Raw genomic sequence first — 53,827 nt, forward strand, 5'->3', positions numbered from 1 at the left:
GCGACGGCGTGGCGATCGGCTGGATCGGTCAGATCCACCCGCGCCTGGCCAAGGCGATGGACATCGACGTGGACGTGTACGCCTTCGAGCTGGATCTGGAAGCGCTGTCCGCCCGTGCGCTGCCGCGCGCCGGTGAACTGTCGCGCTACCCGGCGGTGCGCCGCGACCTGGCCTTCCTGGTGCCTGAACAGGTGGCCTGGAGTGACCTTGCCGCGACCATCCGCCAGGCGGCCGGCCCGCTGCTGCGCGAGCTGAACCTGTTCGACCGCTATGTCGGCCAGGGCGTCGAGCCGGGATTCAAGAGTCTCGCTATGGGCTTGATTTTGCAGGACAAGTCGCGCACTCTGACGGACCGCGACGTGGAAGCGGTAGTGGCCGAGGCGGTCACTGCCATCGAGCGTGAACACCACGCCCGGATCCGCGGCTGAGCGGGCAGCACTCGGGGGTAGCAGGCAATGGCATTGACCAAGGCGGAGATGGCGGAAAAGCTGTTCGACGAAGTCGGTCTGAACAAGCGGGAAGCCAAGGAATTCGTCGACGCGTTCTTCGATGTGCTGCGTGAAGCATTGGAACAGGGACGTCAGGTGAAGCTGTCGGGCTTTGGCAATTTCGACCTGCGGCGCAAGAACCAGCGCCCGGGTCGCAACCCCAAAACCGGCGAGGAAATTCCGATTTCCGCCCGTACGGTGGTTACCTTCCGTCCGGGCCAGAAGCTCAAGGAGAGGGTGGAAGCTTATGCTGGATCCGGGCAGTAACCGCGAACTTCCGCCGATTCCGGCCAAGCGCTACTTCACCATCGGTGAAGTCAGCGAACTGTGCGACGTCAAGCCGCACGTGCTGCGTTACTGGGAAACCGAGTTCCCCAGTCTCGAGCCGGCCAAGCGCCGTGGCAACCGTCGTTACTACCAGCGCCACGACGTGCTGATGGTGCGGCAGATCCGCAGCCTGTTGTACGAACAGGGCTACACCATCGGTGGCGCGCGCCTGCGCCTGGATGGTCCGGATGCGCGCGAGGAATCGGCCTTGAGCAACCAGATCATCAAGCAGGTGCGGATGGAACTGGAAGAAGTGCTGCAACTGCTGCGTCGCTGACCCATTTCCGCCGTAATCCGCTATACTTCACGGCCCGCCGCACTGGCGGGTACATCGCAGCATCAGTCGGGGCGTAGCGCAGCCTGGTAGCGCATCTGCCTGGGGGGCAGAGGGTCGTCGGTTCGAATCCGGCCGTCCCGACCACTGTGATGAAACAGACAAGCCTGCGCAGCGATGCGTGGGCTTTTTTGTTGCGGCGTTGTATCCTGCGCGCACTCGTACTACCGCGGCTGCTGAACCCGGTACCCACGAGAATACGATCATGGAAACGCAAAGGAACCGCGCCTGGAGGCGCTCGCGGTCGCGCCATCACGGCGGCGACCACACGGCACCCGTGCCGATCTTCAAGCCGGAAAAGAACTGGAAGCTGATGTATACGCGCGGCGACAAGCTGCTGCGGGCGCGCCAGCTGGGTTTCACCTATCCGGTCCTCAGCCCGCGGCAACTGCTGGATCAGGAATGTTGAACCTGTTGTTTGTCTGCAGCCGCAACCAGCTGCGCAGCCCCACCGCCGAAGCGATGTGGCAGCGCCGGCCCGGTATCAGTGCGCGCTCTGCCGGCACCAGCCCGCACGCGCGCCGGCCCATCAGCCCAGCGGATATCCGCTGGGCCGATGTCATCTTCGTGATGGAGCCCAAGCACCAGCATCGGCTGCAGGCGAATTTCGCGCGCCTGCTTGAACACACGCCGCTGCACTGCCTGGATATCCCCGACGACTATCGCTGCATGGACCCGGCGTTGATGGCGCTGCTGGAAGCGAAGGTCGCCGCTTACCTCACATCGTCAGTGGCGAAGCGGTAGATCAGCTCCGGGTCGCCTTCGTCGAGGCCGTGCACGATCCCGCACCTTACGAAGCCAGCGGCTGCCAGCAGCCGCTGCATGCTGGTATTGGACTGGTTGGTCGAGCTGAAAAGTCGGGTGCCAGCGCTGCACGAGGTGGCATGCAGCAGCAACGCGCTGCCGATGCCGTATCCGCGCAGCGGCGCGGCCACCATCAACATCTCGATGAAGGCTTCACCGAAGAAGTGCCGATGCTGGACCCGGTAGCCGGCCAGCGTGCCATCGAGCTCGGCAACGTGCATGTGGCCGTCCGCCAGCCACTGGCCGATCTGCACCGCACGTCGTGGGTCATGCGCCGCAACGCTGTCGAGGGCGATCAGTGCCGGAAGATCCGTGCATGCGGCCGCACGTATCTGAAGTGCTGGAGCCTGCCGGGTCATCGCGGACGGCTGCGCAGCAGCAAGGACATCATCGTTGCCAGATACCAGCGTTCCATGCGGTGTTTCCTGCTGTGGGAGCCTCATTCTAGCGAGGATGGGCGCGCCGCCATCGCACTCAGTAGACGCGGAATTCGGCGCGGCAGCCGTCGCTGACCCATACGCCGCGTCGGTCCCAGCCCCAGTTGCGGTCCTCGGTGCAGGTGGTGACCGACTTCTGCTTGACCAGCCGCACGTCATGACGGACGCGGATGCGGCACTGTTTCTCCTTGTTTTCATAGGATTCGCAGACCAGGCGCTCGCCATCGCGATCACGGTCACGTCCGGGCCAACGGCCTCGCCCACGCTCTTCGGCGACGAATTCGGCACGACAGCCGTCGGTGACCCACAGCATGCCGCGGCGCTGTCCCCAGTTGTCATCTTCCACGCACCGCGTCACCGACAGCTGCCGCGCCAGGCGCGCGCGTCCCTCGAACGGACACTGCTGGGTCTTGTTGAAGTGCGATTCGCAGGTGGTGCGCGGTGACGACTCGATGTCGTAATCCTGGGCCGAGACCGTGGTGGCGGCCAGCAGCAGGGCAAGCGCAGAACCGCCCAGGGGCAGTAACAGGCGAGGACTCATTGAAAAACCTCGGGTTGGGAGTGGGACGCAAGAATGGCGCACGTGCGGCGCTCTGCGACGACCGGGCCCTGCGCCGGCTCAGGACGGATTTATAAGTGTCCGGCGGCGCATGCAGGGCGTTACATCCCGTATCATCCCCGGCACATCCGATTGCATCGGTTTACAGTTTTTTACACGTTCCAGCGCTTTCGAACGCGACCTTCGGGCCTCGCCCGTGGCTGCTGGCGCGGGTGCGGGTGCGGACAAGGATGTGCGGACCACGACGACCACAGGGGGTTGCGTTGATCAGCAGTATCGTCATTCATCGGTCGGCCGGCACAGGCGCGGTCGAAGTGCAGGTCCTGGACACGACGTTCAAGGGCAAGCGTGTTTTTGTTGCCTGGGGCCTGCGTGGCCTGGAGTTGACCCGCGAAGCCGAGCCGGAAGATACGGTCGCGGCCCGGCGTGCCTTGCGGCTGGTTTCCCGCCAGGCCGACGGGCCGCGCAGCAGTGAGATTTTCATCGCCAACCAATCGGGCGTGGCGATCAGCGTCTACCGGATGCTGACCGAAGCCCGCAGCGGCGACGCCGTGTTCTTCCTGTGCGATTCGCCACCGGTGGTGGAATGGCTGGTCACTTCGCTGGAAGTGCAGCCCGAACCGACTGCGTGACCGGGTGTACGGCGATGTGCGTCATGCCAACGCCGCGTCTACCGCCGCGCGCGCATGCAGGGTCGTGGTGTCGAACAGCGGCACCGGGCTGTCTTCGGCACGCACCAGCAGCATGATCTCGGTACAGCCCAGGATGATCGCTTCGGCACCGCGGGCAACCAGGCGTTCGATCACCTCGACGTACACCCGCCGTGATCGCTCGTTGACCACGCCGGCGATCAACTCCTGGTAGATGATCGCATGCACATCGCGGCGGTCGTCGGCCTCCGGAACCAGTACGTCCAGGCCGAAGCGCTCGCTCAGCCGGCCACGGTAGAAGTTCTCTTCCATGGTGAAGGCCGTGCCGAGCAGGCCGACACGCTGCAGACCGGCCTGCACGATCGCGGTGGCGGTCGGGTCGGCGATATGCAGCAGGGGCAGCGGGCAGGCCGCCTCGATCTCACCAACAAGCTTGTGCATGGTGTTGGTGCAGATCAGCAGCAGTTCGGCGCCACCGGCCTGCAGCCGCTGGGCCGCATCGACCATCTCGTTGCCCAGCGCATCCCAGTCACCGTCATGCTGCAGCTGTTTGATGCGGGCGAAATCCAGCGACCACATCAGCAACTGCGCCGAGTGCGCACCGCCCAACCGCGCGCGTACCTCTTCGTTGATGAGGCGGTAGTACTGCGCCGAACTTTCCCAGCTCATGCCACCGATCAGGCCAAGCGTCTTCATGGGTCTCTCCGTGCCGGGGAGTGCCATTGCAGCACATCGCAGGCCGGGACACCGCGTGCCGGCGCGGCCGGGGCGCGCAATCGCAGATGGGCCCGCCGCAGCAGCTGCCGACACGGCTGATCGGCGTGATAATGGGCCACGACAGGCAGAGGGCAGGGCGATGGGCGAATGCTGTGGCTGCGGCAAGACGCTGGATGTGGCGGCCATGCAGGCGCGCCACCGGCGGGTGCTGTGGATCGTGCTGCTGATCAACCTGGCGACGTTTCTGATGATGGTCGGCGCGTCGTGGTACAGCCACTCGTCCGCGTTGCTCTCCGGTGCGCTGGACAACCTGGGCGACGCCGCTACCTACCTGCTGAGCCTGCTGGTGGTGGGTGCCGGCGTGGCGGCCAAGGCGCGGGTTGCGTTGTTCAAGGGCGCGCTGATCCTGGCGGCGGCGGTGGCAGTGGCGGTACAGATCGGATGGCGGCTGGCGCATCCGCAGGTTCCCCTGTTCGAAAGCATGGGCCTCGCCGCGCTGCTGAATCTTGCCGCGAATGGCTTCTGCCTGTGGCTGCTGACGCCGTATCGCAATGACGACGTGAACCTGGCATCGGCCTGGGAATGCGCGCGCAACGATATCTTCGAGGGCATTTCGGTGGTGCTGGCGGCGGCGTTGGTCGCGCTGTTCGGTGCCGGTTGGCCGGACCTGCTGGTCGCGGTCGCACTGCTGGTCGTGTTCCTGCGCTCGGCGCTGCGGGTGCTGCGCATCGCGATGGCCGAACTGCGTGCGTCGCGCGTTGCCAGCGGCTGAGTCGCAGCAGCTGTAACCGTCGAATCGACCCTGGACTGTGCATGGTGGTGACAGCCGCTGCGCACTATCCTTGCAGGGATTATTCCGGTGGACGAAGTGATGGCCCTGCATACCTGGTGGTGGTTCCTGGCGACAGTGTTCGTGCTGTGCGGCACGCCGGGTCCGAACATGCTGCACATCCTGGGGCGCAGTGTCGGCCTGGGCTTCCGTCGCAGCGTGCCCGCCATGGCCGGTTGCCTGCTGGCGATGCTGCTGGTGCTTGCGGCGTCCGCGGCCGGCCTGAGCGCGGTGCTGCGCTCGTCGCCGATGCTGTTCGATGTGCTGCGCTATCTGGGTGTGGCTTACCTGGCCTGGTTGGGCATCAAGGCCTGGCGGGACAGCTGTCGGCAGGCGCCGGTGGCGACAGACGTCGATGCAGCGCTGGCGCCGGTGCATGGTGCCTGGGCAGTGTTCCGTGGTGGTCTGCTGGTGGGGCTGAGCAATCCCAAGCTGCTGCTGTTCGCCGCCGCGTTCCTGCCGCAGTTCGTCGACCCCGCGCGTGGCCAGGCCGTGCAGTACACGGTGCTGGTGGCCACCTTCGCTACCTGCGAACTGTTCTGGTACGTGATGTACGCGGCGGGTGGACATGGGCTGCGCCGTTGGCTGGCAAAGCCCTTTGCGCAACGCTGGTTCGAACGCCTGGTTGGCAGCGTGTTTCTCGCCTTCGCAGTGGCGCTGCTGCGCTTCCGGCCGCGCTGAACCGGATCGTTTCACGCCGCGCCTGCGACCTGTTCACGCGTGTGGCATCGCGGCCTGCCTAACCTGATCGCACCTTCAGTATTCCCGTCAGGGAGAGGATCGACATGATCAAGTGGGCCATCATTTTCGCCATCATCGGCCTGATCGCCGGTGCGCTGGGTTTCGGCGGTATTGCCGGCGCCGCGGTGGGGATCGCCAAGTTCCTGTTCTGGGCCGGCATCATCATTGCGGTTGTACTGTTCGTGCTCGGCATGACCGTCGCGAAGAAGGTCGCCTAGCCCGGCAGTTCGTACAGCGGCGCGCTCAATGCGCGCTGCTGTGCGAGAACAGGTTGATGACCAGTACGCCGGCACAGATCAGGCCGATGCCGATCAGCGCCGGTGCATCCAGGCGCTGCTTGAACACCAGCAGGCCGATCAGCGAGATCAGCACGATGCCGACGCCGGACCAGATGGCATAGGCAATGCCGGTGGGGATCGACTTCATCGTCAGCGACAGCAGGTAGAAGCACACACCGTAACCGGCGAGCGCGCCCAGCGTGGGGCCGAGGCGGGTCATGCCTTCCGATGCCTTGAGCAGGGAGGTGGCGATCACTTCCAGCACGATCGCGCCGGCCAGGTAGAAATAGGGGTTCATCGCAGTCTCCCGCTCATGCCGGTTCGCACAGCTTCAGTGCCTCCAGGGCCATGGCCTGGGCATTCTGGCGTTCGGTTTCGTCCAAGGGCCGCCCATAGGCGGTAGCCCAGTAGCCATCGGCAACGCAACGCGCGGCATACAGCCGCGGATCGCAGGCTTCATCCGGAAACTCGGCCAGCATGCCGCGCAGCCACGTTCGCCAGTACACCAGCAGCGCCGGCTCCAGCATGTTGCCCATGGTGAGCCCGATGTCGTTGATCTGCTCCTGCTGCAGCAGATGTTCGAAATTGACCTGCACATAGGCACGGCTGAAGCCGCCATGGCGCGGCGGGGACTGCCGCAGCACCTCGCGCACTCTGTCCTCGAAGTCGGCGATGAGCGAAGTCAGCGTCGCCTCGATCAGGTCCTGCTTGCTGCCGAAATGATGGAACAGCGCGCCCTTGCTGACACCGGCCGCGTCGGCGACATCCTGCACGGTGAGGGCCGCCAGTCCATTCTGGCCGATGGTGTGGGCGGTCGCCTGCAGCAGCGCCTGGCGCACGCTGTCGGGCGCCTTGCGGCGGGAGCGGGGAGGGGATTCTGGCATGGGAGACGAAACCGACTGGACGGTATGATTGTAGCGCGGGGGCGACTCGCCCGACGCGCACGATCAGTTCAGCAGGTCACTGCAGATAGAACGCGATGCCGGTGCCGAGCTGCAGGTCGGGGCTGTTGCGATTGAGGCCGAGATCGAAAGAGGCGTCCAGCTGCACGTTCGGCCGCAGCATCCAGGTCAGGCCTGCGCCGGCGATGGCCTGGTCGGGTTGCTGCCTGGCGTGGGTAAAGCCGGCTTCGAGATAGGTGCCCAGCCGCTCGGTCACGCTCAGCGCGAGGCTTGGCGACCAGGTCGTGCTGCGCTGGCCTGCGCCGCGCTGATGGCTGCCATACAGCGCACCGCTCCAGCGCTCGTTGAAGGTGTGTTCGACGCTGGCGGCCAGCGCGTACTGGCGGCCATCGCTGAAGGCGGCATCGCCACGTGCGATCACACCGCTGGCCAGCAGCGCCCAGGCCGTGCGCTCGGTACTGCCGGGACCGGCCCATTTCACTCCGACCGTGCTGTCGCCGGCGCCGCGCTGCTGCGTGCGTGGCATGTCAGGGCCACGTTCGCGCTGGCGCTGCCACGGTGTGGACGCCAACTGCAGTTCCCAGCCCGGCGCCAACCCGGTGCGCAGCAACAGGTCGCTCGACAGCGAGGTCGTACGCAGGCCGTCGCGATCACGATCACGTTGATAGCTGGGCAGGCCCACTTCGACGGCAAGGCCGCCACGCGGCACCGTGTCAGTGCCGAAGCCGATGCCGGGACGGTCGAAGCTGGGAGGTTCTGCGGCCAGCACCGGGGTGCTGGCCAGCGACAGGACGATCAACAGGGTGCGGCGCATGCGGGCTCCGTCTCGCAGGGAGGCTTCAGCATGCGCGACGATGCCGTGCGCGCGGCGTGAGTCGCGCCGTTCAGTCGCTGATACGGGCGAAGCGTGCCTGCGGACCGTGCTCGCCGGGCACCTGTTCAATGAACATCGGATAGGGACGCACCCACAGTCCGCCTTCGCCGTACAGGGCGCGATAGAGCACCATCGGCTGCAGCGTTTCACTGCTGCGGACGATGTCGATCACCTCGTACTCGCCACCTTTGAAGTGACGGTAGCGGCCAGGTGTCAGCGCGGGCAGTGGGGCCAGGTCGGTCATCGGCAGCACCCGTTACCTGCGCGCCGGCGTTGCCGGAGTGGCGCAGTAGGCGTCGATGGCTTCGGCAGTGTTGGCCAGGCCCTGCGCTTGCGCCAGTTCCCATGGGCGCTCGCAGCGCTGGCTGTGCTCGCACCACTGATAGCCGGCCGAACCGATGCATCCGTGTGCATCGCGGTCACCACCAACCACGGGCGTGGCGGTGTCATGAGTGACCGGTTTTTCCGGGCTGGCACACGCGGCCAGGGCCAGCAGCGGGATCAGGAACAGGACTTTCATGGGGGCGGCTCCGTGCCGTAAACCGACAGTTTGTTCGGTCCCCGCAGCAGCGGCAAGCATCGCTGGCCAATCTTCAACTCAGCGATGCGCGGACCAGTTCCTCGATCAGTACCACGTAGCTGGCGGCGAAATAGAACTTCAGCAGCGTCGAACGCTGCAGTGGAAGCGAGGTGCGCATGTGGAAGGGGCCCCTGTTGATGACGATAGTGTGAAGCGCGGCTGACTTCGTGACAAGGGTCACGGAATGGATTTCCTAAATGGCCTCAGGGATGTGATGGGCGGCGCTTTCTGAGGTGCCGGTAGGGAGTTTTCGGATAAATCCGATAGGTCTTCCCCGGGGCGCTGGCTAGGCTGGTCGGGCATCGGAGATCGGCCTTGCGCCGGTCCCGGACTTCCCAGAAACGCAGGAGCTCACCATGGTCATCACTGTCCAATGCACCGCCCAGCGCTGGTCCATCCTGGATCCGCAGACACGGGCGACCGAAGAGTTCAGCACTGGTGCGGCAGCCTTCGACGCCGCTGCCTCGCGGGCCAGCGAACATCACTGCCGTACCGGCCAGCACAGCACCGTGCGCGTGGAAGCACTGGGCACCGCGGTCGACGCGCTGCACTTCGGCCGCTGAGCCGCCGCAGCCGCAGTCAGTTGCGGTTGGGTTGGTTGAATGGGGGAAAAACCGCCGTCGCAGCTCCCTCTGTGCGCCACGCCCGGAATCCCCGATGCTTGCCTCCACCGTATTCACCTGGAGACGAGGGATGGGCAAGGGACTCACTTGGCGCACCGTGGCGTGCACCCTGTTGCCGATGATGGCTGCCGCTGGCGGCGTGCAGGCGCAGAACTATGGCTACGACGATCGCTACGATGATCGTGGTGGCAATGGCATCGTGCGCTGCGAATCGATCAAGAACCGCAGCAACGAGTGCCGGCTGGAAGGGCGCGCGCGCATGATCCGCCAGTTGTCCGGCTCCCCCTGTGTGGAAGGTGAGACCTGGGGCCAGTCCCGTTACGGTGTCTGGGTTACCCAAGGCTGCCGTGCCGAATTCGTCGGTGAATACCGGCGACCGGGCGGTGGCGGCGGTGGTTGGGGCGGCGGTGGTGGCAACGGCTGGGGCGGAAGCCAGTGGGGTGGTGGCGGCCAGGTGATTGCCTGCCATTCCAATGACCGGCGCCAGCAGTACTGCGACGCACAGGTTCGTCGCGGCGTGCGTCTGGTCCGGCAGGAATCGCGCAGTGCCTGCATCGAAGGCCAGAGCTGGGGCTGGGACCGCCGTGGTATCTGGGTCAGCAACGGCTGCAGGGCCCAGTTCCAGGTGAATTGAGCGGCCGACGCAATCGGCTCAAGATCAGAGAAATCTGATAGCGATCACACTTCTTTCCTCGTATTGTCGACTCCCGGGACGCCTTGCGCGTCCAGGTTCGCACTGGCCATCCCTGTCGCGCCTGGTGCGGTCATTCTCTCGTCGTCGATACGCTGTTCAAGGAGTGAGCAACGCATGTTGATCCGACTGCAATGTGAGCAGCGCCAATGGCGCGTGCTGCACCCGGACAAGCCGGAACCGATCGAGTTCCGCGATGGCGTCCGTGCCTTCGATTTCGCCGAAACCCTGGCCCGCCTGCATTTCACCGATACCGGCCAGCGCGCCTCGGTGCGGGTGGAGTCCAGCGGTGCTTTTGTCGAAGCGATCAGCTACGGCTGAGAGCGCCGTTCGCCGGCAGGGTCTGCGGCATCCACGCATGGCGTGGATCTACTTTTGCGTCACCAGCACCCTGGTAGATCCACGCCATGCGTGGATGAGAAACCTGGGGAGCCACGCATGACGTGGCCCATACCTCCGCGGTTTCTCAGCCCGCCGCGCTCAGCGGCGGGTTACCAGCGGCCAGTTGCGGCCAGCGCTTGAGCAGGGCCGCACGGATGCCGGCGGCATCGATGCCGGCCTCGGCCAGCAGGTCCTCGCGGCTGGCGTGATGCTGGAAGGCATCGGGCAGGCCCAGGTGCAGGATCGGGCGCAGCACGTCCTCGGCATTGAGCAGTTCGGCCACGGCCGAACCGGCGCCGCCCGCCACCACGTTGTCCTCGATCGTCACCAGTGCGTCGTGCTGGTTGGCCATGGCCAGCACCAGTTCGCGATCCAGTGGCTTGACGAAACGCATGTTGACCACGCTCAAACCCAGTTCGCGACCGACCTGTTCGGCGGCGGCGACGGTGCTGCCGAAGGCGAGCAGGGCGACGCGGTTGCCCTGCAGGCGCAGCTCGCCCTTGCCGATCGGCAGGGTCGACAGATCGCTGCCGGCATCCACGCCGGTACCGCTGCCGCGCGGATAGCGCACTGCAGCCGGGCCGGGGTGCTGCAGTCCGGTGCTGAGCATCTGCCGGCACTCGGCTTCGTTGGACGGAGCCATCACCACCATGTTCGGCACGCAGCGCAGGAAGCTGAGGTCGAGGTTGCCGGCGTGGGTTGCGCCATCGGGGCCGACGACGCCGGCGCGGTCGATCGCGAACAGCACATCCAGATCCTGGATGGCCACGTCGTGCACCAGCTGGTCGTACGCGCGCTGCAGGAAGGTGGAATAGATCGCGACCACCGGCTTGCCACCCTGGGTGGCCATGCCTGCAGCCAGGGTCACCGCGTGCTGCTCTGCGATGGCCACGTCGAAGTAACGCTGCGGATACTCCTTGCTGAAGCGCACCAGGCCCGAGCCTTCGCGCATCGCCGGGGTGATGCCATACAGGCGGGGCTCTGCCGCGGCGGCGTCACACAGCCAGTCGCCAAACACGTCGGTATAGGTGGGCTTCTTGGCGCCGGTCTTGGCCACCAGGCCCTTGTCCGGATCGAACGGGCCCACCGCGTGGTAACCGATCTGGTCGCCTTCGGCGGGCTCGTAGCCCTTGCCCTTGGTGGTCATCACATGCAGCAGCTTCGGGCCCTTGGAGGCACGCAGCGTCTTCAGCGCAGACAGCAGCGCCGGCAGGTCATGGCCGTCGATCGGGCCGGTGTAATGGAAGCCCATTTCCTCGAACATCGTGGACGGCACGAACATGCCCTTCCAGTGTTCTTCCCAGCGCTTCACGAAACGGGCGGGGTTGTTCTTCTTGTCGCCGAGGATCTTCTTGCCGCCTTCGCGCAGCGCATTGAGCGTGCGGCTGCCGGTGGCGCGGCCGAGCATCTTGGTCAGCCCACCCACTGCCTCGGAGATCGACATGTTGTTGTCGTTGAGGATCACCAGCAGGTTTGGTTCCGGCTCCATGCCACCGGCGTGCATCAGCGCTTCGAACGCCATGCCGGCGGTCATCGCGCCGTCGCCGATCACAGCCACGACCTTGCGGTCGTCACCTTCGGTCTGGCGCGCGATGGCCATGCCCAGCGCTGCCGAGATCGAGGTCGAGGAGTGGCCAACACCGAAGGTGTCGTATTCGCTCTCTTCGCGCTTCGGGAACGGCGCGACGCCATCCTTCTGCTTGACGGTGTGGATCTCGTCGCGGCGGCCGGTGAGGATCTTGTGCGGGTACGTCTGGTGGCCGACGTCCCAGACCAGCTGGTCGACCGGGGTCTGGTACAGGTAGTGCAGGGCCACGGTGAGCTCGATCACGCCCAGGCCAGCGGCGAAATGGCCGCCGCTTTTGCCAACCGATTCGATCAGGTAGGCACGCAGTTCATCGGCAACCGCCGTCAGTTCGGATTCGTCGAACGTGCGCAGGTCATCCGGTGTCTGGATGCGCGCGAGGCGGGGATAGCGGGCAGAGTCGATCATCATGTTCGCACTTGTTCTGAACGCCCATTTTCGCCCTCAAACGGGGGTGGGGCAAGCAAACGCCGCCGTCCGTGACAGGACGGTGAGGGTTGCATTCCCGGCAGTTCAGGTGCAGAGCTTGGAACGCTTGGGCAGCTGGGCCCTCAGGAACGCCATCTGGTCGGCCAGGATGTTGCGGTTGGACAGGATCAGGTGCTCGATCCAGCTCGGCCGGTACGGCACCGCCAGCAGTGGCATGCCGGCCTGTTGCGGGGTGCGGTCGCTCTTGCGCGAATTGCAGTGGAAGCAGGCGGTGACTACGTTTTCCCAGGTATCCAGGCCGCCTTTGGACAAGGGCATGACGTGGTCGCGGGTGAGGGTAGGGCGTCCGAACTGCTGGCCACAGTAAAGACAGAGATGGGCATCGCGGGCGAACAGGGCCGGGTTGGTCAGGTTCGGCGTCGGGTCCAGCGCGCGTGAGCGGGCGTGGCCGCGCGCGGCGATGATCGGGTGCAGGTCCATCCCGCTCTGCATGCCACTGCGACGATTGGTCCCACCGTGGATGTGCAGGCAGGGGTCGCCGAGCGTCCAGGCGACCGCATCGCGGGCGTAGAGGCAGGCGGCGTCCTGCCAGGTGATCCAATCCAGGACCCGCCCGTGACCATCAAGTGAGAGCAACCGGACCGTGCCGGGGCGATGCAGCGTCGTGGCGTTGGGCGATGCTTCGGCGCCCGGAGCAGAAAACGGAGCTCCGGCTTCGATCAGACCCAAGCGTGTAGTGTCTGTCTCCATCGGGAAAACAGCTTATACCTGAATGTTGACGATTTGTGTATCGCCCAGCGGGCGATACACAAATCGTCAACATTCAGGTCCGCGCATTCCTCCTATTCCCCGCGCCGTTGGCGCGCCCCCTTTAACAAAAGGGGGCTTTTCTCCAGATGGATTTCGGGGGTTTCCATCCACGCGTGGCGTGGATCTACGTGTCGACCAAGGTCGACACCTACCAACAGCCGCGGGGAACTGTCAGGGGCGGGGCGGTGTGGGCTGGCAGGACCGTTGGCGCCATGGATGGCGCCATCGAGCCCCCAGGGATGGGTTTACGGCGTGTCCTGCCAGCCCACACCGCCACGCCATCCCGCAGGAAACCAGCCGTTGCTGTTGCTGTTGCTGTCGCGGGTGCCGGGCGCGGCCCGGCTCAGGCGCCGAAGCGTTCGTCGTCCATTGCCATCAGCGGTGCGGCACCCGCCTGGATGGCGGCCGCATGGCCGAGGGTGCGCGGCAGCACGCGGGCGAAGTAGAAACGCGCGGTCTCGCGCTTGCCCTGGGCGAATGCTGCGCCGTGTGCGCTGGCATCGGCGGCGGCAACGCTGCGGGCCCACCAGTAGGCCAGCACCACATACCCCGAATAGAACAGGTAGTCGTAGCTGGCTGCGCCCAGTTCGTCCGGGTTGGCGGCCGAACGCTGCAGAACGTCCATCGTCATCTTGCCCCACTCGGCGGCCTTGGCACGCAGCGGGCCGATGAACTCGGCCAGGCTTTCGTTGCCTTCATTGGCCTTGGCGAACGCTTCGATCTCCGCCAGCATCAGCTTCAGGCCAGCGCCCTGGCTGGACGCGGTCTTGCGGCCGATCAGGTCCAGCGCCTGGATGCCGGTGGTGCCTTCATACAGCGTGGTGATGCGGGCATCGCGGGCCAGCTGTTCCATGCCGTGTTCGCGGATGTAGCCGTGGCCACCGAAACACTGCAGGGCGTTGTAGGTGTTCTCGATGCCCCATTCGGTCTGGCAGGCCTTCGAGATCGGGGTCAGGAAGCTCACCAGGGTGTCGGCGCGCTCGCGTTCGCCGGCATCGTCTGCATGGTGGGCGACGTCGATCAGGGTGGCGGCGTGCAGCGCCAGCAGGCGGCTGCCTTCCACCAGCGACTTGATGGTCAGCAGCATGCGGCGCACGTCCGGATGCACCAGGATCGGGTCGGCCGGCTTGTCCGGGAACTTGGCGCCGCTGAGCGAGCGCGACTGCAGGCGCTCACGGCTGTACTTCAGCGCGTTCTGGTAAGCGCGCTCGGACAGGCCGATGCCCTGCAGACCGACACCCAGGCGAGCAGTGTTCATCATGGTGAACATCGCCTGCAGGCCCTTGTGCGGCTGGCCGACCAGGTAGCCCTGGGCGCCATCGAAATTCATCACGCAGGTGACCGAGCCCTTGATGCCCATCTTGTGTTCGATGGAGCCGCAGCGCAGCGCATTGCGCTCGCCAACGTTGCCGTCGCGGTCGACCTTGAACTTCGGAGTGACGAACAGCGAGATGCCCTTGGCGCCCGGCGGGGCGTCGGGCAGCTTGGCCAGCACCAGGTGCACGATGTTGCCGGTCAGGTCGTGCTCGCCGGCGGTGATGAAGATCTTGGTGCCGGTGATCGAATAGCTGCCATCGGCGTTCGGCTCGGCCTTGGTCTTGAGCAGGCCCAGGTCGGTGCCGCAATGCGGTTCGGTGAGGCACATGGTGCCGGTCCAGCGGCCTTCGATCAGCGGCTTCAGGAAGGCCTCGTGCTGCCAGGCTTCGCCGTGCTGCTTCAACGCTTCGATGGCGCCGTGCGACAGCAGCGGGAAGTTGCCCCAGGCCAGGTTGGCGGCGTTGATCATTTCGTTGAGCGGCACGCCCAGGGTGTGCGGCAGGCCCTGGCCGCCCAGTTCCGGTGACGCGGTCAGGCCGGTCCAGCCGCCGTCGACGAACTGGTCGTAGGCCTGCTTGAAGCCGGGCGGGGTGGTTACTTCGCCGCTGGCCTGGTCGAGCACGCAGCCGATCTCGTCGCCCACGCTGTTGAGCGGGGCCAGGACGCTGGCGCTGAAGCGGCCGGCTTCTTCCAGCACGGCATCGACGACATCGGCGGTGGCGTCGGTGAAGCCCAGGCGGGCGAACAGCGGCTCGACCTTCAGCACATCGTGCAGGCCGAAACGAAGGTCGGAAAGCGGGGCGGTGTAGCTGCTCATCGGTGCGTCTCGATTTGATCAGTAACAGGGGGAGCGGCGCGATGCGTCGCGGCGGAAAGCGGAGATCAGCGCAGTACGCCGGGCAGGCCCGGGGCCTGGTTCAGCGTGCTGCGGCTGTTGATGTCGAAGGTGCGCTGCTTCTTTTCCTGCGGCGTGGCCGACACCGTGCCCTTCAGGCTGTAGGCGAGGGTGCGGTTGCTGGCCAGTGCGTCGGCGATCACCAGGCGTGCAGCCGGGCTGGGCTTGAAGTTGACGTTGATGACATCGGCAGAGACGCCGCCGATGGAGATGCCCGGCTTGGCGGACAGGGGTCCGGCTTCTGTGTCGCCGATGGTCAGGGCCAGCGCGACGTCGTCGAAGCTCATCGGCATCGAACTGTAGTTCTGCAGACGCAGGGCGACGGTCCAGTCGCCGTTGGCCTGCACGGTCAGCTGCTGCAGGCTCGCCGCCGGTTCCGAAACACGCTTGACGATGCCATCGCCGCAAGCGACCAGGGCCAGGGTGCACAGGACGATCAAGACGGTACGGAAGCGGTGGAGCATGGGCGCAGGTCCTCTGAAGGCGGTGCGTGGAGTAAGCATACTACGGCGTATGGTGGAATGGGTCGCCTGCGGCGACCGGCCACAGAGGGTAGCGCGTGAAGATGTACGCGAGGCGTGCGCGATGCCGGATTGCGGACGTAGCGTGTCCCGGTTGGGCGGCGCCTCAATCGGCGGGCGCGTCGCGCAGGGGCGCCATCATGCGCAGCGGTGCGAGGTCGTAGCCCATCGCTTCGGCCTTTGCCTTCAGCTGGTCGAACAGGGCGCGGTCCATCTCCGGCAGCCGCGCGAGGATCCACAGATACTTGTGGCCGGGCTCACCGACCATCGCCCACTGGTAGTCGGGATCCAGCGCGATCACCCAGTAGTCGGCCCAGACCAGTGGCACCCAGCTCAGCCAGTCGGGAACGAAGCGCACCTGCAGTTGCCCGGGCTGTCCCGCAACGGGCCGAGCCACGCCTTCGGCGACAACCCGCTCGCCATCACCGTTGCGGCAGGCGTTGGTGACACTGATGCGGCCATCGCGGCGCAGCCCGTAGTTGGCGGTGATCTCGCCCACGCACTGCTTCTGGAACGACACCGGCAGATGTGCGATCTCGTGCCACTGCCCGGCGTAGCGATCGATGTCCAGTTCGTTGACAGCGCGCACGGGCTCGGCAGCGAGTGCCGGTGCGGCGAAAAGCAGCAGGCAGGTCAGCAGGGCAGGGCGCAGGCGCATTGATCGGCTCCGGGCAGGACTCTGGAGCGTAGGATGCACGGCACGCGGAGGTGTGAATGTTTCGTCAACCGGTGTGGCCGCGTCCGCGCAGGATCGATGCGGCGCGATCCACGTGCTGCATGGTCGGAAAGTCACAGACAAAAAAAAACCTGCATTTCTGCAGGTCTTTGAACATGGTGGCCGAGGACGGAATCGAACCGCCGACACGGGGATTTTCAATCCCCTGCTCTACCAACTGAGCTACTCGGCCATGTAGAAAAAAAAGACCCGCATTTCTGCAGGTCTTCGAAAGTGGTGGCCGAGGACGGAATCGAACCGCCGACACGGGGATTTTCAATCCCCTGCTCTACCAACTGAGCTACTCGGCCACTTGTTTCGTTGCAGCGATGTCGCTGCCGAGGACGCGCATATTACGGACGTAGGACAGGTTCGGCAAGCGTTTTGGAAAAAAACCTTCACATTGGTGTCTGCGACCGGTGGAAGGCCGTGCAAGTGGTTGATCCTGCGTTGAGCCGGCCTGACCGGGAATGCCGGACGCGGAAAACAGCGGCCCGTCGCTGACGCCAAAGCTGACGGGGCAAGCGATGCGGCGGCGAAGTGGGGAAGGTGCCGATGGAACGCTGTTTTCATGGCGCCCACGAGGGCACGGCGCGGCGTACTGTCGCTGTTCCCTCCCCGACGCTGCCCGCAGCAGAGCCATTGGACATGTCCGATTCAACCACCCGCATCGTGCTTGCCTCGCGTCCGCAAGGTGCGCCGGTCGCCGCCAATTTCCGCCTCGAACAGGCGCCCCTTCCGGCGCTGGGCCCCGGCCAGGTGCTGCTGCGCAACCGCTACCTGTCGCTGGATCCGTACATGCGCGGACGCATGGATGATGGCCCGTCATACGCACCGCCGGTGGCAGTGGATGCGGTGATGGAGGGCCAGACCGTGGCCGAAGTGCTGCAGTCACAGGCGCCTGGCCTGGCGGTGGGCGAACTGGTGCTGGCCCCTGGCGGCTGGCAGACCCACGCCGTGGTGGCGGGTGATGCGATCAGTCGGCGCCTGGATCCGGCCGGGCTGCCGCTGAGCACGGCGCTGGGCGTGTACGGCATGCCGGGGTTCACCGCGTACTCCAGCCTGACCGAAATCGGCAAGCTGCAACCCGGTGAGACCCTGGTGGTGGCTGCTGCCAGTGGGCCGGTCGGTGCCACCGTGGCGCAGTTGGCCAAGCTGCAGGGTGCGCGCGTGGTCGCCATCGCCGGTGGCGAGGCCAAGCGTGCGTACCTGGAAACACTGGGTGTGGACGTGGCGCTGGACCATCGCGCCTCCGATTTTGCAGCGCAGCTGCGTGCTGCCGTACCGGATGGCATCGACGTGTATTTCGAGAACGTGGGCGGGCATGTGCTCGACGCCGTGCTGCCGCTGCTCAATGATTTCGCGCGCATTCCGGTGTGCGGCACCATTGCCACCTACAACGCCCGCGGCGTCGCGCAGCCTGGGCCGGATCGGCTGCCGGCGCTGTTCAGCCAGATCCTGCGCCAGCGGCTGACCGTGCGTGGCTTCATCGTCCACGACTTCAAGCATCTGTGGCCGGATTTCGAGCGCGACATGCCGCAGTGGCTGCGCGATGGGCGCATCCAGTACCGCGAAGACGTCGTGCAGGGGCTTGAGAGTGCGCCGGAAGCCTTCTTTGGCCTGCTGCAGGGGCGCAATTTCGGCAAGCTGGTGGTGAAGCTGGATTGAGCGATTGCTTCATTGAGGGCACCGGAACGGAACCGGTGCCCTCAATCTTCGACGCGCGCCGTTCGTGGGCTTACGGGGCGAAACGCAGCTGTTTGGCGTCGCGGATCTGGATTTGGGTCTGGTAGTAGTACTTGTCGCTTTGCTGGCCGTTCGAATCGATGAAGGCGATGCGTACCCGACCCGCGGTACCGCGCACCAGCAGGCGCCGGTTCTGCAGCTGTTCGAGCTTCATGCCGAACGCTTTTTCCAGTTCCGGGCGCAGCGCGGCATCGATGTTGAGCGTGATGTTGAGTGGATGGCGGTAATCGCGCTCGCTGTTGAGGTAGATGCGCTCGCCTTCGGTACCGGTGGCCTTCACGGTCAGCACGAAAACGCCGGAGATGCCGCGAGAGGGATCATCCTGCGCCGCACGCACCGCTTCGTAGTTGCCGATATAGCCCGGTGGCGGCATCGGTTGCCGGTCAAGGCGATGCGCGCAGCCAGTGGCGAGCAGCAGTGGAATCAACAGGGCAGGGCGATACATGGCGCGTCCTTGTGCGAGGTGATCCGCCGATTGTGATCACGCGACGATGACGATCACAAGCACTGCAGGAGCGTGATGGCTGCACGCGTTGTTCGCGGGCAGCCGACCACCGCATCACGCAGGCGCGGATAGCGTTGTCTGCGTCACGCCGGCCTGTTGCCGGCGCCATGGGAGCGATTCATGACCGAACACGACAAGAAGACCTCGAATGCACACGAAGGCGTGCAGGAGAGTCGCCAGGACCGGCAGCAGGATGAAGTGGCCAAACAGCGTCCCGGCCAGCACGACCAGAAGGTGCACGATGCACATTCGCGTGCACCCGTGCGCAAGGACGGCGGGCAGGACCCAGCCTGAGCGGAAGGCCAAAACAGAAAGCCCCGGCAGTGCCGGGGCTTTCTGTTTTTCATATGGTGGAGCCAAGGAGGATCGAACTCCTGACCTCGTCATTGCGAACGACGCGCTCTCCCAGCTGAGCTATGGCCCCAAGGGGATGTTGCATCCCGTGGGCAGCGGAGCTGGCGCCACGTGACGGACCTAGCATAGCGCCGCCAGGTGCCGGCTGCCAAGGGGCACGCAGGGACGCAGCGGAATCGCCGCTGCGTCCCTCTGCGGCCCGTCGTTTCAGGGCAGCAGGGCCGCCGCGCGCTGGATCGCGATGTCGGTTGCAGCCGACACGCCATGCAGGTGGATGCAGGCGTGGATCATTCCCGGCAGGCGCTCCAGCGTGCAGTCCACGCCCGCCTCCCGCAGCTGCGCGGCGTACTGTTCAGCTTCGTCGCGCAGCGGGTCGAACTCACAGCTCAGTACCGTCGCCGCCGGCAGCCCGCGCAGATCGCGGGCATGCAGGGGCGAAGCAAGCGCCTGTCGGCGGTCACCGTCGCCCAGATAGGCCTGCCAGCAGCGCTGCATCAGTTCGGCGCTGAGGTAGTAGCCGTCGGCGAACTCGCCGTAGGTGCTGCTGGCCATGGTGGCATCCAATGCCGGGTACAGCAGCAATTGATGCGATGGCAGCGGCAGTCCCTGATCGCGCAGCAGCAGGCAGCACGCTGCGGCGAGATTGCCGCCCGCACTGTCGCCGCCGATGACCAGGCGTGCTGGATCAAGCCCCAGGTCTGCGGCATTGGCCTGCAGCCACAGCCAGGCGTCGACGACGTCGTGCAGCGGCGTCGGGAACGGATGCTCCGGGGCCAGGCGATAGCCGACGGCAGCGATGACATGGCCGCTGGCATTGGCCAAGGCCCGGCAGGGGCCGTCATAGACCGCCAGCGAGCACTGGAACCAGCCACCGCCGTGGGCGAACAACAGGGCCGGGCGCGGTTCCGTGCTGATGGCCGCGGGCGTGTACAGGCGCACGACCAGCGCATGGCCGTCGCGCGCGCTGATGACGTACTCCACGACATGCGATACCGCCTCGGTGGCGCCCTGCAGCGTGGGCAGCGCCTGCTCGCTCAGTGCGCGCAGTTCGAGCAGATCGTCCGGCAGCGGTTGCGCCGCCACCGCATCCACGAACGCCTGCAACGCAGGTTCAAGCGGCATGGTCAGCCTCCTGCAGGAACGGCAGCAGCTGGGCGAGGAAGGCCTGCGGTGCTTCTTCCATGATGAAGTGGCCACAGCCCGGAACGACGCTGCCGCGCAGATCATCGGCGTGCGGCTGCAGGGTCAGCATCGGGGCGTTGCCGGTGGCGTGCTCGGCGCCGATGGCCAGCACCGGCATCGTCAACCGGCGTTGTGCGCGGACCTGGTTCTGGCGGATCGTTTCCGGAATCGCGCGGTACCAGGCAAACCCTGCACGCAACGCGCCGGGCCGGCTGTAGGCGGCGATATAGGTTTCGCTGGCTACCGCATCGCGCCGGTACGACCAGCGGTCGAACATGAAGTCCAGGTAGGCGCGTTCGCGACCGCTGATGAGTGCCTCGGGCAGATCGGCTACCTGGTTGAACATGAAGTGCCACAGGAAGATGTTGTCGGCCGGTGCGGCGAAGATGCCCGGCTCAGGCGCCAACCCGGGAATCACCGCTTCGGTCACGGCCAGGCGCTGTACCGCCTGCGGCTGGTCGCTGGCCAGCGCATAGGCGATCCACATGCCGATGTCATGGCCGACCACCTGGTAGCGCTCGTGGCCGAGGGCCTGCATGGTCTGGTGCAGTACCGCGGCGGCACTGCCGGTGTCATAGCCGTGCGCGGGACGATCGGATTCGCCGATGCCGGGCGGGTCGACCGCGATCGCTTCGAAGCCGGCCTCGGCCAGCGCATGCAGCACGTGGCGCCAGGCGTACCAGGTCTGCGGCCAGCCCGGGATCAACAGCACCGGTTGCCCGCTGCCAGCGGAGACGCAGTGCACGCGCTGGCCGTCGATGCGCAGGTAGTGGTGGCGCAGGGTGTCGTCGCCGGGGGCACCAGCGGTGGGGAAGTTCGTCATGGGAATGTTCCTGTGGGGGCTCAGGCGATGCCGAGCATGTGCTGCATCTGGGCGCTGCTGATCGGCGCGCCGGCGAAGTCGTCGAAGATCTTGTCGGTGACCGGAATGATGTGGTCGCGGATGAAGGCGGCACCTTCGCGCGCGCCGGCTTCCTGGTCCTTCAGGCAGCACTCCCATTCCAGCGTTGCCCAGCCGGCGTAGTCGTACTGCGCCAGCTTGGAGAAGATCGACTTGAAATCGACCTGGCCATCGCCCAGCGAGCGGAAGCGGCCCGCGCGTTCGGTCCAGTCGGCGTAGCCACCGTAGATGCCCTGGCGGCCATTGGGGCGGAACTCCGCGTCCTTGACATGGAACATGCGGATCAGCGGATGGTAGATGTCCAGGAACTGCAGGTAATCCAGCTGCTGCAGCACGAAGTGGCTGGGATCGAACAGGATGCGGCAGCGCTCGTGCTGGCCGACACGCTCGAAGAAGCGTTCGAAGCTGGTGCCATCGTGCAGGTCTTCGCTGGGATGGATTTCGTAGCAGAGGTTGATGCCGTTGTCCTCGCAGGTGTCGAGGATCGGCCGCCAGCGGCGTGCCAGCTCATCGAACGCGGTATCGATCAGGCCCGGCGGACGCTGCGGGAACGGGAACAGGTAGGGCCAGGCGAATGAGCCGGAGAAGGTGCCCATGTCCTGCAGGCCGAGCCGTCGCGAGGCGCGGGCGGCCAGATGCAGCTGCTGCTGTGCCCATTCGCTGCGTGCCTGCGGATTGCCGCGCAGCGCCTCCGGGGCGAAGCCATCGCACAGTTCATCGTAGGCCGGATGCACGGCCACCAGCTGGCCCAGGATGTGGGTGGTCAGCTCGCTGACCTGCAGGCCGTGTTCGGCCAGCGTGCCACGCAGGTCGTCGCAGTAGTCCTGGCTGTCGGCAGCGGTGGCCAGGTCGAACAGGCGCGCGTCCCATGCCGGAATCTGCAGGGCCTTGAAGCCATGGCCGGCTGCCCAGGCGGCGATGCCGGACAGGCTGTCGAACGGCGCCTGGTCGCCAGCGAACTGCGCCAGATGCAGGCTGGGGCCTTTGAGGGTTTGCATGTGTTGCTCCAATTGTTTGTCGGTCGACAAAGAATAGGCGCGTGCATCGGGATGGTCAACACCCGCGCTACACTGCGCGCCTCAGAACGGCAGGCAGGCAGATGGCAGGGCGACCGCGCGAATTCGACAGGGACCAGGCATTGCGCAAGGCGATGCTGCTGTTCTGGCAGCACGGCTATGAGGGCACCTCGATGTCGGCCCTGGTTGAAGCGCTTGGCATTGCCTCGGCGCGCATCTACGCCGCGTTCGGCAGCAAGGAGCAGTTGTTCCGCGAAGCGGTGGCGCTGTACGAAGAAGGTGAGGGCGGCTTCGCGCCGCGCGCGCTGGAACAGGCATCACTGCGCGATGCGATCGGCAGCATGCTGCGTGATGCCGTGCTGACCTATACCCGTCGTGGTCGTCCGCATGGCTGCCTGGTGGTGTCCTCGGCCAGCAGCGTGTCACCGGAGGGCGAGGGCGTACGTGACTGGCTGGCCAGCCATCGACGCCAGCGCACGGCGGCGATCATCGCGCGGCTGCAGCAGGCGCAGGCAGCCGGCGAGCTGTCCGCCGATCTGTCCGTGCAGGCCCTGGGCGATCATTTCGCCACGGTGTTGCATGGCATCTCGGTGCAGGCGCGTGATGGGGTCAGCCGCGAGCGCCTACTGGCGATGGTCGAGGTTGCGCTGGCGCCGTTACCAAAGGCCGGCTGAGGGCGGACTGTGCCGAAGACGGCTTGATGCCCCTGCTGCCTGCCGGCGCAACGAAATTGTAACAATTTGGAGGATAATGGCCGCTTGCGCAGTTTTCCTCCTATTTGCCGCCCGGTCAGCGCAGGCCGCACGGACGCCTCCTCAGAGCTTTCGATGCCTTCCCATTCCGATTCCCGCCGTTCGTCGGGCATGTCGTCCTCCCTCGTTTCCTTCCGTCGCCATCCGCTGGCCCTGGCCTGTGCAGGCCTGGCCCTGGCTGCCAGCTTCGGTGCTGCCGCGCAGGACAGTGCGCCGACCCCGACCGGGCTGGACACCATCACCGTGACCGCCGAGCACCGCGAGCAGAACCTGCAGGAAGTGCCGGTGTCGGTAGGCGTGGTGCAGGGCGAGCGCATGCGCGACTTCACCGCCGGCGGCGACGACACCCTGCTGGCGCTGTCCGGCCGCGTGCCGAGCCTGTATGCGGAAACCACCACCGGCCGCATCTTCCCGCGCTTCTACATCCGCGGCCTGGGCAACATCGATTTCTACCTGGGTGCGTCGCAGCCGGTGTCGATCATCCAGGACGACGTCGTGCTGGAACACGTGGTGCTGAAGTCCAACCCGGTCTATGACGTCGACCAGGTGGAAGTGCTGCGCGGTCCGCAGGGCTCGCTGTTCGGCCGCAACACCACCGCCGGCATCGTCAAGTTCGACACCCTCAAGCCGACCCAGGACTACAGCGGCCGTGTCAGCGCCAGCTACGCTTCCTACAACAGCGTGTCGATCGACGGTGGCTTCGGTGGCCCGATCAACGACATCGCTTCGTTCCGCGTGTCGGCCCTGTACCAGCACCGCGACGACTACGTCGACAACACCTACACCGGCCCCAGCGCCGACGGCACGGTCAGCCCGAGGAAGAACGCCATGGGCGGCTTCGACGACCGCAACGTGCGCGCGCAGCTGCTGCTGACCCCGAGCGACCAGTTCTCGATCCTCGCCTCGGCCCACGCCCGCGACTACGAAGGCACCTCGACCCTGTTCCTGCGCAATGCGCTGACCAAGGGCTCGAACAAGACCGACGTGCCGCGTGACCAGGTCGCCTATGACGAGGCCGACAACAACCCGCAGGCGTACAAGACCTACGGCGGTTCGGTGAAGGCGCGTTATGACTTCGGCGCGATCGATTTCACCTCGATCACCGCCTACGAAACCACCTCCGGCTACAGCCGTGGTGACACCGACGGTGGCGCTGCGGTCAACTTCCCGGTCAATGGCGTGCCGAACGGCTATGGCCAGTCGATGGGCCAGATCCGTGACCTGGACCAGTGGACCCAGGAATTCCGCCTGGCCAGCCACGATGACAGCGCCCTGCAGTGGCAGGCCGGCGCGTTCTACTTCAACGGCAGCGACACCACCGACTTCTACCAGCGCGCCTGGTTCCTGAAGGGCGCGGCGCGCAACCCGAACAACTGGGTGCGCCTGCGCAACAAGAACACCTCGTGGGCCGGATTCGGCCAGCTCAGCTACGCCTTCACCGACAAGTTCACCGTCACTGCCGGCCTGCGCCAGACCCGCGATGAGAAGCACACCCGTCTGTTGAAGACTGCCGACACCGCCGCTGGCGCAGTCACCTACAAGGGCCGCACCGACGTCAAGATGACCGACACCACCCCGAGCTGGGATCTGAGCGCGATGTATCAGATCACCCCGGACGTGAGCGTCTATGCGAAGGTCGCGCGCGGCTTCCGTGGCCCGACCATCCAGGGCCGTTCGGCCGTGTTCAACGCTGACTTCACCACCGCCGATTCGGAGACGATCCTGTCCTGGGAAGCGGGCGTGAAGAGCAGCCTGTGGGACAACCGCCTGCGCTTGAATGCCACCGCGTTCACCTACACCGTCAACGACATCCAGCTCAACGGCAACGATTCGGACGGCAACGGCGTGCTGTTCAACGCCGACAAGGCCAAGGCCTACGGCTTCGAAGCGGACATGGAACTGCGCCCGATCCCGAACCTGACCCTGAGCGCCGGTCTGAGCCTGCTGCACAGCGAGATCAAGGACAAGCGCGTGTATGCGCAGGTCTGCGCCCTGAACGGCAAGGTGGTGTGCACCGTCGATGACCCGACCATCAAGGTCGGTGCCAACACCTTCGCCCAGATCGATGGCAACCCGCTGCCGAACGCGCCGAAGTACAACATCAACCTGGCCGCGCGCTACGACTTCCCGGTCAGCGATGCAGGCACGATGTTCGTGTCCACCGACTGGAACAAGCAGGGCTACACCAGCTTCGTGCTGTACGACAGCCAGGAGTTCAACTCCAAGGGTGATTTCGAGGGCGGCCTGAAGATCGGCTACTCGGGCAACTACGGTGCCTACGAAGTGGCGCTGTTCGCGCGCAACATCACCAACGAGAAGAACCTCAAGGGTGTGATCGAGAACTACATGGCGGCGGTCTACAACGAACCGCGCACCGTGGGTGTGTCGCTGAACATGAACTGGTAAGACGCATCGGTCGGTACCGCACGCGGTACCGACACCTTTGCACTACCTTCCAGACGCCCTGCCTGTGCAGGGCGTTTGCCGTTGTGGGAACTGACACGCGGAATCGACGCCCCGCAGGTGCAGGGCGTCGTAACGGGTCTACTTGGCGGCGGGCGTGACAGCAGGGGCCAGCTCGGCGAACAGGCCGCCGAGCACACCCATGGTTGCCGTGTCGGCGCCCATGTCTTCGGCGGCGTTGGCAATGGCGATCACGCCACTGTTCTGTGCGGGGAACAGCACTACCCACGCCAGCCAGTTGCCATCGGAGCCACCGTGCACCAGCACCGGGCCCTGGCGGCCGGCGATCGATGGCTGCACGCCCCAGTCCAGACCTGAGGGGCTGCCCGGTTGCGCGCTCTGCATCAGCGTGTAGGACGCCGGCGTCAACAGCGTGCCCTTGCCGTGGCTGCCGGCGAGCTGGTCGATGGCGAACAGTGCCAGGTCCTGCAGGCGCATGTGCAGGTTGCCGGCGGCGGTGTAGATCGGCGGTACGCCATCGTCGGCTTTCTGCGGCGCGCGGGTGACCGGCTTGCCGCCGCGGTGGCCCAACGGCTGCCCTGCCGTGGTCGGCCCGAAGCCGGCACCGGTCATCTGCAGCGGCTGGAACACCTCGCGTTGGATCAGCGTCTCCACGTCCTTGCCTGTGGCGCGCTCGGCGATCACTGCCGCGATCAGGAAGCCGCTGTTGCTGTAAGCGAATTCCGTTCCCGGCGGGTGGACCGGCGCCTCTGACAGCGCGGCCTTGATATAGGCCTCGCGCTGCACCGGCAGGGCACGCGTGTCGGTGAAGAACGCATCCAGAGCGGCGCCATCGGTGAGGTTTTCCGGCAGGCCCGCGCGGTGCGACAGCAGCTGCACCAGCGTGACGTTGCGGTAGGCCGGCTGCATCTGTGCCGCGAGGTCGGGCAGCATCGCCGACAGCGGCGCATCCCACTTCAGCACGCCCTGTTCGACCAGGCGCGCGATCATCGCCACGGTGATCGGTTTACCGGTCGAGCCGATCATCCAGGCATCACCCGTGCTGACGGCCACCTTTTCATCATTGCGGCGGACGCCGCTGACGGCCTGCTCGGCGATCTTGCCGTCGCGGATCACCAGCACACCCATGGCCGGCGTCGTAGTGCCCTGTAATGCCTGAGCGATGCGTGCCTGCAGGTTATCGGCGGCGCTTGCACTTGCGGCAACGCACAGGAGTGAAATGCCCAGCCATCGGCGCAGGTGGCGCATGGGGCGGGAGGGGGAAGCTGCGGTCCGTTCGGAGATGATCGTGTGCATGGGAGTCCTTTGCGCAGCAGCGTGGGCAGGACCTGCGCCGACGGCATCGGTCCTGCGGGGTGCGTCGTCCACTCGTGCCTTGAACAGGCGTACAAGGTGACGTGCGATTCACTCTTGCACGCCGCCGACGCAGGCGTATGTGTCTGCAGTCATGTACATAAACCGAGCGGCGCGATCCTGTTGGCGGACGTACAGGATCGCGGCAGGGCTCGCCCCAGGGAGCAATCAGCGCCGCATGGGTTTCGAGAGGCGGCAGCGCGACGTGTCTCGCGCAGCAGGCACGCGCCGCGAGATCTCATGGCAGAGCCAGGGTGTACCGTCGCCGCGCTGCGTGCGCGACGACGGCAGGATACTCAGGCGGCGGGCAACAGCGGTGCCAGCACCGGCTCCAGTTCCTGCTGGCGCCAACCGGCCAATGCGGCAGGCCACTGCCGATGCTCCAGATAGCTTTCCAGATGCTTGCGCGAGGCCAGTACGCCGTCAGCCAGACCGAGCTCGCGGCTGCGTTCGGCTACGGCATCCTGCAGCTTCTTCAGCAGCTGCTTGCTGGCATCGCTGGCCTGCATTGCCAATGGTGCATCGGCTTCGTCGGCCAACGGGGTATCCAGCGCCTCCCATACCGCAGCGGCAAGCTTGCGCGGCGCCTTCGGGAATTGTTCGAACAGCTTGCTCAATGCAGCCGCGTCGGCTGGCGGCGTGCGTGCCAGGGTCGCGGCCAGTTCGTTGTCCAGGATCCAGCTGCGCGGACGGTCGCTGGCGCGCGCCTGCACGTCGCGCCAGCGCAGCAGGCGCAGCAGGCGGCGCTGCGCGGGCGCGTCCAGGAACTGCGCCGAGCGCATGCCCAGGTGTGGCCAGCGGTCCTCGTCATTGGCGACGCTGGCCAGCAGGCGCTCGCCGTCGTCGTGCAGCCACTGCTGGCGCCCCAGCGATTCCAGCTTGGTGGAAATCGCGTCATGCATCGCGAACAGATGCTCGACGTCATCGGCGGCGTACTTCAGCTGTGAGTCCGACAGCGGCCTGCGCATCCAGTCCGAGCGGGTTTCGCCCTTTTCCAGTGCCACGCCGGTGATCTCCTGCACCAGCTTCTGGTAGCCCATGCCAGCACCAATGCCGGCCAGGGCGGCGCCGATCTGGGTGTCGAACAACGGGCGCGGCAGCACGCCGCAGGTCCACTTGAACGCCACCAGATCTTCGCTGGCGCTGTGCATCACCTTGGTGATGGATTCATCGGCCAGCCACGGTGTCAACGCCTCGGGCATGCCGGGAATCAACGGGTCGATCAGCAGGATGTCCTCGCCGACGGCCATCTGCACCAGCGCCAGCTGCGGCCAGAAGGTGCGTTCGCGGATGAATTCGGTATCCAGGCCGATGCGGGTCGGCCGCTGCTGGCGGTATGTGTCCAGCTCGGCGGGGGTGGTGATCCAGGTTGCCACAGGTCGGGGCCTACTACTCGTGTTTGCTCAGGCAGGGGAGAATAGCCTAACGTCGGTCCGCATCCGTGCCGAAGGAGGCCCTGCTTGCGTTTTCTGCTGTCGTCCGCGCTGTCTACCGCCTTGGCCGTGGGCCTGGCCGGTTGCACGCCGTCGCCCCCTGCGCAGACCTCCAATGGCACCGCAGGCCAGCCGGCCGATCCCGCGCCAGAGGCCGATCCGGCGTCTGGTAGCGGGCAGGGCACGGTGACCATTGCCGGTGACGATGCGGCCGAGGACATCCAGCAGTGGACGCCGCCGCGGGTCGATCGCCAGGGGCGTACGCTGGCACAGCTGCGCCGGGTGGCCGATCAGGCATTCGCGCGGGGGCATCTGTACGAAGATGGCGATGCGGCAGTGCCGCTGTGGCTGGCGGTGCAGGAAGAGGAACCCGACGACCGCCAGGCGCGCCTGGGCCTGCAACGTGCGAAGCAGCGCCTGCTGCAACAGGCCGATGCGTTGCTGCAGCAGCCATTGCGGCAGCGTGAAGCGCTGGCCGAAGCCGGGCGGCAGGCGCTGGTACTGCTGACCCTGGCGCCGAAGGATGAGAAGGTGCGCGCGCTGCAGGGCCGGGTGGAGACGGCGCAGCGTGTGGTCGCCTACAACCGCGCGGGCGAGGACGATCTGCGTGCCGACCGGATCGGTGAGGCGGGCGACGGCGCCATCGGCAATTTCCGCGAGGCACTGGCGCTGGACCCGAACAACCGCCGTGCGCGGCAGGGTCTGGCCGCTGCCGAAAGCGGACTGATCCGGCGGGCCGAGGATGCCGCGCGCATCCGCGATTTCGCCAGCGCCGGCGCGTGGTTGGCAGAAGCCAGCAAGGTGCGTGACTCGTCACCGACCATCGCCGATGCGTTCGAGCGCATCGAGCAGATCCGTGCCGCGGCGCTGGTCCAGCTGCGCGATGGCGGCCTGCATGATCTGACCACCCCGCAGGGATTGAAGCCTGCGCGCGAGAAGCTGGCCGAAGCGCTGCGCATCGCCTTGCCGGGCGACGCGGTGGTGGCGCAGCTGCGCGAGCGCATCGAGTTGGCCACCCATTACGGCAGTTTCCGGCCGGGGCAGGTGTTCAGCGACGCACTGCGTGATGGCGGCCGTGGACCGCAGATGATCGTGGTACCGCACGGTGGATTCCAGATGGGTGCCAGTGATACCGAGCCGGGCGCAACCGATGCGGAGCGGCCGTCGCACTATGTGCGCTTCGAGCGCGGTTACGCGATGGCGATCACCGAAATCACCGTGGGTGATTTCGAGCGCTATGTGAAGGCGACCAACGCTCGTCCACGCGCGACCCGGCGTGGACATTCGGTGGTCTATGACGAGCGCAGCGGCAATTTCATCCGTCGCAGCGGCGTGGACTGGCGATCCGACTATGACGGTGGGCGCGCGCTGGGCAATTCGCCGGTGATGCACGTCAGCGTGCGTGATGCGGAGAACTACGCGACCTGGCTCTCCGAGCAGACCGGCCGCAGCTACCGCCTGCCCAGCGAGGCCGAGTTCGAGTACGCGATGCGTGCCGGCAGCAGTGGCCGTTACCCGTGGGGCGATGCCGGGCTGCCGCCGGAAGGCAGTGGCAATTACACCGGCAGCAAGGACGTTTCACCGTCCGGCAGGCATTGGCACAATGCCTTCGTCGGCTATGGCGATGGTTGGTGGGGGCCGGCCCCGGTCGCCAGTTTCCAGGCGAACGGCTTCGGTCTGCACGACATGGGCGGCAACCTGAGCGAGTGGGTGGCCGACTGTTGGCATGCCAGCTATCGGCGCGCTCCGGCCGATGGTGTGGCCTGGTTCAACCCGGGCTGCCGTTCACGGGTGATCCGGGGTGGCAACTGGGCAAATGCCCCGGAGCAGACCCGGGCAGCCTGGCGGCAATCGCAGGATTCGGATACCACCAGCGCGCGCATCGGCTTCCGGCTGGTCCGCGGGATCTGACGGGCACGCCTGGATCGGCGCCGGTTTCACCCGCCGCAGGCAGCGCCGCACTAAGATTGCGCCGTGCCCGCCGGCCGGCGGGGTCAGCTGGAAGACCTGCCGATGCGCAATGATCCTTTTTCCCGCTCGCCGCAGCAGCGGCGTGGCCTGTTCGGCAACATCCGCTGGTGGGTGCTGCTGCTGGCCGCCGGCTATACGGCGTTCTACTGGTTCTCCAACCGTGCGGTCGACCCCTATACCGGCGAGAAGGTGCTGATCGACAGCAGCCTGGACGCCAGCCAGGAGAAGGCACTGGGCCTGCAGGCCTACCAGCAGATCCTGTCGCAGGAGCGCCCGCTGGGCCCGAACGAACAGGTCTCGCGGGATGTCCGGGCGATTGCCGAGCGACTGATCGCCAAGGTGGACGTGGTGGAGACCGCGCTGGCGCAGGAACACGGGCTGCAACCGGCACACTTCGCGCGCGACTTCGAGTGGGAAGTGAATGTGATTCCGTCCGAACAGGCCAATGCGTTCTGCCTGCCCGGCGGCAAGATGGCCGTGTACACGGGGCTGATTCCGGTCGCGCGCACCCGCGATGCGATGGCGGTGGTGATGGGTCATGAAATCGCCCATGCGTTGCTGCGCCACGGTGCACAGCGCATGGCCCAGCAGAAGCTGACCCAGATCGGCCAGGTGGCCGGCGCCGCCAGTGGCATGGATGCGCAGCAGCAACAGATGATGATGTCGGCGATGGGCTACGGTTATCTGTTGCCGTATGCGCGCAGCCACGAGACGCAGGCTGATGAAGTGGGTCTGATGCTGGCGGCGGCGGCGTGTTTCGATCCGCGCGAGGCGGTGCCGCTGTGGCAGCGGATGGGTCAGGCCGGTGGCGGCCAGTCGCCGCCGGAATTCGCTTCGACCCACCCAAATCCGGGTACCCGTATCCAGAATCTGCAGGCGTTGATGCCGAAGGCGCTGGAGTACCGGCAGAAGTTCTGCGAGCAGGCCAGGTAAAGGGTGGTTTGGCAGGGCTGCGCCCTGCACCCGCAGAAACAACGGCAACGGCCGAAGCAACGGCAGAAGCGGGTTTCCTGAGGGATGGCGGGGTGGGTCCGATTGCGGGAGACGCCGTAAACCCATCCATGGGGGCTTGGCCGCGGCATCCATGCCGCGGACACTCCCGCAACCGGACCCACCCCGCCTTCGACAGTTTCCCGCTGCTGTTGGTAGGTGTCGACCTTGGTCGACACGTAGATCCACGCCATGCGTGGATGCTTTTCGATTTCAATTCGAAATATTCGATTTCGATGGAGATTCATCCACGCTTGGCATGGATGGGCCAACCGTCACCGGGAAACTGTCGAAGGTGGGGCGGTGTCGGATTGCGGGGTGTCAGCCGCATGGATGCGGCTGCCAAGCCTACAAGGACGTACTTGCGGCGTCCCCGCAATCCGACACCGCCCCACCAAACCTACAGATAGCCCAGCGCCGGCTGTTGCATTTGACGTTGCCGTTGCTTGAACGCATCTGCAGGTGCAGGGCGCAGCCCTGCCGAACACCCCTTACTTGACCGCCGTCACCTGGACGTCGATCACGCCGTCTCCGACGCGGGCCTGCAGTGCGTCACCCGGTTGCACCTGTTCGACCCTTCGTACCAGCGCGCCGTCGTCTGCACGGGTCACGATGCTGTAGCCACGGGCGACGGTCGCCAGTGGACTGACTGCTTCCAGCGAACGCGCCAGGCCACGCAGACGCAGCGCATCACGCTGCAGCAGGCGCTGCAGTGCCGCCTGTGGGCGCCCGCCCAGCGCGGCAAGGCGACGTCGCAGTGCCTCCATCTGCCGTTGCGGATGATGACCACGCAACACTGCAGCGGCGTGGCGCAGGCGGGCCGCGCGACGCTCCTGCTGCTGGTTGTGCGCCGCATGCAGTCGTCGCCCGAGGTCCAGCTGGCGTCGGCGCAGCAGATCCAGCCGTGCTTGCGGGCTCTGTGCATTCAAACGCAGCAGGGCACGATCGGCGCGCTGCATGGCCTGCTGCAGGGTGTGGCGTTGCAGCTGCACCATGCGTGCCGCATTACGGCGCAGGCGCAGGGCCAGGTCGCGCTGATCGGGCACCAGCAGTTCTGCGGCCACCGATGGCGTCGGTGCGCGCAGGTCAGCGGCAAAATCGCTGAGACTGAAGTCGGTTTCGTGACCTACCGCCGATACAACAGGTGTGCCGCTGGCGGCGATTGCACGGGCCAGGGCTTCATCGTTGAACGCCCACAGGTCTTCCAGCGAGCCACCGCCGCGGGTCAGCAGGATCACGTCGTAGCGGCCGCTGGCATCGGCGGCCTGCAGCAGGCGGGTGATCTGCGCGGCAGCGGTCGCGCCCTGCACCAGGGTCGGCAGCAGATCCACTTCCAGCAACGGGAAGCGGCGGCCGAGCACGCTCAGCACATCGCGCACGGCGGCACCGGTGGGCGAGGTGATCACCGCCAGGCGCTGTACATGGGCCGGCATCGGCCGCTTGCGTCCAGGGTCGAACAGGCCCTCGGCCTCCAGCCGCGCCTTCAGTTCCTCGAATGCGCGACGCAGTGCACCTTCGCCGGCTTCTTCCATGTGGTCCAGCACCATCTGGTACTCGCCACGGGCGTCGTACAGGGTCACCTTGCCGCGCACCAGTACGCGCATGCCCTCGCGCGGCACGAACTTCAGGTACTGCGCCTTCATCCTGAACATCGCAGCGCGCAACTGTGCACGCGCGTCCTTCAGGGTGAAGTACAGATGGCCGGACGCCGGGCGCGCCACGCTACCCAGTTCGGCTTCGACCCAGATCGCCGGGAAGCTGCCTTCCAGCAGGTCGCGGGCGAGGGTATTGAGCTGGCTGGGGGTGAAGACGTCGTTGTTGCGTGGCTGCATGGTTACGGCGTGGGGCAGATGGAGCAGGGGCCTCAGGATCGCACGTCAGCGCAGGCCGTGCTGGCCCAGCGCCCATTGCACGTGTTCGCGGACCACGGGTGAAGCATCTTCGGCGCGTGTCTGCAGTGCCGACAGCGTCTCTGCCGTGGTCGACGCATTGCCCAGTGCCACGGCGATGTTGCGCAGCCAGCGCTCGTGGCCGCTGCGGCGGATCGGGCTGCCTTCGGTACGGCGCAGGAATTCAGCTTCGTCCCACGCGAACAACTGGTCCAGGCGCGCGGTGTCCAGGTTGTTGCGGGCGCGGAAGTCGGCCTCGTCGGTGCGCTTGGCGAACTTGTTCCAGGGGCAGACCAGCTGGCAGTCGTCGCAGCCATAGATGCGGTTGCCGATCAGGGGTCGCATCTCCACGGGGATCGCACCGTCATGCTCGATGGTCAGGTAGGAAATGCAGCGGCGTGCATCCAGGCGCTGCGGGCCGGTGATGGCCTGGGTCGGGCAGACGTCGATGCAACGGGTGCAGGTGCCGCAGTGGGCGCTGGCCGGCGTATCAATCGGCAGCGGGATATCGATGTAGATCTCGCCGATGAAGAACCACGAGCCGCCGTGGCGGTCGATCAGGCAGGTGTGCTTGCCGATCCAGCCCAGCCCCGCGTTGCGTGCCAGTGCGCGCTCCAGCACCGGCGCAGAGTCGACGAACACGCGGTAGCCCAGCGGCGCCACCTCATCGTTGATCTGCGTGGCCAGCTTCTGCAGGCGGTTGCGCATCAGCTTGTGATAGTCGCGGCCGAGTGCGTAGCGCGCCACATAGGCGCGGCCCGGATCGGCCAACGTGGCCCAGGCTTCGGTGTCATCCTTGTGGCTGTAGTCCATGCCCACCGAGATCACCCGCACGGTGCCGGGCAGCAGTTCTGCCGGGCGCGCGCGCAGGGTGCCGTGGCGGGCCATCCAGTCCATCGTGCCGTACAGGCCCTGGCCCAGCCAGTCGGCCAGGTGCGCCTCATCCTCGCCCAGTTCGATGCCGGCGATACCACAGCGCTGGAAACCATGCGCACGCGCGAGGTCGCGGATGCGCTGTACGGCCAGGGCCGGATCGAGTGGGGCAGGGGCGGGGGACATGTGCACCAGTATAAAATCCCCGCATGGCCAACCTCGCCGATCTGTTCGATTCCCGTGCCGCACGCACACTCGATGCCCAGGCGTCCGCGCTGGCGGGCGAGGGTGGCTGGGGCCTGATGGCGCAGGCGGGGCAGGCGGCCTGGCAGTGCCTGCTGCAGCACTGGCCACAGGCGCGCCGGCTCGGCGTGGTCGTTGGCAGCGGCAACAATGGCGGCGATGGTTACGTGCTGGCCCGCCATGCGCTGCAGGCGGGGCTGCAGGTTCAGGTGGTCGCGCTGCCGGGCAGCCCGCCTTCCACGGCACTGGCGCAGCGTGCCGCAACGGATTTCAGGTCCGCCGGGGGAACCGTCGCTGATTTCAACGGCGAATTGGCCCAGGCCGATGTATGGGTCGATGCCCTGTTCGGTCTCGGCTTCGCCCGCGCACCGGGCGGTGCAGCACAGGCCTTGATCGAGGCGCTGAACGTGCAGCAGGCACCGGTGTTGGCGCTGGATGTGCCCAGCGGCGTCGATGCCGACCGTGGCTGCGTACCGGGCGCCGCCGTGCGCGCGACCCTGACCTTGCAGTTCATCGTCGCCCATCGTGGCCTGTACACCGGCGACGCGCTGGAATACACCGGGCGCAGACAGCTGGCACCGCTGACGCTGCCCGACGAGGCCTGGCAGGGTGTCGTTGCTGATGCAGAGTGCTGGACACAGTCGCGCCTGCCGGATCTGCTGCCGCCGCGCCGTGCCAACAGCCACAAGGGTGAATCCGGCCATGTGCTGTGCGTGGGCGGCAACCATGGCAGCGGCGGTGCCATCGCGATGGCCGCCGAAGCCGCGCTGCGCGCTGGTGCAGGTCTGCTGAGCATCGGCACGCGTCAGGATCATGTCGGCCCGCTGCTGGCGAGGTTGCCTGAGGCGATGACGCATGCGCTGGAAGATGGCGCTGCGCTGCCCGCTTTGCTGGCAAAAGCCAAGGTTGTAGCGATCGGCCCGGGCCTGGGCCAGGACGAATGGGCGGGCGCGCTGTATGCGCGTGTGCTGCAGTCGGGCCTGCCGCTGGTGATCGACGCCGATGCGCTGAACCTGCTGGCGCAGGACGCGCATGCGATGACCGATGCGATCCTGACCCCGCACCCCGGCGAAGCCGCGCGCTTGCTGGAAACCACCACGGCGGCAATCCAGGCCGATCGCTACGGCAGCGCGCAGGCGCTGGCCGAGCGCTATCACGCGGTGGTGGTGCTGAAGGGCGCTGGCAGCATCGTCGCCGCGCCCGGCCGCACACTTCGACTGATTGCTGCCGGCAACCCGGGAATGGCGGTAGGTGGCATGGGTGACCTGTTGACCGGCATCATCGCCAGCCTGCGCGCGCAGGGCCTGTCTGCATTCGATGCGGCGGCAGGCGGTGCGCTGCTGCATGCCCTGGCCGGTGACGTCGCCGCTGCCGACGGTGCGCGCGGGCTGCTTCCCACTGATCTGCTGGCGCCCCTGCGGCGGCTGGCCAACCCGGAATGTTCCCGATGACCGAATTCTTCCTTGCCGACAGCGATGCCACCGAATTGCTGGGGCAGTGGCTGGCAGCCACACGTCCGCCACAGGCGCTGGTCGAACTGCGCGGCGATCTTGGCGCCGGCAAATCGACCACGGCGCGCGCGCTGCTGCGTGCGCTGGGCGTGCAGGGTGCGATCCGCAGCCCCACCTATACCCTGGTCGAGCGCTATCCGTTGTCCAGCGGCGGCGAAGCCTGGCACCTGGACCTGTATCGCATCGGCCAGGCCGGCGAGCTGGATTTCCTTGGGCTGGACGAGGGCAGTGCCGTGCTGTGGCTGGTCGAATGGCCCGAGCGCGGTGCCGGCGCACTTCCGCCCACCGATCTGGTCGTGGCACTGGAAATTGAAGGGCAGGGGCGTCGCGTGCGTCTCACTGGCGTCAGCGACGCGGGACGTGAATGGCTGTTGCGGCTTCCCGAAGGTGGCGACTTGCAGGCCCTTTCTGTCGGCTGACGAGAACAAACACCGGCAGGTTACGGATTATTAAGGAAAAAGGTGTTGCATTCCGTTCAGTGCGGTGATTGAATCCTGAGTCATGCGCCCGGGGAATCGACTCATTGCCATCTGTGCCGCCGTCGGACTTGGTCTGGCGAGCGTCAGTGCGTGGGCCGGTGAGGTCCGTCAGGTCCTGCTGAATACCGGTTCTACCGGAACCCGTGCGGAAATCGCGCTGGTCGGCAGTGGCGGCTACAAGACCCTGTCGTTGGCCGGTCCGAACCGGCTGGTGGTCGATTTCCCCGATTCCAGCGCGGTGCGCAACCTGAAGATGCCTTCGCCGCAGGGCGTGGTCACGGCGGTGCGCACCGGGCAGCCGGTACCGGGCACCTTCCGTGTCGTATTCGACCTGGCCGAGACGGTCGCGCCCTTCCGCCCGCAGATGCAGCGCGAAGGCAATGAATCCAAGCTGGTGATCGAGTGGCCGGGCGATGGTCCGGCCGTGGCCGCCAGCCGACCCGCGGTGACCCCTGTGCCGACGCAGCCGCCTGCAGCATCTTCGGTGAGCACGGCTTCGACCCCGAACCCGACCCCAGCACAGACCGCACAGTCCCGTGGTGATGCCGCGCGCGCCACCGCGCTGTTGACCGCGCAGGTCCAGCAGCAGGCCAGTGCCAGCGCTGCGGCACCCGCCGCGCCGACGCCGGCGCCGAGCACCACACCGGTGCAGATGGCCGCAGCAGGTACCACCGCCAGCAGCACGCCGACGTCATCGCCGGCTGCGATCCTGGCCGGTCAGGCCACCACCGCGGTGGTGACCACCCAGCCGAAGCCGGTGCCGGCCCCTGTTGCGCCGACCGAGTCGCCACGTCCGACCATGCCCAGCGATGCCTCGCGCATCCGTATGCAGCCGGGCATGCGTCATCTGGTGGTGGCGATCGATCCGGGCCATGGCGGCCAGGACCCCGGTGCCATCGGCCCGACCGGCAAGCGCGAGAAGGACGTCACCCTGGCGGTGGCGCGTGAACTGGCCCGACAGGTCAATGCCACGCCCGGCCTGAAAGCGTTCCTGACCCGCGACAGCGATGTGTTCATTCCGCTGCCGATGCGTGCGCAGAAGGCACGCGCGAACAAGGCCGACATCTTCATTTCGATCCACGCCGATGCCGCCGAGAACCGTTCGGCCACCGGTTCGTCGGTGTACGTGCTGTCGACCAAGGGCGCCTCTTCGCAGCGTGCGCGCTGGTTGGCGGACAAGGAAAACGCGGCCGATCTGGTCGGTGGCGTGCGCCTGCAGCAGACCGAAGGCACGTTGGCCAACGTCCTGCTGGACCTGGCCCAGAGCGGTTACATGAAATCCTCCGAGGATGCTGCCGGGCACGTGCTGGGCGGGCTGAAGCGGATCGGCAACAACCACAAGCCGAACATCGAGCGCGCCAACTTCGCCGTGCTGCGCACCTCGGACATGCCGGCGATGCTGGTGGAAACCGCGTTCATCTCCAACCCGGATGAAGAGCGCCGTTTGATCGACCCCGCCTACCAGCGCAAGGTCGCCGGTGCAGTGCTGGACGGCGTGCACACGTTCTTCAGCCGGCAACCGCCGCCGGGGACGTTGTACGCCGCACGCGCGCAGGCCGAGATCGACGCCGCAAGCACCGTGGCTGGCGGCAGCAAGTAAGCCGCTGGATCGCCCGCTTCTGCTAGACCCGGGCCCTGCCTGGCTTGCGCTGCACACGGTGGATCTCGACTCTACCTGTCGCCGCTCCGCTATCATCGTGGCATGACGTCTGCCTGCCCCATCTGCCCATGAACGCGCCCGATCCGCGTCCGATCCGGCCGCTGCCGGAAATCCTGATCAACCAGATTGCCGCCGGTGAGGTGGTCGAACGGCCCGCATCGGTGGTCAAGGAACTGGTTGAGAACGCGATCGATGCCGGCGCCAGTCGCGTCGACATCGAACTGGAAGAAGGCGGTGTGCGCCTGATCCGCATCCGCGACAACGGTAGCGGCATTGCCGCAGAACAGTTGCCGCTGGCCGTCTCGCGGCACGCCACCAGCAAGATCGCCAACCTGGACGAGCTGGAAGCAGTGGCGACGCTGGGTTTCCGTGGCGAAGCGCTTCCGTCGATCGCTTCGGTCAGCCGTTTCACCCTGTCCTCGCGCCGTGCCCACGACGAACACGGTTCGGCACTGCAGATCGAAGGCGGCAAGATCGGCGAGGTGACCCCGCGCGCGCATGCGCCGGGCACGACGGTGGAAGTGCGCGAGTTGTTCTACAACGTGCCGGCGCGGCGCAAGTTCCTGCGTGCCGAGCGCACCGAACTGGGGCATATCGAAGAGTGGTTGCGCTCGCTGGCACTGGCCCGTCCCGATGTCGAGCTGCGTGTCTCGCACAACGGCAAGGCATCGCGTCGCTACAAGCCGGGTGACCTGTATTCGGACGTGCGCCTGGCCGAGACCCTGGGCGAAGACTTCGCCAGCCAGGCTGTGCGCGTGGACCACAGCAGTGCCGGCCTGCGCCTGCATGGCTGGATCGCGCAGCCGCATTATTCGCGTGCCAGCACCGATCAGCAGTACCTGTACGTCAACGGCCGTTCGGTGCGTGACCGCAGTGTTGCCCACGCGGTGAAGATGGCTTACGGCGACGTGCTGTATCACGGTCGGCAGCCAGCCTATGTGCTGTTCCTGGAACTGGACCCGACGCGCGTCGATGTGAACGTGCACCCGGCCAAGCATGAGGTGCGCTTCCGTGATTCGCGGCTGGTGCATGACTTCGTCTACCGCACCTTGAAGGATGCGCTGGCCGACACCCGCGCCGGCATGAGCGCGCAGGAGATCGGTGCAGGAGCCGTGCATCCGGCCGAGGGCGGCAGCGCGTCTGCGATGCAGGGGGCCACGGCCTCCAGCTTCGGCTACGTGCGCGGTCCGGCACCCGGTGCGGGACAGGGCGGAAGTGGTGGCTTTTCCGGATGGCGACCCCAGCAGCCGCTGGGCCTGCAGGTTGCCGATGCACCCGCGGCCTATGCTGCGCTGTATGCATCGCCCGCCGGTGCCGAGCGCGGTGCTGCGCTGCCGCCGATGCCGATGGAGAACGGACTGCCGGTCACCAGTGCCGACGCCGGGGTGCCGCCGCTGGGTTACGCCGTTGCTCAGCTGCATGGCATCTACATCCTGGCCGAGAATGCCGAAGGCCTGATCGTGGTCGACATGCATGCGGCGCACGAACGCATCGGCTACGAGCGGTTGAAGAATGCGCACGATGGCATCGGCCTGCAGTCGCAGCCGTTGCTGGTGCCGATCACCCTGGCGGTGGGCGAGCGCGAAGCCGACACCGCTGAAGCGGAGGCCGATACGCTGGCCGCCCTCGGGTTCGAGATCACCCGCGCCGGACCGGGCGCACTGCACGTGCGCAGCATCCCGGCGCTGCTGGCCCATGCCGAGCCCGAAGGCCTGCTGCGCGACGTACTGACCGACCTGCGCGAGCATGGCCAGAGCCGTCGCATCGCCACTGCGCGCGACGAGCTGCTGTCGACCATGGCCTGCCATGGCGCCGTGCGTGCCAACCGGCGCCTGACCGTGCCGGAAATGAACGCGCTGCTGCGCGACATGGAAATCACCGAGCGGTCCGGCCAGTGCAACCACGGCCGGCCGACCTGGGCCCGTTTTTCGCTGGCGGAGATCGACCGCTGGTTCCTGCGCGGACGTTGAGGGGAGCACCGATGCGACTTTGGGGAATGGGCGGCCTGCTGGCGGCCCTGTTGCTGGCGGCCTGCAGCCCGGCATCGACGCCGGCGCCAGCCGTCGTTGAGGATCCGGCATTCGCCGCGCAGCAACAGCAATGGCGGGTGCTGCGTTACCAGGACCTGACCCGGCCCGATGGGTGGACCGCGCTGGTCGGCCTGCACTGGTTGCAGAACCGGTCGCACTTCGTCGGCAGTGGTGCCACCAGCGGCATCCGCCTGGCGGTGGGGCCGGCCAAGCTGGGGCTGTTGCGCCGTGAAGGCGACCAGTGGTGGTTCACGCCGGAGTCCGGCACGGATGTCACCCTCGACGGACAGCCTGTGCGCGGGCGTGTCCGCATGGATACCGACAAGGATCCGCAGCCGACCCTGCTGGCCTTCGATGGTGGCAAGGGCCAGCTCAGCCTGATCCGTCGCGGCGCGCGCGATGCGCTGCGGGTCAAGCATGCCGACGCACCCGCGCGCCGCGATTTCGCCGGCCTGCAGTACTGGCCCGGTGGACCGCAATGGCAGGTGCAGGCGCGTTTCATCGCGCATCCACCAGGCAAGACCCTGCCGATCGTGGACATCACCGGACTGACCACCGAGATGCCCAACGCCGGTGCGGTGGAATTCGATCGTGACGGCCGCAGCTGGCGGCTGGAAGCGATCGGCGAGCCGGGGCAGCCGCTGTTCCTGATCTTCGCCGACCGTACCAGTGGCCACGGCAGCTATCCTGCTGGCCGCTATCTGGATACCGATGCGCCCACCGCCGACGGTCACGTGACGATCGACTTCAACCACGCCCACAACCCACCGTGCGCGTTCACCGCTTATGCGACCTGCCCGTTGGCGCCGCCGGAAAACCGCTTGGATCTGCGCGTGGAAGCGGGTGAAAAGGCGTATCACCTGCCTGAAGGAGAGGGCTGAACATGTTGATGAAACTGTTGTTGCGCAGTGCGGTTTTTCTGGTTGCCTGCGCCGCCGGCCCATTGGCCACCGCGCGCGATGCGCCGGTTGAAACGTCGGCTGGCAAGCCGCCGGTGCCGCTGCTGTGGAAGGTCACCGGACAGGGAGATGCACGCCTGTACCTGCTGGGTTCCTTCCATCTGTTGAAGCCACAGGACTATCCGCTGTCGAGCGACGTCGAGCAGGCATTCGAAGCCTCGCAGCGCGTGCTGTTCGAAGTGACGCCGGAGGAACTGCAGTCGCCGCAGATGGCCAGCCAGATGGTGCAGGTGGCTACCCGCAAGGATGGCAGCGAACTCAAGCGTGACCTGGATGCGCCGACCTGGCAGAAGCTGCAGGCCTATGCGACGCAGAACAAACTGCCACTGGCGCAGCTGCAGGGCATGAAGGCGTGGTTCGTCGGCCTGACCATCACCGTGGGCCAGATGCAGAAGCTGGGCCTGGACCCGGAGCTGGGGCTGGACCGTCACTTCATGCAGCGGGCGCAGAAGGCGGGCAAGAAGACCGCAGGCCTGGAAGACATGTCCAGCCAGATCAACCTGCTCGATGGCATGAGCGTGCAGGAGCAGCGGCAGATGCTGTCCGAGGCGCTGGACGAAGCAGGCAAGGGCGATGCCCAGGCGCAGATGCTGCATGAGGCCTGGCGTCGCGGCGACGATCGCCTGTTGTGGAACCGGATGGGCGTGGAGATGCGCCAGAAGTATCCGCAGCTCTATCAGCGCATCAATACCGACCGCAACGATGCATGGGTGCCCAAGCTGCTGCCGTACCTGCAGGCCGGGCAGGGCGGTACGCTGGTGGTGGTGGGCGGCCTGCACCTGCTGGGCAACGATGGCGTGGTGGAGAAGCTGCGCGCGAAGGGCTACAAGGTCGAGCGGGTGTGCTCGGCATGCAAGGCCAAACGTCCGTAGATCCACGCCGCGCGTGGTGTCGTTGAAAACAAAACGGCGCGCCCATGGCGCGCCGTTTTCGTATCAGCCGGGGCGGTTGCCTCAGCGGCGGGTCTTGCCGCCGGTACCGGTGCCGCCGGTCGGCTCGCTCGGCTTGCCGGCCGTGCCGGTGCCGGTGCCCGTTCCGGTGCCACCGGGACGCGGGCCACCGAAACCGCTGCCCATGTTGCGCTGGAATTCCTGCCACAGCTCCAGGTTGCGCTCGGTCAGCTGGTTCATCATCGCCCACGGCGTCTGCCCCAGCAGGTTGCCCATCTGCTGGCGGAACTGCTGCTGCTGGTCGAGGAAGACCTGCATGCTGCGCTCCAGGTAGTTGCCCATGAAGCCCTGCAGGGAATCGCCGTAGAAGCGGATCAGCTGGCTCAGCAGTTGGGTGGAGAGCATCGGTTCACCGTCCTGCTCCTGGTCGGCGATGATCTGCAGCAGGACCGATCGGGTCAGGTCGTCGCCGCTCTTGGCGTCGCGGACTTCGAAGTCTTCGCCGTCGAGGATCAGCTGGCGCACGTCCTCGATGGTGATGTAGCTGGAGATCTCGGTGTCGTACAGACGGCGGTTCGGATACTTCTTGATGATGCGGGTCGCAGCCATGAAGCGGTACTCGTCACAGTAGACGCGCAGCATGGCGCAGTGCAGCAGCGGTTGCAACCGCCCCAGCCCCCGCCAGGCTTGGTTTTCCGTCGCCGGAATGTTGCGCAACAAGGCTTTGCGTGCTGCGCAGCATGACCAACGGCAGGGTGCAGCACAGGATCCTTCGATCTTGGCGCCGTTTACCAGCCCATGTGGTGGCCGCCGTTGATGTCCAGGTTGCTGCCGGTGATCCACGAGGCCTCTTCGGCTACCAGGAAGGACACGCCATAGGCGATTTCTTCCGGTTTGCCCAGGCGCCCCGTCGGGATGTCGGCGATGATCTTGGCGCGCACTTCCTCGGGCACCGCCATCACCATGTCGGTGGCCACATAGCCGGGCGAGATGGTGTTCACGGTGATGCCGAAGCCTGCATTCTCGCGCGCCAGCGAGATGGTGAAGCCGTGCATGCCGGCCTTGGCGGCGGCGTAGTTGGCCTGGCCGTACTGGCCCTTCAGGCCGTTGATCGAGCTGATCTGGATGACCCGGCCCCAGCCGCGTCGACGCATGCCTTCGATGACCGGGCGGGTGACGTTGAACACCGAATTGAGGTTGGTGTTGATCACATCGTGCCACTGCTCCGCGCGCATGCGGTGGAAGGTGGTGTCGCGGGTGATGCCGGCGTTGTTGACCAGGATCTCGACCGGGCCCAGTTCGGCTTCGACCGCACGGATCAGGGCTTCGGCGCTGGCCGAGTCGGAGACATCGCCCGGGAAGATCGACACCTGGTAGCCGCGTTCGGTCATCGTCTGCTGCCAGGCGCGGGCCTTGGCCTCGTCACGGTAGTTGGTGGCGACGCGGTGGCCCTGGTCGGCCAGGCGTTGGCAGATGGCGGTACCGATGCCGCCGGTTCCGCCGGTGACCAGTGCGACGCGAGATGTCATGGAAAGCTGTCCGGATATCAGGTGGGGGAAGGGGGATTCTGCAACATCGGCGCGGAAAGTGCGCCCGCCGGCAGCAGGATGTCCGCGCGCGGCAGCAGGCCGGGGTCGAAGCTGCGCTGCGCGGTGGCCAACAGCGCATCCCGCTCGTCGATGCCTTCCAGTGCGGTGCTCAGCTGGCCCAGCAGTTCCCACAACCGGCGCAGCACCGGTACCGGCTCGCGGGCTTCCACCGGCAGCGCGGCCAGTGACTTGGACAGTTTGTGGCCCGGTGCATCCAGCAGCAGCGGCAGGTGCCAGTAGCGCGGCGTCGGCAGGTCCAGCGCCTGCTGCAGCAGGATCTGCCGGGCGGTGGAATCGAGCAGGTCGGCGCCGCGCACGACCTCGTTCACGCCCTGCGCGGCATCGTCGACGACCACCGCCAACTGGTAGGCCCAGCAGCCGTCGGCGCGGCGCAATACGAAGTCGCCCACCTCGGCGTGGACATCCTGTTGTTGCCGGCCGCGCAGGCCATCCTCGAAATGCACCACGCTGCCCGCAGGTACCCGGAAGCGGACGGCCGGGTCCGCTCGTGGCTGCCGCGCAACGCAGTGGTGATGGATGCCGCCATTGGCGGCCAGATCGCTGCGGCTGCAGTGGCAGACAAAGGCGTGGCCATCGGCCAGCAGGCGGTCCAGCGCAGTCTGATAAGCGTCGCCGCGCGCGCTTTGCCAGATCACCGGCCCGTCGTGGGCCAGGCCGAACGCGGCCAGGGTCTGCAGTTGCGCCTGTGCCGCGCCGGCCACCGTGCGGGGTGGGTCGACGTCCTCGATGCGCAACCGCCACAGGCCGCCATGGTGGCGCGCGAGCAGCCAGCTGCCGAAGGCGGCAAGCAGGGAGCCGGTATGCAGCAGGCCGGTGGGCGAGGGCGCGAAACGGCCGCAGGGAAGGTTGGAGGTCATGCAGGCTGAATCGTCGGTCAGGTTGGCGCTTGAATTCAAGCTGACCGCACCGCAAATTGACGGATATCAACCCCTTCCAAGCCGGAATTTCCCATGTTTACCCGCATTGCCCTGTTCCTGGCGACCAATCTCGCGGTCCTGATCCTCGCCAGCATCGTGATGTCGCTGCTGGGGGTCAATTCGAACCAGATGAGTGGCCTGCTGGTCATGGCCGCGATCTTCGGTTTCGGTGGCTCCCTCATCTCGCTGCTGCTGTCCAAGTGGATGGCCAAGCGCTCCACCGGTGCGGTGGTGATCACCGAGCCGCGCAACCAGACCGAGCGCTGGCTGCTGGCCACTGTCGAACGACAGGCCAAGGCGGCCGGTATCGGCATGCCGGAAGTGGCGGTGTATGACGGCCCGGAGATCAACGCGTTCGCCACCGGTGCGAACCGCAACAACGCGCTGGTGGCGGTGTCCACCGGCCTGCTGCACAACATGAGCGAGGACGAAGCCGAAGCCGTGCTCGGCCACGAGATCGCCCACGTCGCCAACGGTGACATGATCACCATGGCACTGCTGCAGGGCGTGCTGAACACCTTCGTGATCGTGCTGGCCCGCGTGGTCGGCGGCGTGATCGACAGCGCGCTGTCCGGCAACCGCGAAGGCGGCGGCCGTGGCTTTGCCTACTACATCATCGTATTCGTGCTGGAGATGGTGTTCGGCCTGTTCGCCACGATGATCTCGATGTGGTTCTCGCGCCACCGCGAGTTCCGTGCCGATGCCGGCGGTGCATCGCTGGCGGGTCGTCAGAAGATGATCTCGGCGCTGGAGCGACTGCAGCTCAACCACGGCCAGAGCACCTTGCCGACGCAGATCGCCGCGTTCGGTATTGCCGGTTCGACGGCGAAGAAGCTGTTCATGAGCCATCCGCCGCTGGAAGAGCGCATTGCCGCGCTGCGGGCGTCGACTGCGGCGTAAGCTTCGGCCCCCGATGGAGATGCAGGAACGCCTGGCCTCGCGCCGGGCGTTTTTGTTTGCGGGGAGGCATTGCTGGCGCCGGGCTCGCCCGGCGGCTCGTTTCCGCGACCGCGGATGGGTGTCACTTTCTTTGCTCGTGCAAAGAAAGTAACCAAAGAAACACGCCGCCAGTCCGCGAGCCGATGCTGCGCATCGGTGCCCTGCGCTTCTCAGTCCGTCGAGGGACGGTGCGGGAACTCGCTGCGCTCAGACACCCGCACCTCTTCGCCCTCGCCGGACTTGCGGTGCTCGGCTCGCTATAAGGCGGACTGGAAGATCAAGATCAACGGCAAGAGCATCCACGCATGGCGTGGATCTACTGGGTGCGGCTGTGGCATTTGACGTTGGGTCCGCCTTGTAGCGAGCCGAGCATCGCAGGGAAATCAGGGGCGCAGAGGCGCCGATGTCTGAGCGCAGCGAGTTCGGCGCCGTCCCCTGATTCCCCGAGAAGCGCAGGGCACCGGTGCGCAGCACCGGCTCGCGGACTGGCGGCGTGTTTCTTTGGTTACTTTCTTTGCACGAGCAAAGAAAGTGACAAGCACGATCACCGCACAAACGAAAACGGCACCTTCGCAGGTGCCGTCTCCATGAACCGCTTTACGCGGAAATTCAGAACTTCGCGTCGAACTCGGCAGCGTAACCGGTGTTGACCAGCACCTTCTGCAGCGACTCGGCCACCTTCAGGTTGCCGGCCACGATCTGCTGGGTGTCCGGGCCGCGGTTGTCCATGCGGGCCGGGGTCGCGCCCTTGAAGTCGCAGACCTTGCCACCGGCTTCGCGCACCAGCAGCACGCCGGCGGCGATGTCCCAGGCCTTCACGCCGGCCTCGAAGTAGGCGTCGGCGCGGCCACAGGCCACATAGGCCAGGTCCAGCGCGGCCGAACCCGAGCGGCGGATGTCCTCGGCGTGCACCAGCAGGGCGTCCACCGACTTCAGCTGCGCACTGGCGCGTGCGCGCTCGCGCGGGGCGAAACCGGTGTGGATCATGGTGCCTTCCAGATCCTTGCGGTCGGCCACGCGGATGCGGCGGTCGTTGAGCACGGCGCCGGCGCCGCGGCTGGCAGTGAACAGCTCGTTGCGCAGCGGATCGAAGATCACCGCGTCGGTCGGCTCGCCGTTCTCGACCAGGGCGATCGACACGCAGTAGTGCGGTACGCCGCGCAGGTAGTTGCTGGTGCCGTCCAGCGGGTCGATGACCCACATGTGGCGACGCTCGCTCTGCACGCCACCTTCTTCACCGAAGATGCCGTACTCGGGGTAAGCGCGCTTGAGTTCCTTGACGATCACCTTTTCCGCGTCCGCATCGACTTCGCTGGCGTAGTCCATGCGGCCCTTCTGGACTACATTCAGTGCCTCGAGCTTGTTGATGTTGCGCAAGAGGACGTTGCCGGCGAGGCGGGCGGCCTTGACCATGACGGTCACGGCGGGTTTCTGCATGGCATGGGCTCCCGGAAGGGCAGAAGAGAAGGGCTGGCGGGGGAAAAGAGCGGGTCCGGCGCAGTGGCCGGCCGCACAGTTTACCATTGGTCTTCGTCCAGCTCGACATTTTCCCTGTTCATGTCCCAGTTTCCTGCCGCCACCCGCCTCCGATTCGTCCTGGTCGGGACCCAACACCCCGGCAACATGGGCGCCGCCGCCCGTGCCCTGAAGACCATGGGCCTGGCCCGCCTGGTCCTGGTAGCACCGGAGAAGCCGCTTGATGAAGAGGCCTTCCGGCGCTCGGCCGGTGCCGAGGACGTGCTCGGCGACGCACCGGTGGTGGCCACCCTGGCCGAAGCCGTGGCCGACTGCCGGTTCGTGCTGGGCTGCACCGCACGTGCGCGCCGGGTCCAGCTGGAGGAGTTCCTGCCGGCCGATGCCGCCGCCCGCGCAGTGGCCAAGGCCGGCGAAGGCGCCGAGGTGGCGCTGGTGTTCGGCCGTGAGCGTACCGGCCTGACCAACGAGGAGCTGCAGCTGTGCCATGCCGCAGTGCACATTCCGTCCGATCCTGAGTTCAGCTCGCTCAACCTGGCGGCCGCGGTGCAGGTGCTGGCCTATGAAGTGCGCATGCAGCTGCTGGGCGCACAGCCCGTGGCCGCGACCGAGCCGGACAGCCGTGAGCAGGCTGCCAGCCACGATCAGATGGAGAGCTTCTTCGCCCAGCTCGGCGAGACGCTGGACGAGATCGATTTCCACAAGGGGCGCGCGCCCGAGTCGGCGATGCGCAAGCTGCGCCGTCTGTTCCTGCGCAGCGAGCCAAGCGAGCAGGAAGTGCGCCTGCTGCGCGGGATCCTGGCCGATACCCAGCGCATGGCGCGCCTGGCCCAGAACAACGGCAAGGACAGCTGACGACAGTCCCGTTTTTTCGGGTAGTCTGTCTGGATACCCTTGGGGGATGAAGCTTGTGTCGGGTCTGCGTAGGGCAATGCAGGGGGAACTGCTGAGCCTGGCCTTGGCCCTGCTGGCCGGGACGGCGCGCGCTGCGCCGGGTCGGCGATGGGGGCGTTGGGCAGCGGAGAGGGGCGACTCGCGATGACGCAGGATCATGCGCTCGGCAGTGTGGACCGTGCGGTTGCCGGACCGGCGCCGCCGGCGTTCGGCCGCGCGTCCGGCGTGCTGCCGCGTGTCGTCTGTTATCGGCGGGTGCAGAGTGCGTTTGAGAAGGTGTTGGGGGCTTCCGGTTTCCGCCGCGTCGATGCGCATGCGCAGCCGTGGCTGGATGGATTGAAACAAGGGTTGACGCGCGTGCGGATGGAAGTGGAATGAAGTTGCTCGGCTCGGGGATGCAGGCCCGGTTCCTGCTTGCGATGGGCGGGGCGATGCTGGTGGTGGTGGCGATCCTGGCCGTGCTGCTGGGGCGGCAGGCGGCGATGCAGGGCGAGGTGAGGTCGCTCAGCAACGGTGTCATCCACGAACTGTTCGACCGCAGCGTGCGCAGCCGTGGCGAGGCCATGGTGCGCGAGCTGTCCGATGCGCTTGCCGGTCCGCTCCGCAACAACGACCTGGACCAGGTTGGAGCGCTGGTGCGCAGCATTTCGCGGCAGCCGGTGGTGCGCTACGTACTGGTGTTCGACGACCGCGGGCGGCTGGTCCACGACGGCTCGGCCGGGGTGCCCGGATCCGGACAGCCGATGAACGATCCGCTGGCTGCCGGGGCGGTTGCCGCCCAGTCGCTGGTGGTGCAGCAATCGCCCACGGTGCTCGACAACGCGATGCCGATCAGGATGGGCAATCAGCGCATCGGTGGAGTCCGCGTCGGCATGGCGCTGGATGAAGTGCTGCAGCGAGAGCAGGCGGCCAATGCGACCCTCGGCGAGCGGCTGCAGCAGATGGGAAGCCGGCATCTGGGCTGGCTGCTGCTGATGCTGGGCCTGCTGGTGGTGATCGGCGTGGTGGTGATCCTGTACGTGCAGCGCACGCTGGTGGCGCCGATCCGCGATCTGGCCGCGGCTGCCCGGCGCATCGAAGCCGGCGACTACCAGGCGCCGCTGCGGGAAAACACCCGCGATGACGAGGTGGGTGAACTGGTGCGCGGCTTTGCCCGCATGCGTGATGCGATTGCCCGCCACGACCGCGAAGTGCGGCGCATGGCCTACACCGACGCGTTGACCGGCCTCACCAACCGGTTGGCGTTCCGCGAGGCGCTGGACCACCGGTTGATGGCCGCACGTGCGTCCAATCACCGGTTGGGCCTGCTGTTCGCCGATATCGATGATTTCAAGCGGGTCAACGACACGCTGGGTCATGAGGCCGGCGACGAGGCGCTGCTGCAGTTCGCCCAGCGCATCGGCCGTGCCGTGACCGAGGCCGGCGGCGATGACGCATTGCTGGCGCGGTTCGGCGGCGACGAATTCGTGATCCTGGTCGGCGATGGCGATGTCGCGGCCAATGCGCGGTTGCTGGCCGAGGTGCTGGTACGCGAGCTGGGCAAGCCGCTGGTGGTGCAGGGCAGGGAACTGTTCCTGGGCACTTCGATCGGTGTGACCCTGTTCCCTGACGACGCTGCGGATGCGACAACGCTGCTGAAGAACGGTGACATCGCGATGTACCAGGCGAAGATGGCGGGCAAGAACTGCTACCGCTACTACAGCCGGGCCATGGATCACGCTGTCGAACGCCGCGTGCACATGGAGCAGGAGCTGCGCGGCGCCTGGGAGCGCGGCGAGCTGCGGCTGGCCTACCAGCCGATCTTCCGCATGCGCGACCGCCGCATGGTCGGTGTGGAAGTGCTGCTGCGCTGGCAGCACCCGACGCTGGGCACGATCCCGCCATCGGTGTTCATCGAGGTTGCCGAGCAGAGTGGCCTGATCGAGATCATCGGCCCGAAGGTGCTGCGTGCCGCCTGCATGGAAGCCGTGCAGTGGCCCAGTGGCGTGGCCGGCGACGAGCTGTTCGTCTCGGTCAATGTGTCGCCACGGCAGTTGCGCGGTGGCGAGCTGCCGGCGTTGGTCGCGCAGTGCCTGCAGGAGTCGGGCCTGCCGGCCTCGCGGCTGCACCTGGAGCTGACCGAGACGGCGGTGATCGGCGATGAGATGCTGGCCGCGCAGCTGCTGGACCGTCTGCACCGGGCGGGGGTGAAGGTGTGGCTGGACGACTTCGGTACCGGCTTCTCCGGTCTCAGCCACCTGCGCCAGGTGCCGGTGGACGGGGTCAAGATCGACAAGAGTTTCGTCGCCGACATGCAGCGCGACCCCGACGATCTGGCCCTGACCACGGCGATCATCGCCATGGCCCACGCACTGGGCATCACGGTGGTGGCCGAAGGTATCGAGCAGGAGGCGCAGTTCGAGCTGCTGGCCCAGCGTGGTTGCGACCTCGGTCAGGGCTATAGGTTGAGCCACCCGGTCACTGCCACCGAGGTGGTGCGGATGATCGAGGCGGGCGTGTGACAGTAGATCCACGCCATGCGTGGATGGGCTTTCCTGGCAGAAGCATCCACGCATGGCGTGGACCTGCTGTTACACCGGGCGCTTGCTCGGGTCGCCGGGCAGTTCGCGGACCAGCTTGGGTACCAGGTAGCCGGACAGCCGAGCAGTGAGCCCGGCAATCAGGGCCTTGGCCTGGACGTCGTCCACTTCGAAATGGGCCACGCCCTCGACCCTATCCAACTGGTGCAGGTAATAGGGAAGCACGCCGGCGGCGAAGCTGCGCTCGCTCAGGTCCTGCAGCGCCTGCACGCTGTCGTTGACCCCGCGCAGCAGCACCGCCTGGTTCAGCAGCTGGGCGCCGATGCCGCGCAGGCGGGCCATCGCGGTATCGACGCTGGCGTCGAATTCATTGGCGTGGTTGGCGTGGACCACGATCGCCAGCGGCCAGGGCAGGTCGCCCAGCCAGGCCAGCAGCTCGTCATCCACCCGCTCGGGCAGCACGATCGGCAGGCGCGTGTGGATGCGCAGCCTGCGGATATGCGCGATGCCGCGCAGTGCATCGGTCAGCTCGGCCAGCTTGTGGGTGGCCAGCGACAGCGGGTCGCCGCCGGACAGGATCACCTCATCGATGTCCGGGTCTGCAGCGATGGCCTCCACCGCCTCCTGCCATCCCCCCTTGGCGGCGTTCTCGGCGCCATAGTCGAAATGCCGGCGGAAACAGTAGCGGCAGTTGATCGCGCAGCTGCCGGTGGCCACCAGCAGGGCCCGGCCACGATACTTCTGGATGACCCCGGTGGCCTTCTTTGCTGCGCCGTCGCCCACCGCGTCGAAGCTGAACCCGGGGGCCGGGCGCATCTCCGCGTCGATCGGCAGCACCTGCCGCAGCAGCGGATCGTGGGCATCACCACGGCGCATGCGCGCGACGAAACCCTCCGGCACGCGCAGCGCGAACTGGGCGATGGCGGCCTCTGATACACCCAGCGCCGCGGCATCCAGATCCAGCCGGGCCAGCAGCGTCTGCGGGTCGCGCAGGGCCTGCCGCCACAGCTGCTGCCAGCGCGCGGGCGCGCCTGGCGTCTGGGTCCGGGGGAAGGCGGAAAGCTGCATGGAGAGGGGGCCTGCGGTTATCATGGACACATAAACAGTTGCCCGCCGGGGTTCCGGTGGGCTTTCCATTCTATCCGGCTCGCCGCACGCGCGGCGGTTTCGCCATTTGAGGAGCTTGAGCATGGCCACTGCGGGCATGAACGATGTCAAGAACGGGATGAAGATCCTGGTCAACAATGAACCGGCCGTCATCTCCGAGACCGAGTTCATCAAGCCGGGCAAGGGCCAGGCCTTCACCCGCGTGCGCTATCGCTTCATCAAGTCGGGCCGCACGGTCGAAATGACCATGAAGGCGACCGACGACGTGGAAGTGGCCGATGTGGTCGATACCAACATGGACTACATGTACAGCGACGGCGAGTACTGGCACTTCATGGACCCGGAAACCTTCGAGCAGGTGCAGGCCGACAAGGCCGGCATGGGCGGCGCCGAGAAGTGGCTGAAGGGCGAAGAGTCCTGCATCGTCACCCTTTTCAATGGCTCGCCGATCTTCGTGCAGCCGCCGAACTTCGTCGAACTGAAGATCACCGAGACCGACCCGGGCGTCCGTGGCGACACCTCGGGCGGCGGCGGCAAGCCGGCCACCCTGGAAACCGGTGCCGTGGTGCGCGTGCCGCTGTTCGTCAACCAGGATGAAATCATCAAGGTCGACACCCGTTCGGGCGAGTACTCCTCGCGCGTCAAGTAATCCGGGTATGCGCCGGCGCATTCGCGCTGGCGCTCCCACGATCCGCCATGCGGATCGTGGGCCCCCGCTCACCAGCACCCACACCCCGCCGCTTCGCGGCCGCCCCTGACTCAGGGGCTTGCCTTCCAGAAGCTCAGCGGTAGCCGTTTGACCGGTGATCAGTCGCCAGGTCGGAGCCAAGGCTACGTACGGTCCTTCCCCCATAGCCAGTGAGCCCGCATGAGCGATAGCCCGCACCTCCCCGAAGCCTGCGATCTGCTGATCGAAGCCGGTTATGTCGTTCCGATCGAGCCGCATGCGGTGGTGCTGGAAGACCATGCCGTCGCCGTGCGTGGCAGCGAGATCGTGGCCATCCTGCCGCGTGCCGAGGCGCGTGCGCGCTTCCGCGCCACCCAGGTAGTCAGCCGGCCCGAGGCCGCGCTGATGCCGGGCCTGGTCAACGCACATACGCACAACCCGATGACCCTGCTGCGCGGCGTCGCCGACGACCTGCCGCTGATGACCTGGCTGCAGCAGCACATCTGGCCGGTGGAAGCGGCGGTGATCGGCCCCGAGTTCGTGGCCGACGGCACTACCCTTGCCATCGCCGAGATGCTGCGTGGCGGTACCACCTGCGCCAACGAAAACTATTTCTTCGGTGACGTGCAGGCCGCTGTCTACAAGAAGCACGGCTTCCGCGCGCTGGTCGGCGCGGTGATCATCGATTTCCCCACCGCCTGGGCCAAGACCGACGACGAGTACTTCGCCAAGGCCGGTGAACTGCACGACCAGTGGCGCACCGACCCGCTGATCGGCACCGCGTTCGCCCCGCATGCGCCGTACACGGTCAACGATGCCAATTTCGAGCGGGTGCGGATGCTGTCCGACCAGCTCGACATGCAGGTGCACCTGCATACCCATGAAACCGCGCAGGAAATCACCGATTCGATCAAGCTGCACGGCCAGCGTCCGCTGGCGCGGCTGGATCGCCTCGGCCTGGTCAACGACCGCCTGATCGCGGTGCACATGACCCAGCTGACCGAGGCCGAGATCCACCTGTGCGCCGAGCGTGGCGTCAGCGTGGTGCACTGCCCGGAATCGAACCTGAAACTGGCCTCCGGTTTCTGCCCGGCCTGCGCCCTGCAGCGCGCCGGCGTGAACCTGGCCATCGGTACCGACGGCTGCGCCAGCAACAACGACCTGGACATGTTCAGCGAGAACCGCACCGCGGCGATCCTGGCCAAGGCCGTGGCCGACGACGCCACCGCGCTGGACGCGGCGACCACGTTGCGCGCGTCCACGCTGGGTGGCGCCCGCGCGCTCGGCTTCGGCGAGCGCATCGGCTCGATCGAGGTCGGCAAACAGGCCGACCTGGTCTGCGTCGACCTGTCCGCGCTGGAGACCCAGCCGCTGCACAACGTGCTGTCGCAGCTGGTGTACGCCACCGGTCGCCAGCAGGTCAGCGATGTCTGGATCGCCGGCAAGCCCAAGCTGGTGCAGCGTGAACTGGTCGGCATGGACCTGCCGGGCATCATCGCCAACGCGCGCCAGTGGCGCGAGCGCATCCGTCATATCCGCGCCTGAGTACAGGCGCCGCAAGGACAACCGTCATGACAGCCCCCCACGCTTCTTCCAATTTCGATCAGGCCGAGCTGGACAAGTTCGCCGCGCTGGCCAACCGCTGGTGGGACGCCGATGGCCCGCAGAAGCCGCTGCACGCACTGAATCCGGTGCGCCTGCAGTACGTTGCCGACCGCGCGCCGCTGCGCGGTGCGCGCGTGCTCGACATCGGTTGTGGTGGCGGGCTGCTGAGTGAAGCGCTGGCCCAGGCCGGTGCCGAGGTGACCGCCATCGACCTGGCGCCGGAGCTGGTCAAGGTCGCGCGCCTGCATGCACTGGAAAGTGGTGTCAGCGTCGACTACCGGGTACAGGCCGCCGAAGACCTCGCCGCCGAACAGCCGGGCAGCTTCGACGTGGTGACCTGCATGGAAATGCTCGAGCACGTGCCCGATCCGGGCGCGATCATCGAGGCCTGCAAGCGCCTGCTAAAGCCGGGCGGCCAACTGTTCCTGTCCACCATCAACCGCACGGC

The 53,827-nt window shown here is 66.6% G+C and carries 56 protein-coding genes, 4 tRNA genes and 1 pseudogene (2 of these 61 cut by a window edge); 32 read left to right on the forward strand and 29 right to left on the reverse strand.

Annotated features, from left to right (window positions below; translation table 11 throughout):
- The 6 genes from pheT to HFK18_RS11380 all read left to right on the forward strand — a co-directional run.
- Positions 1-428, forward strand: the 3' end of a protein-coding gene (pheT, locus tag HFK18_RS11355) for a phenylalanine--tRNA ligase subunit beta (protein WP_180166344.1). It extends 1,969 nt beyond the left edge of the window; the window shows 428 of its 2,397 coding nt (coding positions 1,970-2,397); its start codon lies beyond the left edge, outside the window; it ends in the stop codon at positions 426-428.
- Between the two features lie 27 nt (positions 429-455).
- Complete coding sequence (locus tag HFK18_RS11360; protein WP_005410432.1) at positions 456-755, forward strand: integration host factor subunit alpha; 300 nt, start codon at positions 456-458, stop codon at positions 753-755.
- Positions 736-1,092 (forward strand): MerR family transcriptional regulator, encoded by a 357-nt coding sequence (locus HFK18_RS11365; RefSeq protein ID WP_005410431.1) that lies wholly within the window; start codon positions 736-738, stop codon positions 1,090-1,092. Before HFK18_RS11360 ends, HFK18_RS11365 begins: the two co-directional genes overlap by 20 nt.
- A gap of 67 nt (positions 1,093-1,159) precedes the next feature.
- Positions 1,160-1,236 (forward strand) — tRNA-Pro (locus HFK18_RS11370).
- Between the two features lie 118 nt (positions 1,237-1,354).
- Positions 1,355-1,558 (forward strand): hypothetical protein, encoded by a 204-nt coding sequence (locus HFK18_RS11375; RefSeq protein ID WP_180166345.1) that lies wholly within the window; start codon positions 1,355-1,357, stop codon positions 1,556-1,558.
- Positions 1,552-1,893, forward strand: a complete 342-nt coding sequence (locus HFK18_RS11380) for a phosphotyrosine protein phosphatase (protein ID WP_180166346.1) — start codon at positions 1,552-1,554, stop codon at positions 1,891-1,893. The genes HFK18_RS11375 and HFK18_RS11380 overlap by 7 nt, the downstream gene beginning before the upstream one ends.
- Here the strand turns inward: HFK18_RS11380 and HFK18_RS11385 are convergent.
- Both HFK18_RS11385 and HFK18_RS11390 read right to left on the reverse strand, forming a co-directional pair.
- Positions 1,863-2,312 (reverse strand): GNAT family N-acetyltransferase, encoded by a 450-nt coding sequence (locus HFK18_RS11385; RefSeq protein ID WP_180166347.1) that lies wholly within the window; start codon positions 2,310-2,312, stop codon positions 1,863-1,865. The two genes, HFK18_RS11380 and HFK18_RS11385, sit on opposite strands and share 31 nt — an antisense overlap.
- A gap of 115 nt (positions 2,313-2,427) precedes the next feature.
- Complete coding sequence (locus HFK18_RS11390) at positions 2,428-2,931, reverse strand: DUF3011 domain-containing protein (RefSeq protein WP_180166348.1); 504 nt, start codon at positions 2,929-2,931, stop codon at positions 2,428-2,430.
- Between the two features lie 281 nt (positions 2,932-3,212).
- Between HFK18_RS11390 and HFK18_RS11395 the strand changes: the two genes are divergently transcribed.
- Entirely contained in the window at positions 3,213-3,581 is a 369-nt protein-coding gene (locus tag HFK18_RS11395) for a hypothetical protein (RefSeq protein ID WP_257216168.1), read from the forward strand.
- Between the two features lie 21 nt (positions 3,582-3,602).
- Here the strand turns inward: HFK18_RS11395 and HFK18_RS11400 are convergent, their stop codons facing one another.
- A complete protein-coding gene (locus HFK18_RS11400; protein WP_180166349.1) occupies positions 3,603-4,295 on the reverse strand; it encodes an aspartate/glutamate racemase family protein in 693 nt (230 codons plus the stop codon).
- A gap of 160 nt (positions 4,296-4,455) precedes the next feature.
- On the opposite strand from HFK18_RS11400, the gene HFK18_RS11405 reads away from it, so the two are divergent.
- From HFK18_RS11405 to HFK18_RS11415, 3 genes are all read left to right on the forward strand, one after another.
- Positions 4,456-5,088 carry a cation transporter gene (locus HFK18_RS11405; protein WP_180166350.1) on the forward strand — a complete coding sequence of 211 codons (633 nt, stop codon included), beginning with the start codon at positions 4,456-4,458 and terminating at the stop codon, positions 5,086-5,088.
- A 99-nt stretch (positions 5,089-5,187) separates the two neighbouring features.
- Positions 5,188-5,826 (forward strand): LysE family translocator, encoded by a 639-nt coding sequence (locus HFK18_RS11410; protein ID WP_099819122.1) that lies wholly within the window; start codon positions 5,188-5,190, stop codon positions 5,824-5,826.
- 104 nt (positions 5,827-5,930) lie between these two features.
- On the forward strand, positions 5,931-6,104 hold the full coding sequence (locus tag HFK18_RS11415; RefSeq protein WP_025876319.1) for a DUF1328 domain-containing protein: 174 nt from the start codon (positions 5,931-5,933) through the stop codon (positions 6,102-6,104).
- 25 nt (positions 6,105-6,129) lie between these two features.
- Here the strand turns inward: HFK18_RS11415 and HFK18_RS11420 are convergent, their stop codons facing one another.
- The 5 genes from HFK18_RS11420 to HFK18_RS11440 form a co-directional block, all read right to left on the reverse strand.
- Positions 6,130-6,462: an SMR family transporter gene (locus tag HFK18_RS11420; protein WP_089236273.1), complete on the reverse strand. Its 333-nt coding sequence runs from the start codon at positions 6,460-6,462 to the stop codon at positions 6,130-6,132.
- 13 nt (positions 6,463-6,475) lie between these two features.
- Positions 6,476-7,048 (reverse strand): TetR/AcrR family transcriptional regulator, encoded by a 573-nt coding sequence (locus HFK18_RS11425; protein ID WP_180166351.1) that lies wholly within the window; start codon positions 7,046-7,048, stop codon positions 6,476-6,478.
- Between the two features lie 76 nt (positions 7,049-7,124).
- The gene (locus HFK18_RS11430) at positions 7,125-7,880 is read right to left on the reverse strand and encodes a transporter (RefSeq protein ID WP_180166352.1); all 756 of its coding nucleotides are present in this window, start codon (positions 7,878-7,880) and stop codon (positions 7,125-7,127) included.
- A gap of 70 nt (positions 7,881-7,950) precedes the next feature.
- Entirely contained in the window at positions 7,951-8,184 is a 234-nt protein-coding gene (locus HFK18_RS11435; RefSeq protein WP_100554160.1) for a DUF1653 domain-containing protein, read from the reverse strand.
- A gap of 12 nt (positions 8,185-8,196) precedes the next feature.
- Entirely contained in the window at positions 8,197-8,460 is a 264-nt protein-coding gene (locus tag HFK18_RS11440; RefSeq protein WP_100553074.1) for a hypothetical protein, read from the reverse strand.
- Between the two features lie 416 nt (positions 8,461-8,876).
- Here HFK18_RS11440 and HFK18_RS11445 point away from each other — a divergent pair, with 416 nt between their 5' ends.
- The 3 genes from HFK18_RS11445 to HFK18_RS11455 all read left to right on the forward strand — a co-directional run bounded on the left by HFK18_RS11445 (position 8,877) and on the right by HFK18_RS11455 (position 10,155).
- Positions 8,877-9,083 carry a hypothetical protein gene (locus tag HFK18_RS11445; protein ID WP_089236267.1) on the forward strand — a complete coding sequence of 69 codons (207 nt, stop codon included), beginning with the start codon at positions 8,877-8,879 and terminating at the stop codon, positions 9,081-9,083.
- A 130-nt stretch (positions 9,084-9,213) separates the two neighbouring features.
- Positions 9,214-9,777, forward strand: coding sequence for a DUF3011 domain-containing protein (locus HFK18_RS11450; protein WP_089236266.1), 564 nt, complete (start codon positions 9,214-9,216; stop codon positions 9,775-9,777).
- 174 nt (positions 9,778-9,951) lie between these two features.
- Positions 9,952-10,155 (forward strand): hypothetical protein, encoded by a 204-nt coding sequence (locus tag HFK18_RS11455; RefSeq protein ID WP_032978640.1) that lies wholly within the window; start codon positions 9,952-9,954, stop codon positions 10,153-10,155.
- 145 nt (positions 10,156-10,300) lie between these two features.
- Here the strand turns inward: HFK18_RS11455 and dxs are convergent, their stop codons facing one another.
- From dxs to HFK18_RS11490, 7 genes are all read right to left on the reverse strand, one after another.
- Positions 10,301-12,208 carry a 1-deoxy-D-xylulose-5-phosphate synthase gene (dxs, locus tag HFK18_RS11460; protein ID WP_100554159.1) on the reverse strand — a complete coding sequence of 636 codons (1,908 nt, stop codon included), beginning with the start codon at positions 12,206-12,208 and terminating at the stop codon, positions 10,301-10,303.
- A 105-nt stretch (positions 12,209-12,313) separates the two neighbouring features.
- Positions 12,314-12,979: an HNH endonuclease gene (locus tag HFK18_RS11465; protein WP_025876340.1), complete on the reverse strand. Its 666-nt coding sequence runs from the start codon at positions 12,977-12,979 to the stop codon at positions 12,314-12,316.
- A gap of 403 nt (positions 12,980-13,382) precedes the next feature.
- Positions 13,383-15,173 carry an acyl-CoA dehydrogenase C-terminal domain-containing protein gene (locus HFK18_RS11470; protein ID WP_180166353.1) on the reverse strand — a complete coding sequence of 597 codons (1,791 nt, stop codon included), beginning with the start codon at positions 15,171-15,173 and terminating at the stop codon, positions 13,383-13,385.
- Positions 15,174-15,238: 65 nt separating this feature from the next.
- A complete protein-coding gene (locus HFK18_RS11475) occupies positions 15,239-15,715 on the reverse strand; it encodes an LEA type 2 family protein (RefSeq protein ID WP_180166354.1) in 477 nt (158 codons plus the stop codon).
- Between the two features lie 163 nt (positions 15,716-15,878).
- Positions 15,879-16,430 carry a lipocalin family protein gene (locus HFK18_RS11480; protein ID WP_180166355.1) on the reverse strand — a complete coding sequence of 184 codons (552 nt, stop codon included), beginning with the start codon at positions 16,428-16,430 and terminating at the stop codon, positions 15,879-15,881.
- A 174-nt stretch (positions 16,431-16,604) separates the two neighbouring features.
- Positions 16,605-16,680 (reverse strand) — tRNA-Phe (locus HFK18_RS11485).
- Between the two features lie 42 nt (positions 16,681-16,722).
- Positions 16,723-16,798: transfer RNA gene (locus HFK18_RS11490), tRNA-Phe, on the reverse strand.
- Positions 16,799-17,135: 337 nt separating this feature from the next.
- On the opposite strand from HFK18_RS11490, the gene HFK18_RS11495 reads away from it, so the two are divergent.
- A complete protein-coding gene (locus HFK18_RS11495) occupies positions 17,136-18,155 on the forward strand; it encodes an NADP-dependent oxidoreductase (protein ID WP_180166356.1) in 1,020 nt (339 codons plus the stop codon).
- 70 nt (positions 18,156-18,225) lie between these two features.
- On the opposite strand, the gene HFK18_RS11500 is transcribed toward HFK18_RS11495, so the two are convergent.
- Entirely contained in the window at positions 18,226-18,678 is a 453-nt protein-coding gene (locus tag HFK18_RS11500) for a hypothetical protein (protein ID WP_180166357.1), read from the reverse strand.
- 180 nt (positions 18,679-18,858) lie between these two features.
- Between HFK18_RS11500 and HFK18_RS11505 the strand changes: the two genes are divergently transcribed.
- Positions 18,859-19,032 (forward strand): hypothetical protein, encoded by a 174-nt coding sequence (locus tag HFK18_RS11505; protein ID WP_165780992.1) that lies wholly within the window; start codon positions 18,859-18,861, stop codon positions 19,030-19,032.
- A gap of 54 nt (positions 19,033-19,086) precedes the next feature.
- On the opposite strand, the gene HFK18_RS11510 is transcribed toward HFK18_RS11505, so the two are convergent.
- The 4 genes from HFK18_RS11510 to HFK18_RS11525 all read right to left on the reverse strand — a co-directional run bounded on the left by HFK18_RS11510 (position 19,087) and on the right by HFK18_RS11525 (position 22,173).
- Positions 19,087-19,162, reverse strand: a tRNA-Ala gene (locus HFK18_RS11510).
- A gap of 137 nt (positions 19,163-19,299) precedes the next feature.
- Positions 19,300-20,214 (reverse strand): alpha/beta hydrolase, encoded by a 915-nt coding sequence (locus tag HFK18_RS11515; RefSeq protein WP_180166358.1) that lies wholly within the window; start codon positions 20,212-20,214, stop codon positions 19,300-19,302.
- A complete protein-coding gene (locus tag HFK18_RS11520; RefSeq protein ID WP_180166359.1) occupies positions 20,204-21,097 on the reverse strand; it encodes an alpha/beta hydrolase in 894 nt (297 codons plus the stop codon). The genes HFK18_RS11515 and HFK18_RS11520 overlap by 11 nt, the downstream gene beginning before the upstream one ends.
- Positions 21,098-21,117: 20 nt before the next feature.
- Positions 21,118-22,173: a sugar phosphate isomerase/epimerase family protein gene (locus HFK18_RS11525; RefSeq protein ID WP_165377682.1), complete on the reverse strand. Its 1,056-nt coding sequence runs from the start codon at positions 22,171-22,173 to the stop codon at positions 21,118-21,120.
- Positions 22,174-22,274: 101 nt separating this feature from the next.
- On the opposite strand from HFK18_RS11525, the gene HFK18_RS11530 reads away from it, so the two are divergent.
- Both HFK18_RS11530 and HFK18_RS11535 read left to right on the forward strand, forming a co-directional pair.
- Complete coding sequence (locus HFK18_RS11530; RefSeq protein ID WP_180166360.1) at positions 22,275-22,865, forward strand: TetR/AcrR family transcriptional regulator; 591 nt, start codon at positions 22,275-22,277, stop codon at positions 22,863-22,865.
- A 153-nt stretch (positions 22,866-23,018) separates the two neighbouring features.
- The gene (locus HFK18_RS11535) at positions 23,019-25,349 is read left to right on the forward strand and encodes a TonB-dependent receptor (protein ID WP_180166361.1); all 2,331 of its coding nucleotides are present in this window, start codon (positions 23,019-23,021) and stop codon (positions 25,347-25,349) included.
- A 138-nt stretch (positions 25,350-25,487) separates the two neighbouring features.
- Here HFK18_RS11535 and HFK18_RS11540 read toward each other — a convergent pair whose 3' ends face one another.
- Positions 25,488-26,663: a serine hydrolase domain-containing protein gene (locus HFK18_RS11540; protein WP_218946684.1), complete on the reverse strand. Its 1,176-nt coding sequence runs from the start codon at positions 26,661-26,663 to the stop codon at positions 25,488-25,490.
- Between the two features lie 353 nt (positions 26,664-27,016).
- Entirely contained in the window at positions 27,017-28,096 is a 1,080-nt protein-coding gene (rnd, locus tag HFK18_RS11545; protein WP_180166363.1) for a ribonuclease D, read from the reverse strand.
- Positions 28,097-28,180: 84 nt separating this feature from the next.
- On the opposite strand from rnd, the gene HFK18_RS11550 reads away from it, so the two are divergent.
- Complete coding sequence (locus HFK18_RS11550) at positions 28,181-30,064, forward strand: formylglycine-generating enzyme family protein (RefSeq protein WP_180166364.1); 1,884 nt, start codon at positions 28,181-28,183, stop codon at positions 30,062-30,064.
- Positions 30,065-30,166: 102 nt separating this feature from the next.
- Positions 30,167-31,057: a M48 family metallopeptidase gene (locus tag HFK18_RS11555; protein WP_180166365.1), complete on the forward strand. Its 891-nt coding sequence runs from the start codon at positions 30,167-30,169 to the stop codon at positions 31,055-31,057.
- Positions 31,058-31,605: 548 nt separating this feature from the next.
- Here HFK18_RS11555 and xseA read toward each other — a convergent pair.
- Complete coding sequence (gene xseA, locus HFK18_RS11560) at positions 31,606-32,946, reverse strand: exodeoxyribonuclease VII large subunit (RefSeq protein ID WP_180166366.1); 1,341 nt, start codon at positions 32,944-32,946, stop codon at positions 31,606-31,608.
- Between the two features lie 45 nt (positions 32,947-32,991).
- Positions 32,992-34,062 carry a tRNA epoxyqueuosine(34) reductase QueG gene (gene queG / locus HFK18_RS11565; protein WP_180166367.1) on the reverse strand — a complete coding sequence of 357 codons (1,071 nt, stop codon included), beginning with the start codon at positions 34,060-34,062 and terminating at the stop codon, positions 32,992-32,994.
- Between the two features lie 23 nt (positions 34,063-34,085).
- On the opposite strand from queG, the gene HFK18_RS11570 reads away from it, so the two are divergent.
- The 6 genes from HFK18_RS11570 to HFK18_RS11595 all read left to right on the forward strand — a co-directional run bounded on the left by HFK18_RS11570 (position 34,086) and on the right by HFK18_RS11595 (position 41,630).
- A complete protein-coding gene (locus HFK18_RS11570) occupies positions 34,086-35,570 on the forward strand; it encodes an NAD(P)H-hydrate dehydratase (protein WP_180166368.1) in 1,485 nt (494 codons plus the stop codon).
- Entirely contained in the window at positions 35,567-36,049 is a 483-nt protein-coding gene (gene tsaE, locus HFK18_RS11575) for a tRNA (adenosine(37)-N6)-threonylcarbamoyltransferase complex ATPase subunit type 1 TsaE (RefSeq protein WP_099821225.1), read from the forward strand. Before HFK18_RS11570 ends, tsaE begins: the two co-directional genes overlap by 4 nt.
- 82 nt (positions 36,050-36,131) lie before the next feature.
- Positions 36,132-37,709, forward strand: coding sequence for an N-acetylmuramoyl-L-alanine amidase (locus HFK18_RS11580; protein ID WP_180166369.1), 1,578 nt, complete (start codon positions 36,132-36,134; stop codon positions 37,707-37,709).
- Positions 37,710-37,837: 128 nt separating this feature from the next.
- On the forward strand, positions 37,838-39,739 hold the full coding sequence (gene mutL / locus HFK18_RS11585) for a DNA mismatch repair endonuclease MutL (protein WP_180166370.1): 1,902 nt from the start codon (positions 37,838-37,840) through the stop codon (positions 39,737-39,739).
- Between the two features lie 11 nt (positions 39,740-39,750).
- Positions 39,751-40,680, forward strand: coding sequence for a DUF1684 domain-containing protein (locus tag HFK18_RS11590; RefSeq protein ID WP_100553051.1), 930 nt, complete (start codon positions 39,751-39,753; stop codon positions 40,678-40,680).
- 2 nt (positions 40,681-40,682) lie between these two features.
- A complete protein-coding gene (locus tag HFK18_RS11595; RefSeq protein WP_180166371.1) occupies positions 40,683-41,630 on the forward strand; it encodes a TraB/GumN family protein in 948 nt (315 codons plus the stop codon).
- An 81-nt stretch (positions 41,631-41,711) separates the two neighbouring features.
- On the opposite strand, the gene phaR is transcribed toward HFK18_RS11595, so the two are convergent.
- The 3 genes from phaR to gluQRS all read right to left on the reverse strand — a co-directional run bounded on the left by phaR (position 41,712) and on the right by gluQRS (position 44,115).
- Complete coding sequence (gene phaR / locus HFK18_RS11600; protein ID WP_108265878.1) at positions 41,712-42,257, reverse strand: polyhydroxyalkanoate synthesis repressor PhaR; 546 nt, start codon at positions 42,255-42,257, stop codon at positions 41,712-41,714.
- A 179-nt stretch (positions 42,258-42,436) separates the two neighbouring features.
- Positions 42,437-43,177 (reverse strand): acetoacetyl-CoA reductase, encoded by a 741-nt coding sequence (phbB, locus tag HFK18_RS11605; RefSeq protein ID WP_180166372.1) that lies wholly within the window; start codon positions 43,175-43,177, stop codon positions 42,437-42,439.
- A 17-nt stretch (positions 43,178-43,194) separates the two neighbouring features.
- Positions 43,195-44,115, reverse strand: a complete 921-nt coding sequence (gluQRS, locus tag HFK18_RS11610) for a tRNA glutamyl-Q(34) synthetase GluQRS (RefSeq protein WP_180166373.1) — start codon at positions 44,113-44,115, stop codon at positions 43,195-43,197.
- A 93-nt stretch (positions 44,116-44,208) separates the two neighbouring features.
- On the opposite strand from gluQRS, the gene htpX reads away from it, so the two are divergent.
- Positions 44,209-45,075: a protease HtpX gene (gene htpX, locus HFK18_RS11615; protein ID WP_180166374.1), complete on the forward strand. Its 867-nt coding sequence runs from the start codon at positions 44,209-44,211 to the stop codon at positions 45,073-45,075.
- A gap of 648 nt (positions 45,076-45,723) precedes the next feature.
- On the opposite strand, the gene HFK18_RS11620 is transcribed toward htpX, so the two are convergent.
- Entirely contained in the window at positions 45,724-46,551 is an 828-nt protein-coding gene (locus tag HFK18_RS11620; RefSeq protein WP_089236240.1) for an inositol monophosphatase family protein, read from the reverse strand.
- A 120-nt stretch (positions 46,552-46,671) separates the two neighbouring features.
- On the opposite strand from HFK18_RS11620, the gene HFK18_RS11625 reads away from it, so the two are divergent.
- From HFK18_RS11625 to HFK18_RS11635, 3 genes and pseudogenes are all read left to right on the forward strand, one after another.
- The gene (locus tag HFK18_RS11625) at positions 46,672-47,442 is read left to right on the forward strand and encodes an RNA methyltransferase (RefSeq protein WP_180166375.1); all 771 of its coding nucleotides are present in this window, start codon (positions 46,672-46,674) and stop codon (positions 47,440-47,442) included.
- A 321-nt stretch (positions 47,443-47,763) separates the two neighbouring features.
- Positions 47,764-47,859: pseudogene (locus HFK18_RS22020) on the forward strand (metal-binding protein); the annotation flags it as partial.
- Positions 47,856-49,982 (forward strand): EAL domain-containing protein, encoded by a 2,127-nt coding sequence (locus HFK18_RS11635; RefSeq protein ID WP_180166376.1) that lies wholly within the window; start codon positions 47,856-47,858, stop codon positions 49,980-49,982. The pseudogene HFK18_RS22020 and the gene HFK18_RS11635, both read left to right, overlap by 4 nt.
- A 69-nt stretch (positions 49,983-50,051) precedes the next feature.
- Here HFK18_RS11635 and epmB read toward each other — a convergent pair whose 3' ends face one another.
- On the reverse strand, positions 50,052-51,092 hold the full coding sequence (gene epmB, locus HFK18_RS11640) for an EF-P beta-lysylation protein EpmB (protein ID WP_180166377.1): 1,041 nt from the start codon (positions 51,090-51,092) through the stop codon (positions 50,052-50,054).
- Between the two features lie 97 nt (positions 51,093-51,189).
- Here epmB and efp point away from each other — a divergent pair, with 97 nt between their 5' ends.
- The 3 genes from efp to ubiG all read left to right on the forward strand — a co-directional run.
- Positions 51,190-51,756 carry an elongation factor P gene (gene efp / locus HFK18_RS11645; protein WP_006379771.1) on the forward strand — a complete coding sequence of 189 codons (567 nt, stop codon included), beginning with the start codon at positions 51,190-51,192 and terminating at the stop codon, positions 51,754-51,756.
- 219 nt (positions 51,757-51,975) lie between these two features.
- Positions 51,976-53,319 (forward strand): TRZ/ATZ family hydrolase, encoded by a 1,344-nt coding sequence (locus HFK18_RS11650; RefSeq protein ID WP_089236234.1) that lies wholly within the window; start codon positions 51,976-51,978, stop codon positions 53,317-53,319.
- Between the two features lie 26 nt (positions 53,320-53,345).
- A protein-coding gene (ubiG, locus tag HFK18_RS11655) for a bifunctional 2-polyprenyl-6-hydroxyphenol methylase/3-demethylubiquinol 3-O-methyltransferase UbiG (RefSeq protein ID WP_180166378.1) crosses the window boundary here: on the forward strand, positions 53,346-53,827 show its 5' portion. It continues 235 nt past the right edge of the window; the window shows 482 of its 717 coding nt (coding positions 1-482); its start codon is at positions 53,346-53,348; its stop codon lies beyond the right edge, outside the window.

It is taken from the genome of Stenotrophomonas sp. SbOxS2 (assembly GCF_013416715.1).
Lineage (GTDB): Bacteria > Pseudomonadota > Gammaproteobacteria > Xanthomonadales > Xanthomonadaceae > Stenotrophomonas > Stenotrophomonas lactitubi.

Bases quoted from the DNA above. Each gene is read 5' to 3' on its own strand.
- HFK18_RS11360 (WP_005410432.1), top strand. From the start codon at position 456: ATGGCATTGACCAAGGCGGAGATGGCGGAAAAGCTGTTCGACGAAGTC.
- HFK18_RS11365 (WP_005410431.1), top strand. From the start codon at position 736: ATGCTGGATCCGGGCAGTAACCGCGAACTTCCGCCGATTCCGGCCAAG.
- HFK18_RS11375 (WP_180166345.1), top strand. From the start codon at position 1,355: ATGGAAACGCAAAGGAACCGCGCCTGGAGGCGCTCGCGGTCGCGCCAT.
- HFK18_RS11380 (WP_180166346.1), top strand. From the start codon at position 1,552: ATGTTGAACCTGTTGTTTGTCTGCAGCCGCAACCAGCTGCGCAGCCCC.
- HFK18_RS11385 (WP_180166347.1), bottom strand. From the start codon at position 2,312: ATGACCCGGCAGGCTCCAGCACTTCAGATACGTGCGGCCGCATGCACG.
- HFK18_RS11390 (WP_180166348.1), bottom strand. From the start codon at position 2,931: ATGAGTCCTCGCCTGTTACTGCCCCTGGGCGGTTCTGCGCTTGCCCTG.
- HFK18_RS11400 (WP_180166349.1), bottom strand. From the start codon at position 4,295: ATGAAGACGCTTGGCCTGATCGGTGGCATGAGCTGGGAAAGTTCGGCG.
- HFK18_RS11405 (WP_180166350.1), top strand. From the start codon at position 4,456: ATGGGCGAATGCTGTGGCTGCGGCAAGACGCTGGATGTGGCGGCCATG.
- HFK18_RS11410 (WP_099819122.1), top strand. From the start codon at position 5,188: ATGGCCCTGCATACCTGGTGGTGGTTCCTGGCGACAGTGTTCGTGCTG.
- HFK18_RS11415 (WP_025876319.1), top strand. From the start codon at position 5,931: ATGATCAAGTGGGCCATCATTTTCGCCATCATCGGCCTGATCGCCGGT.
- HFK18_RS11420 (WP_089236273.1), bottom strand. From the start codon at position 6,462: ATGAACCCCTATTTCTACCTGGCCGGCGCGATCGTGCTGGAAGTGATC.
- HFK18_RS11425 (WP_180166351.1), bottom strand. From the start codon at position 7,048: ATGCCAGAATCCCCTCCCCGCTCCCGCCGCAAGGCGCCCGACAGCGTG.
- HFK18_RS11430 (WP_180166352.1), bottom strand. From the start codon at position 7,880: ATGCGCCGCACCCTGTTGATCGTCCTGTCGCTGGCCAGCACCCCGGTG.
- HFK18_RS11435 (WP_100554160.1), bottom strand. From the start codon at position 8,184: ATGACCGACCTGGCCCCACTGCCCGCGCTGACACCTGGCCGCTACCGT.
- HFK18_RS11440 (WP_100553074.1), bottom strand. From the start codon at position 8,460: ATGAAAGTCCTGTTCCTGATCCCGCTGCTGGCCCTGGCCGCGTGTGCC.
- HFK18_RS11445 (WP_089236267.1), top strand. From the start codon at position 8,877: ATGGTCATCACTGTCCAATGCACCGCCCAGCGCTGGTCCATCCTGGAT.
- HFK18_RS11450 (WP_089236266.1), top strand. From the start codon at position 9,214: ATGGGCAAGGGACTCACTTGGCGCACCGTGGCGTGCACCCTGTTGCCG.
- HFK18_RS11455 (WP_032978640.1), top strand. From the start codon at position 9,952: ATGTTGATCCGACTGCAATGTGAGCAGCGCCAATGGCGCGTGCTGCAC.
- dxs (WP_100554159.1), bottom strand. From the start codon at position 12,208: ATGATCGACTCTGCCCGCTATCCCCGCCTCGCGCGCATCCAGACACCG.
- HFK18_RS11465 (WP_025876340.1), bottom strand. From the start codon at position 12,979: ATGGAGACAGACACTACACGCTTGGGTCTGATCGAAGCCGGAGCTCCG.
- HFK18_RS11470 (WP_180166353.1), bottom strand. From the start codon at position 15,173: ATGAGCAGCTACACCGCCCCGCTTTCCGACCTTCGTTTCGGCCTGCAC.
- HFK18_RS11475 (WP_180166354.1), bottom strand. From the start codon at position 15,715: ATGCTCCACCGCTTCCGTACCGTCTTGATCGTCCTGTGCACCCTGGCC.
- HFK18_RS11480 (WP_180166355.1), bottom strand. From the start codon at position 16,430: ATGCGCCTGCGCCCTGCCCTGCTGACCTGCCTGCTGCTTTTCGCCGCA.
- HFK18_RS11495 (WP_180166356.1), top strand. From the start codon at position 17,136: ATGTCCGATTCAACCACCCGCATCGTGCTTGCCTCGCGTCCGCAAGGT.
- HFK18_RS11500 (WP_180166357.1), bottom strand. From the start codon at position 18,678: ATGTATCGCCCTGCCCTGTTGATTCCACTGCTGCTCGCCACTGGCTGC.
- HFK18_RS11505 (WP_165780992.1), top strand. From the start codon at position 18,859: ATGACCGAACACGACAAGAAGACCTCGAATGCACACGAAGGCGTGCAG.
- HFK18_RS11515 (WP_180166358.1), bottom strand. From the start codon at position 20,214: ATGCCGCTTGAACCTGCGTTGCAGGCGTTCGTGGATGCGGTGGCGGCG.
- HFK18_RS11520 (WP_180166359.1), bottom strand. From the start codon at position 21,097: ATGACGAACTTCCCCACCGCTGGTGCCCCCGGCGACGACACCCTGCGC.
- HFK18_RS11525 (WP_165377682.1), bottom strand. From the start codon at position 22,173: ATGCAAACCCTCAAAGGCCCCAGCCTGCATCTGGCGCAGTTCGCTGGC.
- HFK18_RS11530 (WP_180166360.1), top strand. From the start codon at position 22,275: ATGGCAGGGCGACCGCGCGAATTCGACAGGGACCAGGCATTGCGCAAG.
- HFK18_RS11535 (WP_180166361.1), top strand. From the start codon at position 23,019: ATGCCTTCCCATTCCGATTCCCGCCGTTCGTCGGGCATGTCGTCCTCC.
- HFK18_RS11540 (WP_218946684.1), bottom strand. From the start codon at position 26,663: ATGCACACGATCATCTCCGAACGGACCGCAGCTTCCCCCTCCCGCCCC.
- HFK18_RS11555 (WP_180166365.1), top strand. From the start codon at position 30,167: ATGCGCAATGATCCTTTTTCCCGCTCGCCGCAGCAGCGGCGTGGCCTG.
- xseA (WP_180166366.1), bottom strand. From the start codon at position 32,946: ATGCAGCCACGCAACAACGACGTCTTCACCCCCAGCCAGCTCAATACC.
- queG (WP_180166367.1), bottom strand. From the start codon at position 34,062: ATGTCCCCCGCCCCTGCCCCACTCGATCCGGCCCTGGCCGTACAGCGC.
- HFK18_RS11570 (WP_180166368.1), top strand. From the start codon at position 34,086: ATGGCCAACCTCGCCGATCTGTTCGATTCCCGTGCCGCACGCACACTC.
- tsaE (WP_099821225.1), top strand. From the start codon at position 35,567: ATGACCGAATTCTTCCTTGCCGACAGCGATGCCACCGAATTGCTGGGG.
- HFK18_RS11580 (WP_180166369.1), top strand. From the start codon at position 36,132: ATGCGCCCGGGGAATCGACTCATTGCCATCTGTGCCGCCGTCGGACTT.
- mutL (WP_180166370.1), top strand. From the start codon at position 37,838: ATGAACGCGCCCGATCCGCGTCCGATCCGGCCGCTGCCGGAAATCCTG.
- HFK18_RS11590 (WP_100553051.1), top strand. From the start codon at position 39,751: ATGCGACTTTGGGGAATGGGCGGCCTGCTGGCGGCCCTGTTGCTGGCG.
- HFK18_RS11595 (WP_180166371.1), top strand. From the start codon at position 40,683: ATGTTGATGAAACTGTTGTTGCGCAGTGCGGTTTTTCTGGTTGCCTGC.
- phaR (WP_108265878.1), bottom strand. From the start codon at position 42,257: ATGGCTGCGACCCGCATCATCAAGAAGTATCCGAACCGCCGTCTGTAC.
- phbB (WP_180166372.1), bottom strand. From the start codon at position 43,177: ATGACATCTCGCGTCGCACTGGTCACCGGCGGAACCGGCGGCATCGGT.
- gluQRS (WP_180166373.1), bottom strand. From the start codon at position 44,115: ATGACCTCCAACCTTCCCTGCGGCCGTTTCGCGCCCTCGCCCACCGGC.
- htpX (WP_180166374.1), top strand. From the start codon at position 44,209: ATGTTTACCCGCATTGCCCTGTTCCTGGCGACCAATCTCGCGGTCCTG.
- HFK18_RS11620 (WP_089236240.1), bottom strand. From the start codon at position 46,551: ATGCAGAAACCCGCCGTGACCGTCATGGTCAAGGCCGCCCGCCTCGCC.
- HFK18_RS11625 (WP_180166375.1), top strand. From the start codon at position 46,672: ATGTCCCAGTTTCCTGCCGCCACCCGCCTCCGATTCGTCCTGGTCGGG.
- HFK18_RS11635 (WP_180166376.1), top strand. From the start codon at position 47,856: ATGAAGTTGCTCGGCTCGGGGATGCAGGCCCGGTTCCTGCTTGCGATG.
- epmB (WP_180166377.1), bottom strand. From the start codon at position 51,092: ATGATAACCGCAGGCCCCCTCTCCATGCAGCTTTCCGCCTTCCCCCGG.
- efp (WP_006379771.1), top strand. From the start codon at position 51,190: ATGGCCACTGCGGGCATGAACGATGTCAAGAACGGGATGAAGATCCTG.
- HFK18_RS11650 (WP_089236234.1), top strand. From the start codon at position 51,976: ATGAGCGATAGCCCGCACCTCCCCGAAGCCTGCGATCTGCTGATCGAA.